Below are 57,671 nucleotides of genomic sequence, written 5' to 3' on the forward strand. Positions count from 1 at the left end.
ATTAAAATATAAGAACGCAGCCGTATTTCCTTCCCATGACAGAAGTTTTAATTGGATTATCGTGGATGAAAATCATAAAATAAATATTATATTTATTGGGTATGTAATTTTTATCACATCAAGACAAACGATTCAGAGAATCAGAAGAAAACGACTGTCCGGTTGTTTTATGGGACGACAATAGCGCCATGGGATTTCACCATGTTGCTAATAGCTTCACTGCGTTGCTTATTAAGTTAGATGGCGAGAGTTAATAGTTGGAGCTTAATACAGGAGGCATCTGTATACTGTTAACCTGATTTCAAAATAAAAACTATGTGGTCTCCTCTTTACTGGTACTACGAGATACGAAGTGATAGAAGTTATAGCCAGAGAATATTGACTGGTGATGTTCTCAATGTGTTGAATAATACGGGAGAATTGCAACGTATAGACAAACAGGAATTCGGTAACATTGAACGTTTTCCCTGGATCAGTGTTGTTGCCGTCAATTCTAATAACGGTAATTATGCCACATACGCAGGTTACAAAAGTAGATGGATTAATTTAATTGCTGTAGTTGGTTCAAAATCAGATCCTCGAAATGAAACCTTATATGTGAGTTTGTTAGCAAGGATCGCTGAGAAATTAAACTGGGAACTGATATTGGAAGAAGATGAAGATGGCAATGAGGATGTTGTTCTAAGAGAGAAATTACTACAATAAAAAAGGCCTGCATCACTGCAAGCCTTTTTCTATTGAATAAAAAAATTTCTATAACCCTTCATCTACCAGGTACAACACGGATTCATAATTCTTCTTCACCGCCGTAGACATAGCAATCTCACAAGTCTTGGTAGAAGAATAATATCCATCATGTTCGTTGCATTTCACCTCCATAGACTCCGGACGTGTAGCCGATGCTGTTAGTTCCGGGAACAAGAACCCGCGATCACCGGCCATACCACAGCATCCTGCGTTTTTAGGCACAATCACCTCTTCCGCAAAAAACTGTGCTACACGCACAAACTTATGCCCCGTCTTCATTTTCTCTAATGAGCACACCGGGTGTAGCGCAATACTTTTCTTCTTATTAACAGCGGTTACTTTCGGCAACACGAAATCATGCAGGAAGTCCACGGCATCGAGGATCTGAAGCTGATCGAATTTCTGTTTGTTGGCATCGTTGAGCGTGGGGCGCACATGATGTAGCGTGTAAGCGCAGGAGCTGACATCGATGACTACCGGCAGCGCACCCTGACGGGTGTCGCTCCACAGCTTCTCGATGATATGATTGGCGGTATGCTGGTACGCATCTTTATATCCTTTGGAAGAAAAGATCTGGCTGCAGCAGGTACCACTGAGATTATCGGGAACGACTACACTGATACCGGCTTTCTCACATACGCTGAGGAATGTCTCCATGAGATTTTTGGATTTCCCTTCGTAGGTGCCGAGCATACGGGAGATACAGGCGGGGAAGTATACGATCGACGCATCGGCGGACTGCCGCGGTTTGAGGATATCCAGCTTAGGCGCAGGTTGCAGCTGCTCCGACCATAGCGGCACGGAGGGAATAATACTCCGGATGCCTTTGGTGAGATTAGTCATAGCTTGTTTGCCGAACACCTGGTTGATACCGGTGCCGACCTGAATGGCGGTCCTGACGGCCCATTCCACCGTCTTGAAATTTTTGGCTACCTGCAACGCGAGCTTGTTGGCAGAAGCCGAGTGGCTCTCCCGGCGGAGACGTTTCACCAGGTCGCCGGTATTGATGTCTACCGGGCAGGCAGTGGCACAGAGACCATCCACGGCGCAGGTTTCCAGCACATCGTACTGGTACTGGTCCAGGAGGACTTTATAATTGGCTTTGTCACCGTTTTTCTGCAATTGTTTGAGCGCTCTCCGGATAACGATCCTTCTGCGCGGCGTGGTGGTGATATCGCGGCTCGGGCATTTATGTTCGCAATAGCCGCATTCGATACAGCGGTCCACTTCTTCTTCGACGGTAGGCAGCTCCTTCAGGTGTTTGAGGTGGGCGCGGGCATCAGGATTGATGATCACACCGGGATTGAGCAGGTTATGCGGATCGGCGGCTTCTTTGACCTTTTTCATGATCTCATAGGCATCGCCACCCCATTCTGTTTCCACGAAGGGTGCCATATTACGGCCGGTGCCGTGTTCTGCTTTGAGGGTGCCGTCGTATTTGTTGACAACGAGCGCCACCACATCCTGCATGAAAAGTTCGTAGCGGGTCACTTCATCGGGTGTGTTGAACGACTGGGTAACGACGAAATGGATATTGCCATCTTTCGCGTGACCGAAGATGATGGCGTTGTGATAATTATATTGTGCGAAAAGTTTTTGCAGATCGAGGATGGCATCGCCAAGCTTTGCTACCGGGAAGGCGATGTCCTCCAGGATAACAGTGGTACCGCTGGCGCGAACGGCTCCCACGGCAGGGAACAATCCTTTACGGATTTTCCAGAAGAAGGCTTGTTCAGCCGGATTGGTGGTGAATACCGGCGGCTCGGACATATCGAGACTGGCGGCAGAGGCCATGAAACCATTAACACGGGCGTCGAGGGCTGCCTGCGTTTCTTCCTGGAATTCTATCAACAACGCTGCGGCCGTTTCCGGCAACGTTTTCACGATGGCGGGCATACCGTCCATATCTTCCACAGCCCGCAGGGAGGCGCGGTCCATCAGCTCCACCATCAGGGCGCCGGCGTTGGTCAGCGGCACGATAGCCTGACAGGCGGCGTAGATGGTCGGGAAATACAGCAACGCCGTGGATTTGTAGGCATAGTCCGGCACGGTGTCCATCACAGCTTCGGCGATGAATGCCAATGTACCCTCAGCACCGATCAACAGGTGGGCCATGATGTCCAGCGGATGGCGATAGTCGATGAAGGCGTTCAGCGCATAGCCGACAGTATTTTTGGTCTGGTATTTATGACGGATACGATCGTGTAATGCCCTATCGGCGGCTATCTGGTCGCGGAAATCAGCAAGGCTCACAAACAGCGGCGCACATTCCATTTCAAAACGGGCGTAGTCATTTTTATGCTCTGTGCTGAAGGTGTTGCCATCAGGCAGGATAAATTTGATGTAACGGGTAGTATGGTAAGAGTTGAGCGCTACGCCACAACACATGCCGCTGGAGTTGTTGGACAGGATACCGCCCATCATGGCAGAGTTGATGCTGGATGGATCAGGTCCGATTTTGCGGGCATGTTTTTTCAGGTAGGTGTTCACCATGGCGCCGGTAATGCCCGGTTGCACACGCACGGCCTGCCCGTTTTCTTCTATATGTATTTTATTCCAGTACTGGCTGAGGTCTACCAGGATACCGTCGGTGATAGACTGGCCGGAAAGGCTGGTGCCACCGGTACGGAATACCAGCGGAATCCGGTACTGCTGCGAAAAGCGGAACAAGGCCACGATCTCTGCTTCACCGATCGGTTGCACTACTGCCTGCGGCACCAAATGGTAGAAGCCTGCGTCTGAGGCATATGAGATAAGATCTATATACCTGGACTTGATGCGATTATCAGGTAAGATTTTTTTCAGTTCGTGTGCAATGTTCATGGCGACTTCCTTATTCCTTGACTGGTTGAATTTCACATTATGGGTAGCAAGTTATATAACTTTTATATCTTTATCCACCGCTTTTCTTAATAACCACTATTCAACCATGCCCGGAACTAAAAACCTATTGCCCGTATTTCTATTGGCTGAACTTTTTCTGATAACGCCTGTACTGGCCCATGCACAACAATCAGCGAAGGATACTGTGCCGCCACCGAAAGTGCGTCAACTGTCAGAAATCTCTGTCGTGCAACAGAAAGCACTGGTAGAGCGCAAGACCGACCGTGTAATTTATAACGTGACCAGCAGCGTAACTGCTGCCGGCGCCAACGGATTGGAGGTAATGGCCCGTGTGCCAGGATTACGGGTGACAGACAACCTGATCGCCATCGCCGGCAGAGGTGCAGTGAAGGTGATGATCAATGGACGGATTATCCCGCTGGCAGGGGAGGACCTGCAACGGTACCTGAAGTCCATGTCAGCCGGGGAGATCGCCCGCGTGGAAGTGATGTCTAATCCGTCGGCCGCCTATGACGCAGATGGCAATGCCGGCCTGATCAATATAGTAACGCGCCGCGACAGAAACCAGGGCTTCAGCGGGGAAATCCAGGCCAGTGGTAAACTGTCGGACTATGGTTTCAAGCCCCTGTACGGCGTGACTAACTATGGTACAGCTGCGGCCGGAGGCAACTTTAGCTACAATACCAATAAATGGTCGTTCTATGGGAATCTCAACTATGAACACGGCCGCTTTCTGGAAGGCTTCGGCATAGACCTGCAATACCCGAACCAGTTCTGGTCACAGACAGATACCGGCAACTATAAAATCCGTAACCTCAACCTGGTGCTGGGAACGGATTACAAGATAAGTAACCGCACTACCATCGGGTTTAATTATAGCGGCGCCCGTACCGCTTACATTGGTGACGATCACGTGAACAACCCGGTATACAACACCCGCGGCCAGCTCGATTCGCTGCTGAGGACTTTCGCTACGTATCAACCGGTAGCGTGGAGCACTGGGCTGAACCTCCACCTGGTGACAAGGCTGGATTCCAGCGGAAGACAGCTGTCTGTTGACGCGGATTATTTTAACTATTACCGTACCGATCAATCTGACTTTATCAGCCAGCGTTATGACGGAAAAGGAGACGCGATTGCCAATGGTACCACCAAATACTTTGATACCAACAAACAGGCGATCAATATTTACACCTTGAAAGCGGATCTGCAATGGCCCACTGCGTTTGCTAATTACGCCTTCGGTGGAAAGCTGAGCTTTATCGATAACTACAGCAACGTTTTTTATTATAAAAATCTCCATGGTGAAATGGAGTATGATAAAAACCTGAGTAACGAATACGACTATACGGAAAATACGCAGGCGGTATATGCCACTGCTTCTAAAGAGGCTGGTAAATGGAAACTCAATGCCGGTCTGCGTATGGAAGCCACCCAAACGAAAGGCGTTTCCCATGTGCAGGACAAGACCATGAACAACAACTATGTGAAGCTGTTCCCGTCTTTCTCCGCCGCCTGGAATTACAATGACAATAACCATCTGGCTTTCACCTTCGGTAAACGTATTAACCGGCCGGTGTTCTGGGACCTGAACCCTTATAAATCGCTGACTACCGCTTACAGCTACCTGGAGGGCAACCCGTATCTGCAGCCGGAATACAACAGCAACTTTGAGTTGTCGCACCACTGGCGCGAACGCTTTACTGCTGCTGCGTTCCTGAATATCACCAATAATGGCTTTAACCGCATCACGATGGCTATGCCGGATGATCACACCGTATATACCACACCGTTAAACTTTCTGAAGATATACCGCTATGGCCTCTCTGCCAGCGCTACGCTGCAGCCGTTGCCCTGGCTGGAAAGCATCAACCAGGTAACTGGCTACCATACTGCCGCCCGCAGCGCCTTGCCGAACATTCCCAACATTGACGGCATGAGCCTGTACCTGGCTACCAATAACAACATCGCGCTCAATAAGCACAAAACCCTGATGGCAGCGCTCAATTTCTGGTGCCAGTTCCCGGAAGTGGACCATAACGGCAAATCCAACACCTATTACAATATGGACCTTGGCATTAAAGCCCTCTGCCTGCAAAACCGCATGAGCATTGCGCTCAACGGGGCAGACCTCTTCCGGTCCAGTGCCAGTATAGTGCGTTCGGAAGTGAATTACATCCCACAGACATTTACACATTTCCAGGTGAACCGTCATATACGCCTCTCCGTTAGTTATAAGCTGGGACAGTCCACCCGTAAGCGGGAGATACGGGGTACCGGCAACGAGGAAGAAAAGAAACGGACGTAACGTTTTACCTTCCGGACAGGCGATGGGCCAGTTTGATTTCCGTGATTCATTATTATTTTGATTCCCACGAATCATTATTTCGATTTCCGCGATTGATCATTTCGATTCCCCGGGCTGGAAGCCCGGGGCTATGATGTTATTCAGGCTGTTTCTCAGAAAGTACAAAACAAATGTTCATTGTTTTTTCTCTCGAGGTTTCTGCCATGGCTTCTTCTTTTCTGAAAACCGAAACAATCAATCACAGGAATTGGAGTGGTCCATTAAGTAGAAAACCAATATATACTGCCAGGAATCAAAATACCCCCATTTTAGTGTTGTATTTTTCAGAGAAAAACCCTGAATAACATCTTAGCCCAGGGCTTCAGCCCTGGGAACGGGAAATGGAAAAATCGTGGCAAATTAAAATTGAACAGTTGTTTAAAAAGGTTGTTCAAATTCCGAAATATTGTTTTAGCTTTGGATTAAAATCAGGCATATGGCAGGAAAAAAGGAACAGGACGCCAGTACAGAAGAAAAGATACTGGCAGCAGCGCGGGTAGTATTTACCCGTAAAGGATTTGCGGCCACCAAGGTGCGTGACATCGCTGCCGAGGCAGATATTAACCTGTCGCTGGTCAATTACTATTTCCGCAGCAAAGAGAAACTGTTTGAAGTGGTGATGGCTGAAGCCGTACAGAAGCTGGTGTTTGAGATCAGTACCTTTTTTAATGATGAACAGCTGAGCATCCCGGAAAAGATCACCAAGGCGGTCAATTACTACATTGACCTGTTGCTGGAAAACCCGGATTTTCCCTTGTTTTTGGTCAATGAAATCATTACGGGAGATGATATGTTTACCCGCTTTGCGCAGCAGAACACCTTGTTCCAGTCGCACCTGATCAGGCAATTATTTGCCATGAAAGAAGAAGGCAAACTGGCTGTCCACCCGGTGCATATCATGATGAACGTGATAGGACTGGTAGTGATGCCGTTTCTGGCGAGGCCTATCCTGGAACGCAACGACCTGGTGAAAGACGGGGAGTTTGTAACGTTGATGAATGAACGGAGAATGCTAATCCCGTTGTGGCTGAAAGGTATGCTGGGGTAACACCCCTTTTTTTGCTGATGGATTGAACAGTTTTTTAAAACAATAATTCAAACCGAATCATGCATCATGAAAGTATGTAAACTGCTGGGTTGTATCATGATGTTGGCCGGGCTTACGGCGCAGGCGCAGCAACAGGCGCTGACGCTCGAAACATGTTACGCCCTCGCCAGACAGAACTATCCGCTTATCAAACAGTACGATCTGATAGCCCGTACCAGCCGCTATACGGTTGCCAATGCCGGTAAGCTGTACCTGCCGCAGCTGACGGTGTCCGGACAAGCCTCTTACCAATCAGAAGTGGTGAATTTTGCTGAAGTGCTGCCGCCTATCCCTGGCCTGAATCCACCGCAGCTCAGTAAAGACCAATACCGCTTACAGGCGGAACTGTCGCAACAAATCTATGATGGCGGCGTAACCCGCTATCAGCAGGAGGCCAGCCGGGCCAACGAAAAAGTGCAGCAACAAAACCTGGAAGTCAGCCTCTATACCATCCGCGAAAGAGTCACCCAGCTGTATTTTGCGGTGCTGCTCATGGATGCCCAGCTCCGGCAAAACGCCCTGCGGCGCAACAATCTGCAAAGCACGACCGATAAAATGAAAGCCGCCCTGGCTAACGGTGTCGCCTATAGGAGCAATGTAGCGGAGCTACAGGCCGAAATCGTAAATGCCGATATGGCCACCACTGAATTCCGTGCTAACCGTAAAGCCTATCTGAAAATGCTGGCTACCTTTATTCATCAGCCGTTGAGCGATAGCGCTGTGCTGGCATATCCGGATGCGGCCCGCCCTGCGGAAGGTATCCACCGCCCTGAACTGGCGCTATATGATTATCAGCAGAAAACCTACGATGTGCAGGAGAGGCAGCTGAAATCTGCCTACCTCCCCAAACTGAATGCCTTCCTGCAAGGCGGCTACGGACGGCCCACTCTCAATATTGTTAGCAATGACTTCGGTACCTGGTGGATGGGTGGCCTGCGGCTCAACTGGTCGCTCGGCAGCCTCTACTCCCTTAAAAACAACCGCCGCCTCCTCGATATCAACCGCCATATGGTGGATGTCAACCGGGAAACATTCCTGCTCAATACCACGCTCACCATGCAGCAACAACAACAGGATGTGGATAAGTACGCGGCCCTGATGGAACAGGACGATGAAGCGATCCGTCTGCGTTCGGCCGTACTGCAATCTGCCAGGGCGCAACTGGACAACGGTGTTATTACCGTACATGAATATATCTCGCAGGTGAACGCGGAAAATCTGGCCAAACAGACACGTATCCTGCACGAAATACAGCTGCTACAGGCACAATACAACTATAAAAACACTTCCGGGAACTGATTAATTTCTTGTAACATGAAATACCATCTCATTTGGATAGCAACCGCCGTGATGATGATAAGTGCCTGCGGGGACGGCAAACCGGCATATGACGCCTCCGGCAATTTCGAAGCGGATGAAGTGATCGTATCTGCCCAACAGAATGGCGAAATACTTTCCTTCCCGGTGAATGAAGGCGACAAACTTAACACCGGACAGGTAATCGGCCAAATTGATGTGACCATTCCGGCGCTGCAACAACAACAGGTACAGGCCTCCATTCACGCCCTCCGGGAGAAAACCAACAACCCACAGCCACAAGCCCAGCTGGTGGAACGGCAGCTGATCGTCCAGGAAGCACAGCTGCAGCAGCTGTACCGCGAAAGAAAAAGAACGGAGAACCTCGTGAAAAGCGACGCTGCCACCCAAAAGCAACTGGACGATATGAACGCGCAGGTGGACCAGCTGGAAAAACAACTGAACGTTACCCGGCAACAACGCAACCTCTATAATTCCAATATCGCTACACAGAACCGCTCTATCCTCAGTGAACAGGCGCCGCTGGAAAAATCGATGGCGCAGTTTGGGGAGCAGGTCCGCAAAGGGCAGGTAGTCAATCCGGTGACCGGCGTAGTGCTTTCCCGTTACGCGCTGAAAGGTGAAATGGCCACTGTGGGCAAGCCATTATACAAAATCGCCAATATCGATACGCTGTTCCTGAAGGCTTACGTGACCGGTGTGACCCTGCCCAAAATCAAACTGGGACAGGAAGTACAGATACGCATTGATCAGGGGAAAAAAGATTACAAGACCTATCCCGGAACGATCACCTGGATTTCAGATAAGTCAGAGTTCACCCCCAAAACTATCCAGACAAAAAATGAAAGGGCCAATCTCGTATATGCGATCAAGGTAAGAGTGAAAAATGACGGCTATCTTAAAATAGGCATGTATGGGGAAATGCTGATCCATCAATAGCAATAGCATGAACGCAGTAGTACTGGACCATATTACCAAAACGTATGAAGCGGGCAAAGTGCTGGCAGTGGACGACGTGTCGCTGGAAGTGGCTGCGGGTGAGCTGTTTGGGCTGATTGGCCCGGACGGCGCCGGCAAGACTTCCATCTTCCGCATCCTTACCACGCTGCTGCTGCCGGACAAAGGCGCCGCATCTGTCAACGGACGGGATTGTGTGAAAGACTACAAGGCCATCCGTCGCAGCGTAGGATATATGCCTGGCCGGTTTTCCCTTTACCAGGACCTTACCGTGGCAGAGAACCTTCATTTCTTCGCCACCCTCTTTGGTACTACGATCGAAGCCAATTACGACCTTATCCGGGATATCTACGAACAGATCAAACCGTTCAGCGACCGCCGTGCGGGTAAGCTGTCCGGTGGCATGAAACAGAAGCTGGCACTGTGTTGCGCGCTGGTACACAAACCGGAAGTACTGTTCCTCGATGAACCAACTACCGGCGTGGATGCCGTGTCCCGCAAAGAGTTCTGGGAAATGCTGCGCACCCTGAAACAGCAGGGCATTACCATCGTGGTGTCTACACCTTACATGGATGAAGCAGTGCTCTGTGAACGCATTGCACTCATACAGGGCGGCAAAATCATGTCCGTGGATACGCCTGCCAATGTGATCGCCACTTTTCCGGTGAAACTCTATGCGGTGAAGGCGGCTAATATCTATCGCCTGCTGACATCGCTGCGGGAAGATACTGCTATCGACAGTTGTTATGCTTTCGGGGAATATGTGCACGTGACTTTCCGGGATGACGCTGAGCCTGATTTACAACAATGGCAGCAAAAGCTTACGGCACAAGGGCATGAACAGGTAGAAGCAAAAAAGATCAGTCCATCGATAGAAGACAGCTTTATCCGCCTTATGAATGAAAAACAAAATGGACAGCCATGAATGACAAGGTGATCGTATGTGAAGAACTGACGAAACAATTCGGCGATTTTGTGGCCGTTAATCATATATCCTTCGACGTGAGGAAGGGAGAGATATTCGGTTTCCTCGGTGCTAATGGCGCCGGTAAAACCACGGCCATGCGTATTCTGTGCGGATTGTCATACCCTACCTCCGGTAAAGCCACCGTGGCTGGTTTTGATGTCTACAAACAACAGGAGTCCATCAAAAAGAACATCGGTTATATGAGCCAGAAGTTCTCCCTGTATGAAAACCTCACCGTGGTGGAGAACATAGAATTCTTTGGGGGTGTATATGGCTTGTCATCAGCAGAAATACGCCGCCGCAGCGACCGGCTGGTGAATAAGCTGGGACTGGCACCCGAAGCGAAGAAGCTCGTGGGTTCGTTGCCGTTAGGCTGGAAACAGAAGCTGGCTTTTTCTGTCGCCATTTTTCACGATCCGCAGATTGTCTTCCTGGACGAGCCCACCGGTGGCGTGGACCCTATCACCCGGCGGCAGTTCTGGGATATGATTTACGAAGCTGCCGCCGCAGGTATCACCGTATTTGTAACCACCCACTACATGGATGAAGCGGAGTATTGCAACCGCATCACGGTGATGGTAGACGGGAAAGTGGAAGCGCTGGATACGCCCGGTAACCTGAAAGCCAGGTTCCGTGCAGCTTCTATGGACGAAGTATTTTATCAACTGGCCCGCGGCGCTAAAAGGTCGGCCGATTAAAATGATGATATGAAACAGTTGTTGGTATTCATCAGGAAAGAGTTTTTTCATGTGTTCAGGGACAGACGTACCCTGCTGATCATGTTTGGCCTGCCGGTAGTGCAGATCGTGCTGTTCGGTTTTGCCCTTACCAGCGAAGTGAAAAATATAACCCTGACCGTTATAGATCAGGCGAGGGATGTGAATTCCACCCAGATCATCAACAAGATAAAATCATCGTCCTATTTTATCGTAGACGAATCGGCGATCAACTATGACGCCGTAAGTACTGCTTTTAAAAAGGGCACTGCCAAGTGCGCATTGATTTTCCCCGCCGGGTTTGGCAACGATCTGCAACACGCCGGTCAGGCACAGGTGCAAATCCTCACAGACGGCTCCGATCCCAATATGGCCAAAACGGTGGTCAATTACCTGACATCTATTCTGACAGCGTATCAGCAGGAGATCAGTCCCGGGGCGCAGTTGCCTTACCGGATTATCCCTGAGCAACGCATGCTGTACAACGAGGAAGGAAACGGCTCGCTGAATTTTATCCCCGGCGTTATGGCATTGGTGCTGATGCTGGTGTGTACAGCGCTTACCTCGGTAGCAGTGGTACGCGAAAAAGAACTGGGCACCATGGAAATATTGCTGGTGTCGCCGTTTAAGCCGCTGTTAGTGTTGCTGGCGAAAGCGGTACCATACCTGGTGCTGTCACTCGCTAATTTCACGCTGATATTGGTGCTGGCTGTTTTTGTATTGCATGTGGAAGTAAAAGGAAGCATCCTTTTATTGTTCCTGGTAAGCACGTTGTTTATCATCGCCTGTTTATCTATCGGGTTGATGATCTCTAATACCACCAATTCCCAACAAACGGCCCTGTTATTATCGATGATGGGGATGATGATACCCACGCTGATTTTTACCGGGTTTATGTTTCCGTTGGAGAATATGCCGTGGATATTCCAGATGATCTCTTATGTGGTGCCTGCCCGCTGGTATTTCCTGATCATTAAGGCAGTGATGCTGAAGGGGCTTGGTTTTTCCTATATCTGGAAGGAAACGGCAGTATTGCTGGGGATGACGGTGGTGGCGCTCTCCGTCGCATTGAAGAACTTTAAAATCCGTTTGTCATGAGGATGCTGCGTTTTATTCTGAAGAAAGAGTTCCGGCAGATTTTCCGTGACAAGACCATCCTGGCCATGATGCTGGTGATGCCAACGGTGCAGCTGATCATCCTTCCGCTGGCCATGAACTTCGATGTGAAGAATGTGAACGTGGCGGTGGTGGACAACGACCACAGTAGCTGGTCGCAGCAGCTGATCAACAAAATAGGCGCTTCGGGATATTTCCGGATTGTAGCGGCGGCGCCTTCTTTCCGTGAGGCGCTGGAGTATATTGAAAGGGAACAGGCTGATGTGGTGCTGGAGATTCCGCCTGGATTTGAGCGTAACCTGGTGCGGGAAGGTGAACAGCATATAGGCGTGTCCGTTGATGCTATCAATGGTACCAAAGCCGCGTTGGGTGGCAGTTATCTGTTGACCGTCATCGCTGATTTTAACCAGCATATCCGGTTGAATGAACGGGGAAAACCTGTTCCCGGCAAGGGTGTGAATATTGGTATTACGTATTCCAACTGGTACAATCCGCTGGCCGAATACCGCTTTTACGTAGTACCTGCCGTGATGGTGCTGTTGCTGACATTGATCGCGGGTTTCTTGTCTGCGTTGAATATTGTGCGGGAGAAGGAGATGGGGACGATTGAGCAGATCAATGTAACGCCGATTAAAAAATGGCAGTTTATCCTTGGCAAATTAATCCCTTTCTGGGTGGTGGGCATGGTGGTGTTTACGCTGGCGCTCACGGTGGAGCGGGTGGTGTACGGCATATGGCCGGTAGGTAGTTTCGCGCTGCTGTACCTGTTTGCCGCGGTGTACCTGGTGGCATTGTTGGGGTTTGGCCTGCTGGTGTCTACGTATACTGATAGCCAATTGCAGGCCATGTTTGTGGCTTTCTTTTTTGTGATGATTTTTATGCTGATGAGCGGGTTGTTTACCGCAGTGGACAGTATGCCCGGCTGGGCGCAGGATATCGCTGCGCTGACACCGGTGACACATTTTGTGAAAGTAGTACGTATGATTGTGCTCAAAGGCAGCACGTTTGCCGATGTACAGAAAGAGTTTCTATACCTGGTGGCTTTTGCGGTGGTGCTCAACAGCTGGGCCATCTGGAATTACCGGAAAACCAGTTAACCCTGTTGTGTTTTCCACCTGCGGTAGGCTTCCGGCATACAATGCCCGCAGGGCCGGTATCCCAGGGCCTGTGCTTCGGCTTCTCCTGAAAAGAATACCCGGTTGTTGGTCAGCATTCTTTTGCCGGAACGGCAGGAGAGCAGTCCGTATATTTTCAGCCGGCGGTTGCCGCCCAGCGTCAGCTGCCCTTCCTGCCTGAGCCGGCATATCTGCCGGTTGCGCGCCATGGCGCTCTGTCCCATTGCTGCATGATAAAACATAATGCCTTAGGTTAATGCGTCGTGGAAAATGATGCCCAGCGTATGCCTGTTACCGTTATGAACCGGGCTGACGCCGTGTTTCATATTCACCCGGTAATATCCTTTGCTGCCTTTAACGGGCCTGAAGTTGGTGGTGAAGATGAGCATGCTGCCTTTCCGTGGTTGTAACACATTGACTTTGGATTGTGCCCGGGGGATTTGTTCGGTGAGAACGAACTCGCCGCCGGTATAGTCTTCTCCCGGTTCGTTCAGGAACAGCACGACCTGTAACGGGAAATAAATATCGCCGTAGAGGTCCTGGTGCAGCGTATTAAAGCCACCGGCGCCATATTTCAGGATTAATACCGTGGGTTTGTCCTGCCCGGCGGTTTTGCACTGTTGCAACAGCTCTTCATGTGTGTCAGGGAAAGTTTTACCTGTTTGCAGCACCTCCATCCATTTGTTGGCCACCGGTGCAATGTGCGTGTACACTGTTTGCCGCATGGCGGTGATCAGCGAAGACAACGGGTATTTAAAGTATTTGTATTCCCCGCTGCCAAAGCGATAGCGTTCCATGACGATCGTCTTGCGATAAAGATCGGGAGAAGCATAATTCCTGATCAGCTGGTGGCATTCTTCTTCCGTCAGTACATTATCTACCACACAGAATCCTTTGTCGTGCAGTGTTTCGGTGATACCGGCCCAGTCCTTTGTTTCCAGCCGGTTAATGATGTTGTTCATATGTCGTAATTATATCGTTACAAAAGTAGGATGACTACCATCCATCAGAAACCCGTTTCTTGCGGTTTTGAAATGTGTTATCGGTTTTATAACTTTCGGTTATGGATGATAATCAATTGTGATGATAACAACTCTGAGGCTGCTATTATCTTTGAGCTATTGAATTGTGTTCGGAAACTATAGTACAATGAAAACAGACTGGATTCCCGTTTTGCTCTTTGCCACTACCGGCCTCGTAGTAGCAAAAGAATGCATCAGCGCCTACCGTCAAAAGAAAAAAGATGACGAGGCTTTCGCCGCCTGGCTTACGACCCACCAGCCGGAAAATGTTTGGAGTGGCTCAGCCAGCAGCCAGATACCCAATTCCACGGAGCGTGGCCGCCTGATACAATATGGCCACGACCTGATCGCCAACACCGCGCAATACCTGGGACCGCAGGGCGCTGTTGCGCAGATCTCCAATGGCATGAACTGCCAGAACTGCCATCTGCAGGCCGGTACGGTCCCTTATGGCAACAACTTCGGCAAGGTGTATGCCACGTATCCGTTGTTCCGTGCCCGTAACAACGGCGTACAGACCATCTACGACCGTGTGAAGGACTGCTTTGAAAGAAGCCTCAACGGTCATGCACCGGACACCAACAGCCGAGAGATGCAGGCTATATACGCCTACATACAATGGCTCGGTGAAGATGTGCCGAAAGGTACCAAACCGCAGGGCACCAGTATCATGAAGCTGCCGTATCTCAACCGGAGCGCGAACCCTTCCGCCGGGATGCTGGTGTACAAAGAGAAATGCAGCAGCTGCCACGGTAAAGAAGGAGAGGGGCAGCCCAGTCCGGTTGGGCCAGGGTACAGTTACCCGCCCTTATGGGGACCGCATAGTTATAACGATGGCGCCGGACTTTACCGCTTAAGTAATTTTGCCGGCTTCGTATATAACAATATGCCGCTGGGAACAAACTATCACCAGCCGATGCTTTCAGAAGAAGAGGCCTGGGATGTGGCGGCGTTTGTCAACAGCCGGCCCCGGCCACATCTCAACCAGGAGAGCGATTGGAAGGTAGTGGCTAAAAAGCCGGTGGACTTTCCTTTCAAACCATACACGGACACTTTTTCGGAGCAGCAACATAAATTTGGTCCTTACCAACCGATAAAGGAAGCGCAACAACTCACAAAATAAAAACCCAGATATGAAGAAATTCCTTGTAGTTCCATTGATGATGATGATGTATACCGGTTACGCACAAACGACCGATGCCCAGCTGCGCCAAAACCGCGAATACACCGGCGCAGTAGCCAAACAGAAGCAGTACCATGCCATCTATCAGCTTGACAAGAATGATCCTAAAGTAATTCAGAAAGCCATCCGTAATATCAATAATGCACTGAATGACCCACGCCTCAAAGGCAAGTTGCAGATAGAGCTGGTGGCTTTCTCCGCCGGTACAGACGCCTATCTCAAAGGCAATGAATACGAAGAAGCGCTGAAAGCACTGGTAGGCCGCGGCGTAATTGTAGCGCAATGCCAGAACACCCTTGAAGAAAGAAAGATTCCGAAAGAACAGCTCTATGACTTCATTGCACTGGTGCCCAGCGGCAATGGGGAATTGATCATCCGTCAGGCCGAAGGCTGGTCTGTTGTTAAACCGTAAGCTTATGAAAAGATTGTTTTTCCCCGTGCTGTTGCTGACAGCACTAGCCCATAGCGCCTATGCGCAGGACCACCGCTTCGATCCGCCGTGGAACAAACCACCGGAAAGCAAGGTAATGTTTACCGTGCCTGGTGTGGATAATGTACCGGATCTATATGGTGATATCAATGATCCACAGCTGGTAGTGTTTTTCGCCGGTAATCAGTTTATGTGCATCGATGAGCTGCTGGCAGCTTTTAAACAGCAATATCCCATTTATCAACGCGTGTTCGCGGAAACACTGCCACCAGGCATCCTGGCGCAACAGATAGAAGGCGGTTCGCTGACGCTGGGCAATATGCGGATTACGCTGAAGCCCGATGTGTACACTGCCGGTAAGACGCGTATCAACGCCATGACAGATCATTTCAGTCGTACGGAAGTATATGCCTATAATAAACTGGCGCTGATGGTGCCTAAAGGCAACCCTGCGAAAGTGAACAGCCTGGGCGACCTTGCGAAGCCGGGTGTGCGCATAGCCATGCCTAATCCTGCCTGGGAGGGCATTGGCAAAAGAATTGAAGAAGCTTATGTGAAAGCAGGCGGTGAGCAGCTGAAGCACCAGATCATGGATGCAAAAGTGAAAGACAGCACCACTTTCCTGACGCAGATCCACCACCGGCAGTCACCCATGCGGATACTGTACCGCCAGAGCGATGCCGCGCCAGTATGGTATTCTGAAGCCTGGTACCAGCAGATGATCGGTCATCCGGTATCACTGGTAACCATTCCTGATAAACATAATATAACGGCCACGTATATGGCGGGGCAGTTGAAAAATGCGCCGCATCAGCAAGCTGCGGCCGATTTTATGGATTTCCTGGTCAGTGATAAGGCGAAGGCTATTTACCGCAAGTACGGCTTTAGTGTAGAACAGCCCGGTTGAGATACAACTAAAAAAAGAAAAGGTGACCACTGGTCACCTTTTCTTTTATCTGCGTGAAGATTGGAGATGTGAGCAAAAGTCCATAAAAGAGGGTGCTATCAGGATAGCATCCTCACTTTCTTCCGGGACCATCAGTTTTATAATTCCGGTTTTTAAGTCTAGCCAGTAGTCGTGGTCGCCACCATCGCCGGCAAAAGGAAGATGGGTTTCGCAGAACTTTTTCATGGCAGGGGAATATCCTTTTCTTCTCTCCCAAACATCCCTGACAGAAAGCAGCACGGGGGAATCATCTCCGGTATGCCGCGGAATAAAATAGAAAGACTCAATTTCCACATCGGTGTAGCCGTCTTTAGACACGTCATAAAAATGATCGCGATAAAACACACAGCCTTTGGTGAAATATCCGCCGTTAGCTGCCAGCCAGAACCTCACAAAGTCCTCCCTGCCGTTAAAATGATCAGGGAGCAAGGCATCGATGTCTGACACGGAAAGTGTTTCCCAGCTATCTTCGAGCAACAGATCATCTCTTAAAAAAGGAATCTTGTTAGTCATCTATCCGTAATTATAGATTAGGACAACTGGCCCCAGTACATCCGGGTGGTATAATGAATGGTGATATACCCATCTTCCTGGAACTGGTCAAACAGCTGTTTGAGATCAGCCGCCAGCGCGGGGTAACGGTCGTCTTCCCGGGAAGGCATATACGAAGAAGACAGCAGCCTGCCTTCCAGCCCGTTGTAGTCGAACACCTGTTTGTTGGCAAACTCTGTGAGCGTTACGGATGATGGATGATAGAACTGTTCTATGACAGCGATATCTATATTCCGATGATTAAGCTCCTTGTATTGGTTGCCATGGCGTTCAATCAGTTGTTCGTAGGCCTTTTCAAATGGAGAGCCGGTCATTCTTTCATTCCATATCAGCACCACATATCCTGTTGATTTTAATATGCGCTGAAACTCAGTACGGGTAGTTTCCTGATTGAACCAGTGAAATGCCTGCCCCGCTATGATCACATCGATGCAATGTTTTTCGAGGGTCGTATGTTCTGCAGTGCCATCTACCGCGTTGAACTCCGGGTAATCTTTCAGCAGTTCTTCACTTTTCTCCCTCATCTCTTTGTTAGGCTCTACTCCCAATACGGTATAGCCTTTTTGAAGGAACAATTCAGAAGAGATGCCGGTGCCTGAACCGATATCGGCTAATAACATGCCGGGTTGTAGTACAGACTGTTGTTCCAGGTAGGTGATCATCTCTATCGGGTAGTGTGGCCTGTATTTTACATAATCTTCCACACGGTTACTAAAGCGACTGGTATTATTTTGCATACTTACAATATTAATAATATTTTGTCGCTTGGGAAAACGTGTGGAAGATGATGTACCAGACTTAGTAGGTCTTGTAAGCCGCTGCTACGTGCTCGTTGCCATAGCCTGCATCCTGGGCGCGTTTGAAGATACCTTTAATAAAGGTGGGTACTTCAGCGGAGATGTTGGCATCTTTGGCATGTTGGATAAACATGTCCATGGAGCCGGCGCAGAGGTTCAGCGAGCTGTGGTTGGCGTTGTAGTTGCCCGCGCCAATAATGTCACCCTGTTGTTTGAGCATTTCTCCCAGTGCCGGCGCCAGTTGGAACATCATATTGCCCAATGCGGTAGCCGTCAGCCCTTCTGACTCGAAAAGTTTAATGCTGTGGAAAAATCCGCCCATCGCACTGAAGAGGACGGAGAGGAAGCCCATGTCCCAGGTGGAGGCGGCGCCCGGGTCTTCTCCCATGTATTGTAATGCGCCGGCAACGGATTTTAACGTGGCCTCACTTTGCGTATAGGCGTCTTTGTTACCGGACATGAAAAATACGGTGTCTGGTCGTCCTACCTGATCGGGTACCGCCATAATGGCGCCGTCAATATAGGTGATGCCTTCTTCACTGGCCCAGGTGTTAAATTCACGTGCTTCCTGCGGAGTACCGGAGCTGAGCTGTACAAATAATTTTCCTTTTAAAGCGGCTGTTGCCCCTGCTGTTTCCAACAGTGTACGGCTCACGGGATAATCGGTCACGCAGAAAATAACCACCTCGCCTGCGGCGATGGCTTCCGTCACACTGCTGGCCACAACGGCCCCCAGCTGCTGCAATGGCACCGCCCTGGCGGCACTACGGTTCCAAACAGTTACGGCATGTCCCTGCTTTAGAAATGAACGTACCAATGCTGCACCCATATCTCCTAATCCTATTACGCTAACGTTTTTCTTTACTGCTGTTGTCATCGTTTTATATTTTTTATCATTGATGACACAAATGTCAAATGAATCAGGATGCTGAACAATAAGGGCAAAAATCTTCAGATACGGACATTTTTTTCCGGGTACTTAACCAAATATTCGCAATGCGGAAAAAAATCGGGGTATAATTTTTCCTGATATCGAAAATGATTTCATTTTTCGTGAGATACTTTTGCACCCGGTCAATTACCTATAACACATTGTACATTCTTTTCCGGAAATGTAGCTCCGGATACTGACCAGACAATCATGTATCGTTAAAAAAGGTGGGAATTCCTGCCCGGTATTGTATTGTTAAACATGGCGGGGATTCCCGCCCGGCATCGTATTGCCTATACCCAACGGAACGAACTAACAATATATAAACAATGCACATCAAAAAGATTCTACTGACAGGCATTCTAAGTATTTTATCCCTATTCCTGTATGCACAGAGCAGCATCAGCGGTAAGCTGAAAGATGCGTCGGGCGCTCCCATCCCGGGAGTGTCCATCAAAGTACAGCATGGTACTGCCTATGCTGTTTCCAATGTTGAAGGCTATTATCATATTAAAAATATCCATCCGGGCAAACACACCCTGTTGATATCTGCCGTAGGCTTTAAAAGCCAGAAGAAAGAACTGACGCTGAAAGATGGTGAACAATTGCAGTTAAATATCGACCTGGAAAATTCCATCAGTGAAATCAATGCGGTATCCGTGATTGGCCGCTCTGCCAGCCAGGAAGTGAACCGGCAGGCATTTAATGTGACCGCCATCGATGCGAAGAAACTGTATAACTCCACGCTCGATCTGTCTCACGCGCTGGACCGTGTTTCCGGCGTAAGGGTACGGGAAACCGGCGGCCTCGGTTCCCGCATGAATTTCTCCCTCAACGGTTTTACCGGCCGGCAGGTGAAATTTTTCCTGGATGGCGTACCCATGGATAATTTCGGCTCTTCTTTCCAGCTGAATAATATCCCGATCAACCTGGCGGAAAGAGTGGAAGTGTATAAAGGCGTAGTACCTATCTGGCTGGGTGCTGATGCCTTGGGCGGCGCTATCAATATCGTGACCAATACCAACCGCAACACCTTTGTGGATGTATCTTATTCTTTTGGTTCCTTTAATACACACCGCTCCACACTGAATGCCGGGTATACTTCCAAAACCGGTTTCACCGTGCAGGTCAACGCTTTCCAGAACTATTCCGATAATAATTATAAGGTATGGGTAAACGTAGCGGACATCAATACAGGCGATTATTACCCTAAACAACACATCAAACGTTTCCACGATACCTATCACAATGAAACCGTGATCGCGAATGTAGGTGTGGTCGGTAAAAAATGGGCTGACAAACTGTTGGTAGGCATCACCCTGGGAAAAAATTATTCAGAGATACAGACAGGCGCCCGTATGGTAAGCGTATTTGGCGACTGGCACCGTAGAGGCGACATCGTTATGCCCAGCATCAAATACCAGGTGAAAGACATGTTCGTAAAAGGCCTGAACTTCAGCCTTACCGGTAATTATAACCTCGGCTACGAGCAGAACATTGATACCATGTACCGCCGTTACAACTGGTTCCAGCAATACAAACAGTATAACGGGAAAGGCAGTGAGCGGGAACGTTCTATGTACAAATTCCGTAATAACAACGGACTGGCTACCGCCAACCTCAGCTATCAGCTTAGCCAGCGCCACTCCTTCATCCTGAATGATGTATTCAGCACGTTTAGCCGTTCCGGTAAGGATGAACTGTTTCCCAATGATGAAAAATACGACCAACCCAAGAAAGTACGCAAGAATATACTGGGACTGGGATACAAGTTCGACTACAGTGAAAAATGGAACACTTCTGTTTTTGTGAAGAACTATTCCCAGCGCAACAGCTATTCCCAAAGCTATAATCCATCCGGTAACTGGGGCGATGTGGCTTACAAAAACCAGGAAAGCAGCTTCAATAAAGTAGGCTATGGCGTTGCTTCTACCTACTTTATCAAACCTTCCTTACAGGTAAAAGGTTCTTACGAAAAAAGTTATCGTCTTCCTGAAACAGAGGAGTTATTTGGTGACCTGATCAACCTGGAAGGTAATGTGAACCTGAAGCCTGAGAGCAGCAATAACTATAACCTGGGCATCAGCTACCAGGTGAATATCCGGAAAGATCACCGGCTGAGCTTTGATGGCAACCTGCTGTACCGCGATGCCAAAGACTTTATCCGGCCTATGCTGAACCCTAACCAGACCAAACAAACCAATGGTAACCTGGCGGATGTGACCAATCTCGGCGTGGACGGTGAGGTACGTTATTCTTACAAACAACTGTTTACCGCAGGCGTGAACATGACTTATCAGAACCTGCGTAACAATACCCGTTTTGAAGACGGCCAGAAAGAACAAAGTCCGTTGTACCGTGACCGTATTCCCAATATGCCTTACCTCTTCGGTAATGCTGATGCGTCCCTCTTCTTTCATAATGTGCTGAAGAAAGGCAATACGCTGACATTGGGCTACAATTTCCTGTATGTACATGCCTATTACCTGTCATGGCCCAGCCAGGGCGACGAAAAGCTGGAGATCCCCCGTCAGTTCTGCCAGGACGTGAACCTTGTATACAGCCTCGCCAACGGCAGATATAACATTGCCGTAGAGTGCAAGAACCTCGCTGATAACCGGTTGTACGACAACTTCACATTGCAGAAACCAGGACGGGCATTCTATGCCAAGGTGAGATACTTTTTCAATAAAAATTAATAAGGACAGCGGTTAAATAAACAGTCATGAAGAAAATCAGCAAATATTTGTTTCTGGCGGCAGGCATTGTGTTTTTTATGTCCGCCTGTGATAAGGAGGATACCCTGAGTACAGAAGATTTTAAGGAATACGAGCCGCAAGGCCGTACCAAATATATTATAACGGCCACGCCTGTAGGTACTACCGGTATTGCTGACTATCTGCTGACGGCAGATGACGTAAGCGGTGGCTCCATTTCTACCAGTGGCAATGGTAAAGAGCAAGACGGTTCTTACCGCTACTACCTCACCCATAAAGGGCGTTTCTTCAGTCTGCTGTATGGACAAGGCAATCCCGGTGATGTGACGACCTATCGCCTCACTGAGGGCGGCAAACTGGTGATGACCCGTTTCTTTCAGGCGGAAACCGTACAGGTGTTAGCCAAAGTGCAGGATGAGCTGTTGTTGATGAAAGTACCGCGCTCCGGTAATGAAAACGCTTCTTTTTATCGTATAGATGCGCTGAAATCGCGTGTGAATGGAGAAAAACAGGTGAACATCGTGCAGCTGGCAGCCAACGGTGAGCGGGCGCATTTCACCTGGGCCACACAGGTAGGCAATAAAGTGTTTGCGCCATATATGAGCATCAAAGGTTGCTGTGGTGATGCTTTTGGCACCGCCTATCCCGACAGCAGCTGGATCGCTGTGTTCTCTTATCCTGATCTCAACCTGGAAAAAGTGATCCGCGACAACCGCACCAGTTTTATCGGCAATTACTTCAATAACGGACTGGCGGTAACCGAAAAAGGAGATGTATATGGTTATTCACCGGCATCTGCTAAAAACGGTTCCCAATATACTTCTACCAAGCCATCCGCCATTGTGCGCGTATTGAATGGCACCACAGAATTTGACCAGTCTTATTTCTTTAATGTACGGGAGAAGTCCGGTGGTTACAATATCTCTTCCCAGATGTACCTGGCCAACAATAAGATGTTGCTGATGATGTATGACAAGCCCGGCGCCTTCAACGGCAACCTGAAACTGGCCGTGGTGGACCTGGTGAGCCAGACTTTTGATTGGGTGAAAGGTGTGCCGGAAAGTGTTATCAGCACTTCAGCGCCTTATAACAACAATACTTTGTCTGACGATGGGAAGACTGCTTTCATCGGACTGAATACGCCGTCCGGCAACTGGATTTATAAGATAGACATTGCATCAGGGACCTTTACGCCAGGAATGAAAGTAGAAGGTGGTACCATCACTGCGATCACTAAAATGATCTATTAATCCGCCATCATGAAAAAAACACCGAAAAAGAAACAGAACAAGTCATTGTTTTACCGGATCTCTGCCTGGCTGCATCTCTGGCTGGGGCTTATTTCCGGTATTATCATGGTCATCGTGTGCGTGACAGGCTGCATCTGGGTTTTTAACGAAGAAATCACCGGATGGCTGCAGCCGGAGACAAAGATTGCAAGGCAGGATGCACCGGTGATACAGCCGTCGCGTATCCTGGAAGTAGCCGCGCGGGAGTACCCGGGCAAACCTGCCAGCTACGCTATCTACCGCGAAGGCAGGGTGATAGAAGTCAATGTGGGTGGCCGCCGCAGCGGTTCTACACTCAAACTGAATCCTTACACCGGCGAGATCGTCAGTAAAGTGACCCGTAAAGAGGGAGAAGTGGATTTTTTCCGCTGGATACTGAACGGGCACCGTTTTCTGTGGATGCCTTACAAGATAGGCCGGCCTATTGTGAACTACAGCACCCTGGTATTTGTGATCACGCTGGTAACGGGAATGGTGCTTTGGTGGCCTAAAAAATGGACGAAGGCCACCCGTGAACAAAGCTTTAAAATCAAGTGGGGCGCCAGTTTTAAGCGGGTCAATTATGACCTGCACAATGTACTGGGCTTTTATGCGCTGCTGGTTTTGTTTGCTATAGGCGTTACCGGTATGGTCTGGGGATTGGAATGGTTCAGCAATGGACTGTACTGGGTAACCGCCGGAGGGAAGCCGTTGCCGGAATATACGGAGCTGAAATCCGACAGTACGCAGGCTGCCAACAATCACCTTACATTAGCACAGGCGATGGACAAAACCTGGTACCAGGTGGCTGCAAAGAATCCCCGTGCCACCGGATTTTATATGGGTTTCCCGGATACCGCCAAAGCGGCATCTACGATCTCCATGATCGTATATCCCACCAAAGGGCAGTATTACAACAACATCCGGTATGCATTTGACCGCTACACGCTGGCGGAGATAAAAGATAACAGCGTATATGCGCAACCGTATGAAGAAGCCGGTTTCGGCACCAAACTGCGGCGCATGAACTACGATATTCACGTAGGCAGCATTATGGGACTGCCGGGCAAGTTCCTGGCTTTCTTTGCCAGCCTTATTGGTGCTACGTTACCTGTCACCGGCTTCCTGATCTGGTGGGGGCGTAGAAAGAAAAAGCCGCAGCCAACGCCTGCCAAAAAAGCGGCACTAACTATTTAAAGATTTTTTGATTTGCGATTTTTTGATTTCGTGGATGATAAAAGGAGAAGACCAAAGCGGGTAACCAAATCGCTTTGGTCTTCTCCTTTTTAAATCAAAAAATCGCAAATCAAAAAATCTCTAAATATTTATTGTTCCAGCTGTATACCGTCCAGGTCGTCCATGCGGGCGATGAGGCCCCAGCCGAAGAAGTCATTGGCCACACCGATCACCAGTTCATTATTGCCTGCTTTGAGCGGCAGGTAAAAGGAAGCGTTGTCGAGGGAGCAGCGGCCGGCCGGTACTTTCGCGAGTGGTGTGCCGTACCTGTTTTTATCCAGGTACACCGGTTGACCATTAACGTATACCCATACATCGTCGCTGAAGCCGAGGCTGATTTTTTTCATACCGGCCGCCTGTGCCTGGATGGTGGTCTTCAGCCACACGATGCGGCGGGTGTGACTTTTGCCGAACTGGCGGGTGAGGTTGACCAGGCCGCGTCTTTCGGCGATGATGGAGTCCCAGCTGAGCTGTTTGGGGAAACCGTTGAGGATATAGTGTTCATGCGGCAGGCTGTCAGGTTTACTGATCTGCCATTTGCGGAGGTAACGGGGATCATTAAACGTAGGATCGGTGCCGGGAACAGGAGAGAGCCCTTCTGTTTCGCCATATCTGATCACCAGGTTGGCGATGTAGGCCTGTCCGCTGAAAGCGATGGCGCCGTGATTGGTATTGCCTTCCAGGTAAGGGATATATAATACGGGTTGATGATTGACATATGCCCGCATTTGTTTTCCGGAGATGATCAGCTTCACATGATTCCACCTGCCTTTATCGAAGGGGGCGTTGCCCTGGAATTGATACAGCATGTCCCAGAGATTGACTTCATCAATGAAGGGCGTGTACTGTACACCCTGCGGCGCATAGGGCTGTCCGGCAAAGGGAGTGCGGAAATAGAAGCACTCTTTTTCCTTCGCATTGGCCCTTCTGAAATACATCGATGTAAAATCATCGCCTACCGGTTCGATGTCATATTCAATGGTGCCGTCGGCGAATTCCGGGCCTTTCAGCAAGGCGTGGCTGTCCCGGTCTGTCAGTTGCATGGCCGGCACATCACGGTATGTCAGGAACTTGACTTTGTCCGACGCAAATTCCCATTTAGCAGCTTTTAGCGGTATCTGTTGTGCCATTCCCTGCATGCTGATAAACAGCAGCACCATGCCGGTGATTTTTCTTGTCATGATCTGTTGATTTTTGGATTTGAAATTCACATGCGGCAAAAGTGAATAATGAGTAACTTAACGGCGATTCAAAGCGCCAACAAGTTGGTGCAAGTGTGTGCAAGTTTGTAAGTAGTTGCTTTTAAATGGAAAATAATACTGATAATTATTATATACGTTTGTGCCTGCAACAGGTGGAAACGAAGTTGAAACGGGGATGTTCCACCGAATGGACCACGTACGACTTTGATAAACTCAGTGTGGAGATACAGGAAGCAACGGGCGTATCATTGAGCGTAACCACCCTGAAAAGATTGTGGGGCAAACTCTCCTATCAGCATATGCCGGCCATGACAACGCTGAACACCATCGCTCGTTTTGCGGGGTATGAAGACTGGCGGGATTTTAAACAACAGTCGCAGGCAGATCTTCCTGTGGCGGAAAATACAGCCGCAGAAAATCATCTCCTTAAAGAAAATATATCCACAGCAGGTCATCCACTTAAAGAAAGTTTATCAACAGCAACTCCTCTGCCGGAACAGCAGCCGTCAGCAGCAGCTCATCTTCCTCAACAAGATAAAAAGCGCTGGCGGTATGCGTGGTTGATATTATTGTTGTTGCCGGTAGCTGGCGCATTTTTTTTGTGGGGCCGGCAACCGGTGAAGAAAATTAATGCTGCCGCCTATCAGTTCAGCAGCAACAAGATGGTCACTGAAGGGGTCCCCAATTCCGTGGTCTTTAACTATGATGCCGTAGCAGCAGGCGATGACACCGTGTTTATCGCGCAAACATGGGATATAAGCCGTAAGGTGGCGGTGCCGAAGGACAAACATCAATACTCTGCTATCTATTATATCCCGGGTTATTTTAAAGCTAAACTGATGGTGGGAGAGCAGATCGTGAAAACACATGATCTGTTGATTACTTCCGGAGGCTGGGTGGCTTTGTGTGAAAAGCCGTCGCGGGTACCGGTGTATTTTAAGAAACATGAATTCCAGCGTGATAGCATGCTGTCGGTGGATGTGCCGCTGTTGCAGCAATATTATCTCTACGACCGGCCGGAACCGGCGCCCATACGTTTTGTGAACGTACAGGACATGGGTTCATTGCGAAATGATCATTTCGTGTTTGAAACGATGGTGAAAAATCCGAAAAATGATAAAAGCGCTGCGTGTCAACTGGTGCAGGTGTTGTTGTTGTGCAAGGACGATGTGATTGTGGTGCCGTTATGCCCTAAAGGCTGTGTGGGAGACTTGCAGCTGTATGGCCGTGGTAAAGGTGTTTCCAGCAAAGATGCGGACCTCTCCGGCTTCGGCTGCGACCTCGATAACTGGGTGCCATTGAAGGTAGAAGGCAAAGGCAGGAAACTACGGTTCTGGGTAAACGGTGAAATGGCATATGAGCTGGATTGTCCGAACGCCGCCACGGATATTGTAGGGCTGCAGTGCAGGTTCTTCGGCCCTGGCGCCATCAAAAACACCCGGTTCATACAGGATGACCGGGTGCTTGCACTGTGAGGGCATGACTGAGGGAAGAGAATAGTTAACCGTTAATTGCCTGCTGCTTTTTGTCTGACAACAATCGTATCTGAAAGCCTTTTTACCAGTCCCATTATTTCCGGATCGGTGCTGTTGCACATTTTCAGCCATGCACCACCTCCTTCGTAATAGGCCACCGGCAGGTTTTTCCATGCGCCGCTTTTACCAAATTCGTTCATGTAATCCGTATACTTCTGGCGATAGCCTGCCTGGGTCATCAGGCGGTCATCGAATTCCATTTCCAGCGCCATTTTGTTGGTTTTGGCAAAGTTGATCGCACCGGTGAGGATAGAATAAGGTGATGCCAGATCGAAGAAATAATTAGGCTGTTGATATGCGATATCGAAGCCTGCGGTTTTCCAGTTGGCCGCGCCTGCTGCGCCATAGTAAGGTATCCAGTAAAAACGTTGTTGTTTGTTATGCAGCATACTGGCCACTGTGGGTAATATCTCCACGGCGCCGGTATTCTGTTCTGCTACCCAATAGAAACCGGACAGTTCAATGTGTTTAAAATTAGCGGCCTGCCATTTGGCCATGGCTGTTTCCACGTACCATTTACAGGCGGCTATCCTGTCGGCGCTGTCAGCGAAGTTGAGGTTCTTACCATTCAGCTCGCCCCAGTTGCTCAGGCTGCGGATCGGTTCAGGGAGTGTGAGCACCACCCTTCTTTTTCGTGCAGGCTTGATGTTTAGTAACGCCAGGCTGTCCAGCTCATCATCGAGTGCGTGCAGCGCTTTGCCACTTTCGAAGTTGCGGTCCAGCAGCCATTGCCATTCCGTTTTGCCGGCGGGCGTGGGGTTGTAACCTTCTGCATAATCGTGGCCCATACCGTCTGTGAATTCGATGAAGAGGAAGCCGTCGAACAGCCACTCCACACTACCGGTGCTGGTAGTTCGGTAAACGTAAGGTCTGAGCTGGTCTTTGGTCCAGGGCAGGCGTTGAATACCGCCCTGGTAAATCAGTGCCAGGTCGGAAATATAAAAGACGGGCGCCGGTTGAGGCTTAGGTTTCGCCGCGATGGTGTTTTTTTCTTCCTCCGGAGATGCCACCATTTGTGCCTTCTGGCAGGAGGTAGTAACAGAAGCCGTGGATGCCGCGAAGGCCAGGCTTGTCAACAGAAATGATAGTTTTAACATGATATACCGGTTTAAAAGTGAATAATGGTTATAGCGGTGTCCGCGTAACGGCGGTTGTATAGAACGTGTCTATACAAAGCGTGTCCGGACGGAATAACGTGCGATAAGAGAAACTGCTGCCGGGCTTATAATCTTTCAACGTGGTACTGTTGGCGGTACGCGGCTCCTTTACGGTGATAGTGGAACCCATATTGTTGGTATAGGTCACTTCCATACCGGTAACGGTTTCTTCTACCAGTCCCCAGCTGAGGACGGCGTTGCCATCAGTGACAATGGCGTTGGTCAATGCGCGATTGAGCAGGCTGTTTTTGTAAATAGTACCGTAAGAACGTCCTGTAATGTAGGCTGGGACTGAGCGGGAGCCGGTGTTGTTCCAGGTGTATACTTCAAAACTGTAAGTGCCTTCCGGCATATTGTTGAACAGGTGGTACATGGAGTCTACACCCTGCGTTCTTTTGACGGGCATAATCACAGAATCTCTTTTGCTGTTATAGTAGATCGTGATACCGGTGATCTTGGGATCGGAGATAAGCAGCCAGGTAAGCTCCAGCCGGCCGTCGCCGGGCAACACCTTCAGGGAGTCCACGCGGCCGGTGTAGGAAATTTCCTGCCGTCCGGCAATGTCGAGGTAGGCGTCCATTTTAGAGCAGCTGGCGAAGATCATCATCCCCCATAACAGGTATAATAAGACGGATTGATTTTTCATGTATATAATTTTGATCGTTATTGGGTATCTCCCCAGAAAGTGATTTCGGAAAACGATATGTTACCATTGCCCATCCAGTTTTCCAGGCATTTGAGGCGGATGTAACGGAAGGCGGGCATGCCATCGGGGAAGTTGGCCATATCGCCGCGCAGCCATACTTCGGCATCGGCATCATTGTATTGTTCGCCTTGCAGGCCGGAAGGTTTTACCTGTTCGTAGTACAGTATTTTGGTCCAACTGTCCCAGCTGCCATCGGCGGATGGATTGTTGCTGCCCCACAGTTCATACTTGCGCAGGGCCTTATTGATGAAGCGGTAGTAATGGTTGAGGCGGAAACGGCTGATATGCGCCGTCTGTCCCAGGTCAATAGTGATATGAATCGGCGTGCCGTCTGTAGGTCCGTTGGTGGAGAGATTGAGCCAGTTGTTGCCGTTGCCGTCATAAGGACTGTCGAATGTGGAAGAGTATTTTCCATCCCAGATGAAGCGGGGCGCAATGTTCCATTCGGTGGTATATATAGGGCCGTCGCCGGGGAATTTGATCTCTCTGAATTTTGATTTGTCGAGCATTTTCTCGAACAGTGGCGTCAACTCCTGGAACATGGTATCGGAAGTGTTACCCCATTTGTCGCGGATAAAGACACCAAAGCGGGCTTTGACGGCCGGCAGCCCACGGAACGTATGATTACCGTCTTTGGTGGCAGAGAAATAAGTGTCCAGCAAAGCGATATTTTTTGTGGTGGAATCAGGGCCGCAGAAACCTATTTCCAGATCGGAACCGGAAGGGTTACTGAACTTCAGGTTAACGCCCCCGAAATCAGCGATCATAGAAAAAGATTTGAACACGTCGGTGAAAGGTGGTTCCAGCGGGTGTATGGTGACGGACACCGGTGTAGAGCGTACCTCGCTTTTGTTAACGGAATACAGCTTCACTTCATAAGGGGAAGTGTCGCCCAGTCCTTCTATCTGTAAGCTGTTGGTATAATAGGATGCTTTGAACTGACGTACTACGCCCTGTTTGGTGGAAACTTCTGCCAGCACATACAGCAGGTTGGTGCTGGAAGGCAGTACATACGTGAGTTTGGCGCCACCCGGTGTAGGCGTTTCCGTGATCTTCGTCACATTCTCCGGCGGTGTGGAATCGTCTGACTTAGGTTTCATCATTTCTTCCTTGCAGGCGGAAAGCCAACCGGCTGCGAGCATTAAAAAGATATATCGTTTCATAAGTTGCATGTATTGACAGGAAATGAAAATGGTTTACCAGCCAGGATTCTGTACCAGATTGGTATTCACGGTGAGATCATATTCGCGGAGCGGCCAGAGATAGTCGCGTGGCGCTACGAACGTTTGCTGGAACAGGGTGCGTGGACGGTAGTATTCGGAGGCTACACGTTGGTTCACGTCCCATCCCAGTACCGGTTTGTTTTCGTATATCACGGCTTTTTTCCATCTTCTCAGGTCCCAGTTGCGGGAACCTTCAAAGCACAGTTCTATCATGCGTTCCTGGTGGATGATGTCCCGCAGGCCTTCTTTGGTGGAGAATTTACCCGGACTGGTGGAATAGTTGGTCCAGGAGTTGACAACTCCGTCGAGGCCGGCGCGTTTCCGGATTTTGTCAAGCCAGGTAATGGCGTCCGTGCCTTTGCCTGTTTCGTTCAGCGCTTCTGCATAGAGCAGGTACAGATCGGCGAGGCGCATTTCTGGCCAGGGGTAGCTTTCTGTTGTGTAGCTGTTGTTGGTCTGCGTAAATTTCCAGTTTACCAGTTTCTTAGGCCAGTAGCCGGTTTCGGAGTAGAACTGATCAGATACTTTACCCTGTGGTTGTCCGAATTTGGCTTTGATACTCCAGGCATTTTCGTCGGAAGCATTGCTCTGCATGAACCAGCGGCCGCCGTCGAAGCCGAGGCTGGCGTAGAAGCGGTTTTCGCGGTCGAAGTTGAGCCGTGCGGTGGTATAGCCTTCCTGTATGTTGAGCCTGTCTGCGTAGGTGCCTGTACGTAGTTCATAACGCCGGCCATAGTCCCATGTTTTGTCTTCATTGATAGGGACACCATGATTACTGTAGAATGTCTCCGCCATCTTGATGGTAGGCGCCATATAGGAGCTCAGGTAAGTGGGATTAGGAAAGGTCGGGTCTATCCGGTCGGCCATGGAATAAGTCTGCAACACATTGTCCACGCGGCCGGAGAGTGCCCAAACAGTTTCTGTGTTCCATCGTTCGGTGACACTGCCGCGTATGCTCATTTGCGTGGCCGTAGCGGGGGATATTTTCACGAAAGGATCGGTGAATTCATACAGCCGGATACCTACGCCCGCACAGGTTTGTATGGCAGCTTCACAGGCAGCGGCAGCTTTTTCCCATTTGGTGGCGTCGTAGTTGGGATTAAACAGCAGCTGACCGTCTTTGTCTTTGAAAGAGGAATAGTCGGGGTTGCCGTTGAACAGCGGGCTGGCGGCCAATATGAGCAGTTTGGCTTTCAGCATCTGTGCCGCGGGTTTGGTGACGCGTCCCAGTTCTGTGCCGCGGTTGGTAATGTCGGCGGGTAGCTCAGGAATGGCTTCGTCCAGCAGCCTGGTGATATAGTCCACTACTTTGTCCACCGGATCACGTTTTACTTTAACCTGTTCAGGTGTGGCGGAAACAGGCAGGCTTTTATCGGTGATGGGGATAGGTCCGTACATGCGTAACAGGTAGAAGTGATAGTACGCTTTGAGGAACTTCACTTCAGCGATCCAGCGTTTCTGCATGTCGGGGCTGAGGTAGGAGATATGCTTGTAGGACTCTCCCTCAATCATGTTCTCGAGGAAGATGTTACAATCGCGGATAGCTTTGAAATACGGCTTGGCATGATTGTTACCGTTCCAGAAATCCACCCAGGGGTTCACAATGTTTTGTTCGCCGCGGGCTATCTTCCAGGGCGACTGGTAGAAGTAGTTGTTTTCGTAGTAGGTCCACATATCATCGGCGCCGAAAAACAGGATATTGGAAACAGGCCCTGCATCGGGGAGATAGCCGTAGCAGGTGTACAGGTATTTCTCTGCTTCAGTTTTATTGGAGAACGCGTTTTTGAGTGTTACCACGTTGTCCGGAACGATATCGAGGAAAGGTTTTTTACAGGCGGTGGTGAACAGGCCTGCAGAGAGGACTATCCCGTATATGCTGTATAGAAAAGTTTTTTTCATGTGACAAGTATTTAGCGTTAAAATCCGAGGTTCACCCCTACGTTGAACACCCGTTGCACCGGATAGCCGAGACCGTTACCTCCCATTTCCACATCCCATAGTTTGAAATTGCTGAAGCTAAGCAGGTTGAAGCCGTTGGCGTAGAGGCGCAACTGGCTGAGGCCATAGCGTTTCAGTCCGCGCGGCGGGAGGGTATATCCCAGTTCCACGGTTTTGAGCCGCAGGAAGGCGCCGTTGCGCATCCACCAGGTGGAAGTCTGGAGATTATTGTTCTGGTAGCTGTAGCTGAGACGTGGCCAGAAGGCATACAGGTCGCGGTTGTTTTCAGACCAGTGGTTGTCCGCGATTACCTGTAGCAGGCCGTGCTGGTCAACGGTTGGTGACCCCTCATAGTGGCCGGTGATAAAAGGCGCAATGGCGCCGGGGTTGATGAAGATGGATGAACGGCCGGACCCCTGGAAGAACGCGCTGATATCGAATGCGCCGTAACCGAAGGTGAAACCGAAGCCGTAGTTGAGTTCCGGGGTGGTAGGGTAACCGATGGGCACTTTATCCAGATCGGTAATCTGACCGTCGCCGTTGATGTCTTTGTATTTGATATCACCGGCCATGTACTTGCCGTAGTTCTGGCGCGGGGAGTTCAGCACCTCGTGTTCGTCCATGAAGTAACGTTCGGCCACGAGGCCCCACACCTGCGCGATAGGGTAACCAACACGGGAGAGGTACTTGTTCTGCTCGGGATATAGCGGTTCTTCGTTGACCAGTATTTTGCTGGTGGCATAAGTGAAGGTACCGCGTACCTGCAGCCAGGTCTTTTTGCCGAAGTTGTGTTTGTATTCCATTGTCATGTCCACACCACGGCCTTCAGCGATGCCTACGTTGGCCTGCGGTGTGCCATACAGCCCCATGGTAGTGGGGATGTAGGCGCGTGACATCAGGATGTTGGTACGGCGCTCGTGGAAGAAGTCAGCTTCCAGGTGCAGGTTTTTAAACAGCTCCAGTTCGAAGCCCAGGTTGGTTTTGTAGGCTTTCTCCCAGGTGATGTCCCTGTTCTCATAACGGTTGATACGAACACCCGGTCTGCCTTCTGTGAAATTCTCACCAAACGTATAACCGTTGCCGCCAGCCAGGTCGATGTTGGACAGGTAGAAGAAGCGGTCATAGGTGTTGCCGATCTGGTCATTACCCACCAGGCCATAGGTGGCGCGGAGTTTCAGCCGGGACACGACCGGCAGCAGTCCGGAGAAAAATGCTTCATTGCTCACGGTCCAGCCACCGCCGATAGACGGGAAGAAGCCCCAGCGGTGATTTTTATCGAATCTTTCGGAGCCGTTGTAGCCGAAATTAAATTCCATCATGTAACGGTCGTCGTAAGCGTAGGTGAACCTGCCGGAGACCCCCTGGTTGCGGCGTGGCAGCGAAGCGATAAGCGAGCCTGCATTGGCGCTCAGCTGGTTGTTGAGGATGGTGATAAGCATGCCGTTGATGGCGTGGCGGTCGTTGATCACTTTATCATAGTTGACTGCTGCTTCCATGTAGGTAAATGTGGTCACCTGCTTGTCGCCCGGGCTGTAGTTCAGGTATTCCGTGCCTTGTGTTTCATTGAGCAGGGTGAGGCCACGGAGGCCTTCTTCGGGGTCAATGCTGACACTGTAGTAGAACGGATTGAATTTCCGGCTCATGTTGAAGAACGAATACCTTTTGGTATAGGCCATCATTCTGGCTGACAAGCCTTTGGTGATGAAGTTGAAATTTTGTTTCAGTTCTAACTGGGCGATCAGCGTGGAAGAAGTTTCCTGCTGAAAGCCGGACACTGCATTGGCGAACGGGTTGGTGTAGAAACTGCCATCGTCGGCTTTCATATTGCCAAAGAGGGGATGTTTCTCATCGGGTGCGAAGCTGGCAGGAAAATAAGCGGGGAAGCGCACGGGCGTGGCACTCATGGCCTGTCGGAATATTTCACCGCCACCGCCGATAGGCCCGTTGTAATCGGAGAACCTGCCGGAGGTCCGCACAACGGCATCCGTGGTGGGGGTGAGTTTTATATTGATGTTGGAGCGTATTTCGTAGTTGCGCGTTTTAACGTTGCTGTTGAAGTTGTTATCGTTGATGGTGCGCAGCACGCCGTTATCGATGTTGTAGGTGGCGCCGATATAATATTGCGCCCTTTCCACGCCGCCATTGAGATTGAGATTATAACGCTGGTTGTTGGTGGTGCCTTTCACCAGTTCATCGATCCAGTTGTTGTTAGGATAAACGTAAGGATCGTCACCGGCGGCGGTATGCGCTATCTGGCTTTGTGTATAGGGCCTGTTGGTCAGTGGTTCCCGCGTGATGACTGCTTCATTGGCCTGTTTCATATAGGTGATGTTGTCTGCCAGTTTGAAGTTGCGGGTATTGGAGGAGGTGGAGTTTTCAACGCGTACGTTAAACCTTGTCTTGCCCAGCTGGCCTGACTTGGTGGTAACGAGGATCACGCCGTTGGCTCCTCTGGCGCCGTATAACGAAGAAGCGGTGGCATCTTTGAGGATAGAGAACCCTGCGATGTCGTCGGGCTGGATGCGGGCGAGATCGTTGGGCGTCATTTCCATGCCATCGATGAGGATGAGTGGATCTACTTTACCGCTGCCGAAGGAGGTGATGCCGCGGATGAAGAACTCGGCGTTGTCGCGGCCGGGTTCTCCGCTGCGCTGGAAGGAGATCACGCCGGCCAGCCTGCCTGCCATCATGGTGGTGAGGTTGCTGGTAGGGCCTTTCAGCTCTTTGGGGTTGATGGTGGTGACAGCGCCCACCATACTGGTTTTTTTCTGGGTACCGTAGGCTACCACGGCGACTTCATTCAGTTTGCTGTCTACCGGCTCCAGTACGGCGGTGATCATACCGCTGCGGGCCACCGGTATTTCTTTTTTGTCGAAGCCGATGTACGTGAAGATGAGGACATCTTTCGCGGGCATGCGCATGGTGAAGTTACCGCCGGCATCCGTCTGGACGCCTTTTTTGGGGTCTGACTTCAGGGTGACGGACACGCCGGGCAGGGACAGGCCGCTGCTGTCGGTCACTTTTCCGCGGATGACGATAGTGGAGTCCGCAACAGCCGGATTACGTATAGGCGTCGGCGTTTCCTTTTCCCGGATGATAATGGTGGAGCCTACCACCGACCAGGTAAGGGGCAGATCTTTCATACAGGCTTTCAGGGCCTCTTCGAGGGAGGCATTGGATACGGCGATGTCGATACCCTGTGTACGTTGCAGCATCTGGCGGTCGCCGATAAAGCTGCATCCGGTTTGTTTGCGGATAGACTTCAGCACTTCCAGCAGGGAAGCGTTTTTCTGGTGAAGCGTTACCTGCTGGCCGAAAGCGCCGGCGGTAACCTGTAGGGTAGCTGCGATCATCAAGACGAGCGTGAGTTTCATAAACAGCAGAATTGTAGGGGGCAAGCCTCCGGCCTGCCTACCCCGTTTGACCTTTTGTTTAAAAAGCATAAATTGGGTACGCTTGGTTTAATGTGTTAAGAATTCATTCAGTCCACTGATGAAGGATTTAGACCGGGCAATACTCACCCGGACGCGTTGCGACCGCGTCTGGGTTTTTCTTCGGTTATCCTGTTCGGATGGAATTACATGTTGTTAATTTTGGTTGATACGATATGCTGTTTTTACGGTGATACGATAATCTTTCTGTTAACTGACCTGAAATGTATTTTTCCTGTGAGCTCCAGTATTTTCAATACTTCGCTCAGGTTTTCATTCCGTGAAATATCTCCTATAAATGCCTGGTTACTGATGTTGCCTTCATATTCCACTTGTATATCATACCAGCGTTCCAGCTGTGGCATGATGTCGCGGATATTGCCGTTGAAAATAAAGCGGCCTTCTTTCCAGGCCATTTCCTGGTCGGTGTCTACCGTACGGAGCGTAAAGGCATCGCTGCCTTTGGGCAGTACCGACTGCTGACCGGGTGACAGTTGCAGGGTGTTGTTGCCGGCGGTGACGGCTACTTTGCCTTCTGCGAGGGTGGTGCGTATCTGGGTTTCCTCCGGATAGGCGCTGATCGTAAAATGGGTACCCAGTACGTTGACCTGCATGGAGCCAGCTTTTACGATAAAGGGTTTGTTCGCCTGCGGGGCCACTTCAAAATAAGCTTCTCCGCTGACCTCCACCGTACGGTCGTTGCCGTTAAACGCTACCGGAAAACGGATAGAAGAAGCTGCGTTTAGCCATACCCGTGTGCCATCCTGGAGCAGCAGCTGGTATTGTCCGCCCCGCGGGGTGGAGAGCGTATTGTATACGGTGGTGGCGGTTTCCCGTTGTGGATTGTACTGCAATAGTCCTGCTGTTATTTTCAGGACGTGGTTGGGTTTTGTAGCGCCTGCGGCGCCGGTGCTGTCCAGCTCAATGGTGGTGCCGTCTGCCAGTTGCAGCGTGGCGCGGCTGCTGCCGGCGGGGATGTTGGTCACCACCGCGACGGACGACTGTCTGCGAAAGGCAGTTTGTTGCCACAAAGCATAACCGGTGGCGGCCAATAATAGGGCTACACCTGCGGCGAGCGTACGTTTTCTTTTCCACCATGGCAACGGAATGATCCGGGCCGGTTGCTGGCGGTCCAGTTCACGCAGCATACGGTCCAGCAGCTCCCGGTCGGCCGGCAGCCATACGGGATGCTGTTCCAGCAGCAGGGTGTATTCGTCCAGCAGACTTTGTACTTCCTGTAGCGGTTGTCCGTGGATCCATTGCTCGAAGGCCGCATGTTCTTCAGGGGTGGCGGTCCCGGCAGCGTATCTTTTTACGAAGAGGCCTGCTTCTTCATTGTTCATAAAGCGACATTTTGGTTGCACAGCTATTAATAAGACACGCGTACACCAAAATAAGACAGGTCAGTTAGAAAAAAAATTTTTTAACTGTTGGGGAGATACGTAAATCATATTTTAAGTAGAATTACAAGATAAGTATGTGTGAAGATATCTTATCATGATGCCTGTCTCTTCGTCGCCCGTTGGCGTGTGACTGTTATAGACAATTGTCGAAGAGCGTCAGGAAAACCAGCAGGGAAGCGGTGATATCCCCGTGTTTCTGCAGATAATCACGGATAAAATCTGAAGCGGCATAGAGGTGTTGTTTCACAGCGGAAGAAGAGATATGCAGCTGGTCGGCGATCTCGTGGGTATTCAGCCCGCTTTCATGGCTCAGGCGGAATACCTCCTGGCGGCGTTTCGGCAATTTATTAATGGCGTCTTTGGCCAGCTCATAATATTGTTTGTATTGCAACAGCTCACCGGCATCGGCATTTTCGGGAGCATCTTCAGCGGCCATTAGTTGCTGTACCCGCATCTTCACCTTGGCGCTCCGGAAATAATTGAGTACCTGGTTGCGGGTAACGCGGAAGAGGAAACTACGTATGGAACGGATTTCTCCGAGTGTTTCCCGTTTCATCCAGATACGCGTAAAAACATTCTGGAGGATATCTTCCGCATCTTCGCGGGAACGGATAAAAAGATAAATGTAACGATATAACTCGCCGGCATGCTGTTCATACAGCAGTACAAAAGACGCTCTGTCGCCCTGGCACAGGTTGGTCGTCATAGCAGCATCATCAGGCAAGTTGTTCATATCAGGTCCATGAAATTACATCATCGCTGTTGGCAGCATTAGCAGCTTTAAGATAGCTAAATCAGATTAATAATCAAATTCCCAGGGCTAAAGCCCTGGGCTACAATAGATGACTTGCTTGGGTTGTCAGGTCCTAAAGCCGGTGAAAAGAGACTAAGCTGGAAAGAAATTAAATTATATCCCACAGCGTAGCCCAGGGCTTCAGCCCTGGGAATTTGAATGTTTCCATGTTGTCTATTATCTTGTTAGTAGAATGTTCCGTTATGAAAAAACTAGTTCCGGTATTGTTATTACTACTGGCCATGTTTCCTGCGTTGGCGCAACTGAAAAGCGAAACTTTTATTACCCGTTATGGCAACCTGGATAACACCTGGTATCAGATCAGTGCCCGTAAGCAGGCTACGGTAGCTTTCCTGGGAGGTTCCATTACCAATATGGAAGGCTGGCGCGGCAAGGTAGGGGATTATCTTGCCCGCACTTATCCGGCTACGGTTTTCTCCTTGCTGAATGCCGGTATCCCTTCGCTGGGCAGTTTGCCGCATGCTTTCCGGTTGCAGCAGGATGTGCTGGACAAAGGTCGTGTGGATTTGCTCTTTGTGGAAGCGGCAGTGAATGATAAAGTCAATAGTACGCCGGCAGCGGTGCAGCGGCGCGCGCTGGAAGGCATTATCCGGCACGCGCTCATTGCCAATCCGCATATGAACATTGTACTGATGGCTTTTGTGGACGAAGATAAAATGGCGGATTACCGGGCAGGGAAAGTACCGGCGGAAGTGGCGCTGCATGAGGAAATGGCGCGGCGTTACCAGCTGCCGTTTGTGGACCTGGCGAAGGAAGTCACAACACGTATTGACGCGGGGGAATTCTCCTGGAAGAATGATTTTAAAGACCTGCATCCGTCGCCATTTGGACAGGAGATTTACTTTAATACCATCCGGCAGCTGCTGGACAGTGCGTTCAACAGACCGGCGCCGCGGAAGGTGGTCGCGGCAAAAATCCCAGCGGTAACAGATCCGTTCAACTATGCCAACGGTCAATACGTAGACGTACATACGGCGAATCATCTGCAGGATTTTGTGGTAGATGAATCCTGGAAGCCATCGGACAAAGTGCATACCCGTCCGGGATTTGTGGAGGTGCCCATGCTGGTGTCCGGCACAACAGCGGCCTCTTTTGAGCTGCCTTTTACGGGGCGCACAGTAGGCGTGGCGCTGCTGTCAGGCCCCGATGCAGGCGTTATCCGGTATAGTATCGACGGAAAGCCGGAACAACAGATAGATACCCGTACACAATGGAGCCGCAGTCTTTATCTGCCATGGTACCTGGTACTGGGCGATGGGCTGACTACGGGGCCCCATACACTGAAAATCACCACTGTATCCGGCAGCGTCTGCCGTATTGTTCATTTTCTGGTTAACCAGTGAAAATCCATATTTCCAGGATAACAGCGGGAATTTCTCATATCATCAGATAGTTAATTTGTTACTCCGGGCAGGCCAATACTGGTTAGGATTTCTTATATTTATACATAAGAGTTAGGTCAAACCATTTTGTTCAATCCGGTCAGCTGAAAGTGGCCCCCAAACCATATCGATGTTAGTCACAAATAAACATTTTACGCCAGTCCTGGGGCTGGATATCCACATCGTTATCCTGTTAGGTTTTCCTGTGCCGTTGCCTCATCCTTACATAGGGCTGGTGGTGGACCCCATGGACTATATCCCCTTTATGGGCGCCTCTACCAAAATCAACCACGTGCCAAGAGGAAAGAGCGACACCAGCGGAATGCTGGTATTTCTCTTTCACATCCCGATGGGTGGTCCGTTTTTGCTGGCTCCCATGATAGGACATGATTCGGTGAATTTTTTTGGCAGCAAGAAAGTAAAGGTGGAAGGTAACCTGATGAGCCCATCAGGACATATGTTAATGACCTGCAACGATATCGGAATGCCGCTGTCCCTGCAACCAGGGAAAAAATTTATTCCCATCCCCAGCCTGTACCTCCCTACTTCTTATTCTATTCCGTTGTCTTTCGGAAAACCGGTAATGGTAGGAGGGCCTTTTGTGCCGGATTGGGCGGGTGTATTGCTGAACCTCATCATGTCGTTTGGTTTTGGGGCGCTGATGAAAGGTGTTGGCAAACTGGGTAAAAAAGCACTGACAAAATTCAACAATAAACTACAGAAAAAAATAGGCAGCAATAAACTCAGCAGTTTCCTGTGTAAAAAAGGATTGGAGCCGGTAGACCTGGTGCAGGGCATTGTTATTTATGACTATACTGATTTTGAGCTGCCAGGGCCTATTCCATTGAAATGGGAGCGGTCATGGAATAGCGACAGTCCTTTTGAAGGACTGCTGGGGCATGGCAACCACCTGAAGTATGACATGCGCCTGGAGGAACTGCCGACGGAAGGCGCTACTGCTGTACTATTGGGAGATGGCCGTACTGCTGTATTTGACGCGCTGCCCTTTGCTGGTAATACTGATTACAACCGGCACGAAAGACTACAGCTTACACGTACCCATCACGATGAATTTGCATTGTTTCAACAGGATAACCGCTATACCTGTATCTTCCGCAAGATACATCCGCAGGACGAACAATACCGGCTGATGAGCATCAGCACAGAAACCGGTTTCCTGGTAAGTTTCCATTACAATGCATCTGGCCATCTGTTGCGTGTTATCGATAGCGCCGGCCGTCATCTGCTAATGACCAGCGATGACAGAGGGCGCATCCTCAGCGTCATCGGCCGTCATCACGGGGAGGAGAAAGTACTGGTGCGTTATGCCTATAACGAAGATGGCGACCTGCTTACTATTACGGACGCGCTGGACCAGACGACCCATATTACCTATCGTGACCATTTGATGGTGAAAAAGACAGGCCGCGACGGCGTTTCTTTTTATTGGGAATACGACCGGCAACAACGCTGTACACATTCTTTCGGCGATGGCGGTGTGCTGGAAGGGTTTATTGCTTACAATCCCAAAGCAGGATACAATGAAGTCACCAATGCACAGGGACATATCACCACCTACTATTATACACCGGACTTCGTAGTGCATCAGGTAAAAGACCCGTTAGGCAATTCCATATTTTATGAATACACGCCTGATATGGAAATTTACCGGGTGATAGATGCGGAAGGTAACGTTACCGGTTATACGTATGATGACAGGGGACTGAAAACGGGTATGGTGAAGCCAGATGGATCGGAGACAAGGGCTATCTACGATGAGCAGGGCAAACTCATCAGCGTCACAGACGCAGAAGGGAACAGCCGCACTTTTATTTATTATGCCGGCTCAGGTCTGTTGCATACCATCACAGAGCAAGATGGGCGCATACGGATATACCGGTATAATGAACGGCATTTGCTAAGACGTATTGAGGAAGAAAACGATAGTGCTACCACGATCACCTACGACGAGGACCACAACGTACAAAGTGTGACGATGGCCGATGGCTCTCACAGCGAATGGAGCTACGACGCCTGGGGACAATGCCTGACGCTAACAAATCCATTCCGTGAGCAACAGCAGTTCCGTTATGATGCACTGGGCCGCACCACAGATGTATGGCTGCCGGACGGTAACCACATCCAGCTGGAGTACAATGCTTACGAGGAAGTGGTGACTGCCAGGGATAAACAACATGAAGTACATTATGAATATACTGCGCTGGGCAGCCTGAAAAAGCGGGAGGAAAACGGGAAAAAGACACATTATGTCTATAACCGGGATGAACAACTGACAGCCATTGTGAACACACTGGGAGAAACTTACCGGTTTGCCCGTAACGCAGCAGGACAGGTTGTGTCAGAAACCGGGTTCGACGGGATAGTCCGCCGTTTTGAACGCGACAGTGCCGGACGTGTTATCCAGGTACATCGTCCGGGTAACCAGTGGACGCGTTTTGAATATAGTGTCAACGGAGATTTGTCGCGCGTGGAGTGGAACGACGGCAGCTGGGAGACGTTCAACTACAATCGCAACGGCCAAATCATTGAAGCGGCCAACAACAATAGCGTGGTACGTTTCAAAAGAGATGGTGCCGGCAATATCATCACAGAGTGGCAGGACGGTTGCGTAATCAATAATCGCTACAATACGGACGGTAAACGGATAGCGCTGAAAAGCAGCCTGGGAGCAGATATAAAAATGCAGTGGGACAACTTTGGCGCGCTCACCGGTATATCGGCTGACACAGCGGATAATGATCCATGGATAGCACATATTCAGCGTAATTTGCTGGGCCTGGAAACAGAACGAACGTTGCCGGGAGGCGTTAAGAGCTGCTGGACTTATCATCCTGGTTCATCAGCTGCAGGAACGCCGGATGTTCATCAGGTATACAGTAACGGAAGTATCACCCGGCACCGGCAATACCACTGGGATGCCAACCAACGGCTCAAACAGTTACTGGACGCGCAAACCAGAGGTATTATCAACTATGGTTATGATGAATCGTCTTACCTGGTATGGGCACAATATGAAGATGGTAATTATGATTACCGCGTACCCGATAAAGGCGGCAACCTGTATAAAATGCAAACGCGGAATGACCGTAAATACAGCGAGGGGGGAAGATTACAGGAAACAGACACAGCCCGCTTTACTTACGATCAGGAAGGGTATCTGCGTAAAAAAATAGTAACTAAATCAGGCTCACCGGAAATCTGGGAATACGACTGGTATGCCAATGGTATGTTGAAAACAGTACTGCGCCCGGACCAGAAAACAGTCTCTTTCCGGTATGATGCATTGGGTCGCAGAACAGAAAAGATTTTTAATGGACAGGTCACCCGGTATGTTTGGGATACCAACAAATTATTGCATGAATGGTCTTACCCGCTGTCTGAAAAACCGGTGATCGCGATAAACGAATATGGAGAACTGGCAATGGACCGTCCTGAACCAGTGCCCCCGGAAAGCCTTGTCACCTGGATATTTGATGAGGGTACGATGTGCCCTGCAGCTAAGCTCACGGCAACAGGCCGGTATACTATCCTCACAGATCATCTGGGAACTCCCTGTGAAGCGTATGACGGGCAGGGAGCGAAAATATGGGCGGCTGAATTGGATATTTATGGGAATGTGCGTAAGTTCGAAGGAGCGAAGGACTTTATACCCTTCCGTTTTCAGGGACAGTATGAAGATGCGGAAACCGGTTTGTACTATAACCGTTTCCGTTATTACAGCCCCGAAGAAGGACAATACATCAGTCAGGATCCGCTGGGACTGTTAGGGAATGGCGCTACCCTGTACGCCTATGTAAAAGATCCCAATGCCTTTATCGATGCTTTTGGCCTGGAATGCCGCAAGGCACAGTTAAGGGCGGCGGGTGTACCCGAAGGCCCGGGAGTATATCATATCGAACATGATGGAAAGGTATACACCGGCTCGGCAGACAATCTGCTGGAAAGGCTGGCCAGCGGGGAGAAGAAACACAAAAAAGCGACAGAAATGTTGTTTGACGCCGAGGGTAAAATGAGGGAAGATGTAACACTCACTATCAAAAAGGTAGACATGGGCGATCTCAGCCAGGTGCCTATTGCGGAAGGACGAGCTAAAAACCACGTGCTGCGCAGCTTTGAGCAGGAAGTAATGGACGACAACGGCAACGTGCCCAAAATGAACGGATCACAAAACTCCATCCGGGCGGCGGCAGAAAACAGAGTGGACGAATTCCAGGGAGAACGTGATCTGGCCGGCGCAGATTGGACCGAATAAAAATTTTAATCTAAATAAATCAGGAATGCCTATCAGTTATATCGGTAAAATTATTCCTTCGGGCACACCCCGCTGGCTCATGGGACAAACACTGCATACCGCGGAAAAAGAGAAATTCAAAGGATACAAAGACAGAGGGTTGGAATGGGGTGTTGTGGAAAAAAACAAACTGGCTGATATTGATTTCCTGGAGCTGTGGCCTGACGATACCAACACCACGGAAATACCGCCTGTAGTGGCTACTTTGCCAAATCTTAAAACGCTGATCATCCCTTCGTGGTTTGTACCACATCTGAAAGCGGAAAATCTGCCACCCAGCCTGGAAGCATTGCAGGTAGGCGTATTGAGCGATAACAAGCCTAAAGTGAACTGGGATAAGTCACTTGTGCTGAAACATATTAATCTGCTTGACCTGGGAAGGGTGGCGTCTGACTTTTATGCGGACAGCTTCCCGGGGCTTTCTACTACATTGACGATCACACTTGGCAATAAAAAGCTGGACCCCTCCGAAATAGGAAAATGCCCCCACCTGAAAAACCTGTTCCTCTATAAGGCCGACACCGTGGAAACACTCAACCAGGCAGGCGCAGACTCCCTGCAGTTTGCTGGCTGGATGGAAGGCAAACACGAAGATTTTAAAGGGTTAAAAGGGTATGGCCAGCTCTGTGATGCAGAAATCAAATGGAATAAGAAACTGGTATCGCTGGAAGGCCTGGAACATCTTTCCAAACTGGAACGACTGGATATTTCCGATTGTTCCAAACTGGAACACCTGGGCAATATCATGCATATCAAAACCCTGCAATGGTTTCGGATAATGGACAGCGGCAAAGCCTGGACCACCCATATTGATGATATTAAAGCCAAATTTACCAAGGCCGGATTCGGGAAGATCCGGTTTGAACCGGATGGCAACTACTCGCTGCTGGAAATATGGCGCAATGCATAAAACAAAAAACCGCCTTCATTACGAAGGCGGTTTTTTCGTTAATAACGGTAACGACTATTGATAGTATTCAAAAACTGCTACTTCAGTACCAGGAGACTGGTCAAACAGGAAGGTGGCCGTTCTTTTGATGACTTTGTTTTTCTCATCATATACGTATACATAAGTGTTGGTGCGGTCAGCCTGTCCTGCCTGGACCCTTGTCTGTGTCAGGATGTTGTTGGTATTGAATGCTTCCGGTGCAAAACCACCATCCATAGTAGCGGCTCCCAGTGGCGCCTGCCAGCTTGGTTTATCATCAAACGTGTAGGTGTCTGTGTAAGTGTAGCTGAGTTTTTCAACGCCGTTATCGGTGTAGAAGCCTTCGTGCACTACTTTGGTAATGTTGTTGCCTGTCCACACAATAGAATCTGTGCTGCCTTTGGTGACGTTTGGTTTCAGACCACCGTAACGGAATACCTTCTCCAGTTTGCCGCTGGCATTGTAACGGGCGGAATCATAATACAGGTAATCGGTGGCTTTTCCCGGATTGATGATCTTCTGGATCTTGTTGTCTACATACACAAATTGCGCTAACAGCTCGTTAGGCCCAAATACTTTTGATTCAGCGTAAGTAGTTTCCCAGATTTCAGATACTTTGCTGTTGGCGTATTTCACGGTGGTAATACCGCCGCCTACGTCTGTACCATCGATGTAACCGTATGCTATTTTGGATACAGTTTTGTCGTTGTTGTACTCAATGCGGGTAGTGTCTGTTATGCTGTACATGCCTTTCAACAGGCCAGTGGTCGGGTTTTCAGATGGTGCGTCCTCTTTTTTGGAACAGGCAGCAAATAATACGGCGATGCCCGCCAGTGCGAGTAATTGTTTCTTCATAGGTTGTTATGTGTGATTTAATAATTGAATAGTTCGCTTATTGGTAATAGTCAAAAACGGTGACCTGCGTGCCGGGTCCTTCGTCGAACTGATAGGTAGCAGTTCTTTGTGTTACTTTGTTTTTATTGTTGTATTGATATTGAAAAGTATTGGTGCGATCGGGTTTTCCGGCTTCAGACCTGACTACTTTTACTGCATTGTTGGCATTAAAGGGTTCTGCGATAAAAGTACCGTCCAGCATGGAAGGCATGATGTCCGTGTATACGTTGGGTTTATCGTCGAAGGTATACACGTCTGTATACGCGGCGCCGCCATTTCCATCTATGCTTTCACGGATTACCTTGGTAATGTTGCTGCCTGTCCACACCAGTGAATCAGTATTGACAATAACCGCTTGTGTGTTATGGTTGCCAATGTGGAATATTTTTTCCATTTTACCATTGTTATACCGGATTGAATCAACAATGCTATAGTCGGCATTCTCCCGCATCCTGATTTTCTGGATGTTGTTGCCCACATAAGTCACCCATACCATTTGTTGTTTGGGGCCAAACACCAATGACCCGTTGTAGGTGCTTTCCCATATTTCTGAAACTTTGCCACTAACATATTTCATGGTAACAATACCACCGCCTACTTCCGTATCATCGATGAAGCCATAACGTACGGTAGATACGGTTTTGTCGTCATTGTATTCATAACGGCTGGTATCTGTTACGTTGTACATACCTTTCAGCAGGCCGGTGAATGCGTTTGTTGCTGGTTGTGGATCATCCTTTTGGGAACAGGCAGCAAACAACAGAGCCATGCCCGCTAACGCGAGTAACTGTTTTTTCATAGGTTGTTATGTGTGGTTTACTATTTCAATGGTTTTCTATGGTATACAAACTTGGGTCTGTTACTGTCGACTGCTAAAATATATTCTATTTTGTTTATATCAAAGTATTTGTAAATAAAAATATTACGATTAATGTATTCTTATCAAGTCATCTTTTCTAGTGTGTGATACCGATCCGGACATAACTGTCGTTTCTCCACAGCAGCTTCACTGGCTCATCGGCATCGGTCATAGTTTCTTCGCTGACATCTTTTCCCGTACCATAATTGACCTGTTCAAAAGGATTTTGGTTGATGTTGATCACCACCACCAGCCGGCTGCCTTTTGATAATTGTTTGCTGATCATACGGGTATTACTAAACGAAATAGTGTTGATGTTACCGGGTGTCAATAGTTGGCGCTTCTCCAGGCTGGCCGCATAACTGGCCCGTCCGAGAAAATAGGAGAGCTGAAAATACCGCCCATCGGGTGTTTGCTCATATAGGTCGATACCAAGGTCCACGTCTTTTTTATTGGGGATGACCTGTAGTTGACCAAGGAAAGACCCATTGATGGTAATATCAGCTGGCAACGGCTCGCTGACAAACATCAGTCCGTTGGCGGTATTGATACTGCTGTCGATCAGGCTGGAAAGAATGTAATTACCGGTAAATTCGCTGTTCCTGTCGGATAGATCTGCCTGCTGTGGCAGGAAGGCGGTATCCGTCGGTGGTTGTTGCAACAGCCGCTGCGGCGCGAGGTAGAACGTCAGTGTATCATTATTCATCTGACGCAGTGAGGATACATGCTTCCACTGATTGGTGCCCATCACCTGGTAATTGATACGGTCTTTCAGCAATGCGGGTTTGGGAGCGCCTTTCAGGATATAGTCAAACCATTGATAAATCAACTGATGGATACTGATACGTGCCACGCTGTCCAGCGTATAGCCGTTGAGGTAGGGAGCCGGTACATGCTGGCAACCGAGATGATCATAAGGCCCGATCACGAGATAATGTTCCGCGTTGGGCCGGTACCGTAAGTGTTCCCGGAAATAATACATGGCGCCGATTTGTGCTCCATCGAAATAACCGGTAGTACTCAATATGGGGATGTTTATCCGGGAGAAATCTTCTTTATAGGCCGTCATGCTCTGCCAGTAAGCATCGTAAGCCGGATGGGAAAGCCAGCGGCGGAAGATAGGGTTAGGCGTGCCGTCCATGCTATCCAATGTTTGATAGGCCGCGCCGCTGTGATACCAGTTGAACTGCATATTGTTCCAGCGGCCCCGGTCGTTGTACGTTACATTGTCCAGGAACTTGTTGTTCGTAACATAAGGCACCCACGGATATACGAAACTCATGAACACGTTATTTTCCTTAGGCACATCATAACCCGGTACCACGGCGGCTGATGGGACGATGGTTTTCAGCGCAGGCGGTACGCCGTGTTTGATAGCAGCCCACTGTGTGAAGCCTACGTAACTGCCGCCGTACATACCGATACTGCCGTTGCACCAGGACTGACGGCTGATCCAGTCGATCACGTCGCGGGCATCATTGCCATCGTGTTCATAAGGTTCCGTTATATCCGGGCTGAGGCGCTTTCCCCTGGTATTGGCCACTACGCCTACATAACCTTTGTCGGCCGCCTCTTTGGCGATAGTGAGGTTAACTTCATCTGTGTAGATGGTGAAGAAAAAGATAACTGGCAACGGCCCCTGCTGGTGCCTGGGCCTCACTACCATCACGGACACGCTGGCGCCGTCGCGGGTGCGTATCAGCAGGCTGTCGCGGATAAGGTACTGCTGCCGGTCCACCTGTTGCAGCAACGGCGCTGCCATCGCGGCAATGCGGGGCATCAGCTGCCACGCAGTATACCGCTGGCATAACTGTATGGCGTCCGGGAGTGTGATACTATCCTGTCCGGCCTGTTGCGCCAGCTGCCGTTGCAGATCGGCGGCGAGGGAAGCGCTGTCGTCAGTATACCAGTTATCGAGGGCATAACGGCTGGCGGCGTGCAGCCGTGCCAGTGATGCCCGGAACGATTCCGGGAAAGCTTTGTCCATTGGCTGTTTGCGCAGCATGGCGTTGGCGTAGGTTTCATACTGGATGAACCGGATCGCTGCTTTTTCAGGATCGCTCTTTGCATAAGCGGCGCGGTATTGCTGAATGGTATGGAGCGCGGCGGCATATTGCCGGGCGGTTAGTTGTACCATCAGCAACTGTTGCAGGTAGGCCCATGTATCTGGTCCGGGCTGGAGCCGTGGCAGCACTTTTGCAGCTAACGCGGGCATCTCTTGGGCGAGTATCCCGGGTTGAGTGGTGGCTTCGCGTGGAAACGGAATTGACTGCGCAACGGCGCTCCCGTAGAGGCATAACAATGCCGGCAGGAGAATAGATCTCTTGAAAATCATCTTACAAAATATTAAAGGGAGAAGGATTACATTTTATTCCATTGTTTGAAACGGACGCTCTGTCGGCCGGACACGATGACGGATATGTCGCCCCGGATGGTCAGCTGTAGCCGGCCTCCGTCGATAGGAGTAATGTCGGTGATATAACGGGCATGGACCAACTGATTCCGGTTGGCCCGGAAAAAGCAGGTGGGATCAAGCCGTTCTTCCAGCTGATTCAGCGAGGTCTTGATCAATGCCTGCCTGCCGGCTGACCAGATGCGGGCGTAGTTGTTGACCGACTCCACCAGGTAGATATCGTTTTGCCGCAGGAAAAAACACTGATCGCCATCTTTGATGAACAACTGTTTATCGGGCACTATGCTGCCGGACAATGCCGCCCGCTCCCGTACCTTGGTACGGTGTTTCTCCATGGCCTGTGCAAACCGCTCTGTACGAAAGGGTTTCAGCAGGTAATCCAGCGCATTGTTATCGAAAGCCTGAACGGCATAGGTGTCATAGGCCGTTGTAAAAATAACATCGGGCACGTCCGTGAGGCTGGCCAGCAGTTCGAAGCCACTGGCGCCGGGCATCTGCACGTCGAGAAATAACAGGCCGGGCTGCACATCCCGGACCAGTTCAAGGGCCTCGGGCACATTACGTGCTTCTCCCGCCACCTCGTAATCGGTGTAGGGCTGCAACGCCCGTTTGATCTCTTCCCGGGCGGCACGCTCATCATCTATGATCACTACCTGTATCTTTTGCATACTGTTTTTTTATGGCCGCTGCACAGCAGGAATGGAAACAACGGATAGTACCTGTTCTTCCGGCAACGCTGTTATCTGGAAAGAGGCCCGTCCCTGAAACTGCAGCAGCAACCGCTCGCGCAGGTTACGGATGCCCAGTCCGCCGGAGGTGGATGATTGTAATACCCCCGGATTTTGTACGGACAAGAGGATATGGGCGCCTTGCTGCGTAACGTTGATCGCTACGCAGCCGCCTGCTATACTATGTGCAATGCCGTGTTTGATCGCGTTTTCCACCATTGTCTGAATACTGAGGGGTGGAACGGAAATGCCTGTCAGTGCCGGGTCTACCCGGATGTCTACCTGTAACCGGTCTTCAAAACGCAACTTCTCCAGTTCCAGGTAATCGCTGACCAGTTGCAGTTCTTCGGGTAGCGTCACCAGTTGGTCGGACCGTTTGTACAGCGCATTGCGCAGCAGGTCGGAAAGGAGGTCTATCGCTCTGCGTGCCAGCGCCGGGTCTTCCAGCACCAGTGATTTGATATTGTTCAGAGAATTAAAAAAGAAATGAGGATTGAGTTGAGCGGTGAGATTGTCGAGCTGCATCTCCTTAGCCAGCAGCTGTAACCGTGCATTCTCGCGGGCAGCAGCATTTTGTTGCTGGGCATAATGATACAGGTGCCACGCCAGTACCCATACGGCCATGGTGCGGATCCCGGTCATAAATGGTACCTGGCTGTTGGTTTGCAGGTATTGGAAGAAGGGCTGCGCATGATAGCCCCACCAGTAGAAACGCAGTGTTACCGCGAGAGTGAAACAAATAGCCAGTATCACAATGGCGGGCATGATGCGCAGCATTAGCGGTTTGGGGCGTAACAGGTGCCAGCTATGTTGCAGCGCAAACCGGCGGTAGCCATGCGTCAGCAACAGGTTGACGCCGATGTCCGCTACAAAATTGAGCGCTGCAAAGGAGTAGCTAAAAGTCGGACTACGGACAAAAGCGTCCACCTCCCAGTAAAGGGCGGCGATCGTCCAGCCTGCCAGCTGGCATTGCCAGTACGGTGAAAGAGGTGTCTGCTTTTTCATACCAGACAAAGTAAACCGTTCCGCTGCACATAAAAAAAGTAAAGTACAGGAGCGCCGCAAAACGGGGATGAGCGCCTATGCCGCCAGCTGTTCCTGCGAAGTATTACCTGGTTTGGTGAAACACAGGTAATACTGGAAATACAGCAGTACCAACAGGCAGGGCAGCGCTTTCAACTGATAGTTCACTGCTACCTTGTTGATAAAAGAAGGCACGAGGTCAGTAGGGCAGAGGGAGGTGACGAACACCAGCAGTCCCAGCAGGATGACAGACAGCGGCTTTTCGGGCAGCATCATCAATCCGGCTACAGCGCCGGTTACAGCCATAATATAGGTAGGTGATTCGGTACTCTGATTGAACAATACCACCCAGAGGAGCAGGTAACCTGCAATGATCCAGTGGTAGTGCTGCGGCCTGTTTTTCCAGGCAAAATAGAGGGCGGACACGAGGCCGGACAAGCCCAGCGCGGTAACGGTCCTCCCGATAATGCCGCCGGGTTGTTGTGGCAGGTGCAGCATCGCGTATATCATTCCGCGCACGGAACCGTCTTCCAATATAACAGGACTGGTGATCAGCTTAAACCAATCGTGGTAAGCCTGTAGCAGCTCCGCCGGCGACATCACCACCAGTGGCAGCAGCGTGCCGATGATGCCAAACAGCGCACAGTAGCCGAGATAGATGAGCTTCCGGTCGTAGAAAAGGAATACGAGTCCGGTAATGGCGCCATACCCTTTGATGAAAAAACAAATACAAGTGAACAGCGCGGCCAGCATAGGTTTGCTACGGTCCAGGTTAATCACCGTGAGTAGCATCAGCGCTGCCATAATGGGGTTCGTCTGTGAGGACTGAATGGCGTTCAACAGCTCTAATATCAGCAACCAGCTGATGATATAGCGCTTGTTGGCAGCAACCGGCAACTGACGCAGGGCGTACAGAAAAAGACCGGCGCTGCCCATCAGCCAGATAAAAAGCCCCAACGTGACCGGTAAAATGGCCAGTGGTGCAAACAGGATAGGGAAAGTAGGGTGGTATAAAAAGTAATCAAAATAAGTATCGGGATAAAGTTGATACAACGGCATATGATGCAGCATATGGTCCCATGAGCTGCGGAAAATAATAAAATTGTTATATCGCTGCGTAGCCAGTGACTGAATAAACAGCACCAGCGTACCGATGAAATACAGTACTGTAACTGTCAGCGGGCGTTGGAACCACGATGGCAGGCGATTGTTGACAATCAGCGAAAATACAGGCGTAGGTAAATGTTGCTTTGGCACAATTAATCAATTAACTCTCTTCTAACATAAACGCGGGTATTGATTATTCCCTCCATCGACGGACTGAAAAAATATCACATTGTTTTTAATTCTATTTAAAAATGACGGAGTTACAGTGTCGCTTGATAAAAATAATTGATAACATTAAATTAAAATAACCCCGAAAACGGATTGCTTTACTTTGCAGGGCAATGTCAAAAAAGCAGTTGCTCATGCAAACCCGTGAAGATTTCGAGTTGCTCCACCAGATCAAGGCTGGCGATAAAAAGGCTTTTGAAACCTGTTTCAATAAGCACTGGCAGCTATTGTACGCATTGGCAGAACGCATACTCAAATCAGATGATGACGCCAAAGACGTGGTGCAAATGGTATACATCTCCCTGTGGGGAAGAAGGGAACAACTGGAGATCACCGGTTCCCTCCAGCATTACCTGTTGCAGGCGGTACGGTACCAGTCACTGAAACGGCTGAAGGAAATACTCGACAAACCCGAACACCTGGACCGGGTACACGAACATTATCTGCCGGTGCTGAACAGTATCTGGCATAAACTACACGAATCCGATCTCTTTAATGAGATTGAATCCCAGCTGGAAACACTGCCTCCCCGGACCCGGGAAATGTTTCTGCTGAGCCGCCGCCAACAAATGTCCATCGCAGAAATAGCCCAACGGATGGGCGTATCGGAAAAAACCGTCCGCAATCAGCTGCACATCGCACTTAAAACACTCCGCCACCACATTGCTGTTGCCCTTATTTTTGCTGACCTCTTTGTTTGTTAATAATTCCTTAACCTGACCACACGGGACAATGCCTCCTTTTCCGGGAACATATAGATAGAGACGAACAGTTTTTTTTACCCGAAGGCATGGAACGCCTGATATACGGTCAATATGAATGTAGCACAACTAAAACGAATCATCAACAGGTACCTGGCAGGAAATGCCTCGGGTAAGGAAACTGCGCTGATAGAAACGTGGTATGAAACAGCGTTGGACGAAGCCCGGCAAACGCCCGCCAGCCCACAAAGCGAAGCTCACCGGCAGGAAGTGCTGGAACGCCTGCGCCTTGAAATGAATGAGGGACCAACGGGAAAGGTTATACGTTTTTCAAAAATGCGCAGTATCGCCGCAGCCTGCATCGTACTACTCGGCGGCGCTTCCCTCGCCTGGAAATACCAGTATGATATCCTCGATGCTATAGACCCGGTGCCGCTGGAAACAGTGACGGCACGTGCCTTTCAGGTGAAGCAGGTGGTACTGCCCGATAGTACTGTGGTGGTGCTCAACGCCGGCAGCGAAATCAGCTATCCCCGCCATTTCCGTGGAAAAAAGCGACAGGTGCGCCTCAACGGGGAAGCGTTCTTTGATGTCACACACAACCCTTCCGCCGCTTTTACCATTACAGCGCCGCACCTGCAGGTACAGGTACTGGGCACCTCTTTTGTCATGACCGACAGCAGCCATATACAGGCAGCCAGGGTAAGCGTGAAAACCGGACGTGTGGCGGTTTCTGCGGAAACGAAAGGTTTCCCCGTTACACAACTGACGGCCAACCAGGAACTGTTTTATGATGAAGCCGGCGGCGTAGTGAACATCAACCGTCATCATGAAGTAGACCTTGGTTGGACCAGCAAGCAGCTGGTTTTTAACAACGCCTCCTTAGCAGAAGTCTTCCGCGAAATCGAAAACCTGTTCAATGTGAAAATACAAGTCAGCGATACCAGCATCCGTGAGTTGAAATTTACCGGCGCCTTCGATGCCGGTGATCCTTTACCGGACATGCTGAAAGTGATCGCTTTGTCTTACCGGCTGACCATCCAAAAACATAAAGACGGAACAATAAACATCAGCAACTAACAGCTAAAACTAAAACACTAAAACCTGTTTACACCACCGCGCAAGCGGTGGTAATGGGGGATCTTTTTTCAAAAAAACAATCAAAACGAATGAAGGAAAAAATTTTACCGGGATTAAAACGGACAGGGTGGAGATGGGTGTGCAGCCTGGCGCTGGTGTTGTGTTTCCTGACAACAGCGGTCGCCCAGGACAACGCGCTGGCCAAAAAGATCAGTGTCAGCTTTAAAAACGAAGGACTGGTCCGCTGCCTCGAAATGGTGCAGCAGCGCGGCGGCGTCACTTTCTTTTACAATCCGGCAGAAGTGAATGCCACCGGGAAAAAATACAACACCGGCTTCGATAACAAAAGCATACAGGAAGTGGTGATGTACCTGTTACAAGGCACTGGCCTGGAGTTTGAAATGGCCGACAACAAAAAAATCGTCATCCGTAAAGCGCAGCCCAAAACGGAAACGCCCCGTAAATGGCGTACCGTGAGCGGCGTTGTCAGAGATGCTAAAAAGAACATGCCGATCGGTGGTGCAGAGATACTGGTGCAGAGCAACGGTAATCATCTCACCGCCGATGCCGGCGGCCGCTTCACCTTGGAAGTAAAAGATACCGTTGATGTACTAGTGGTTTATTTCGTGGGCTATGCTACCAAAATGGTGAAAGTAGGCGCCAGCAAAGCGCTGGACATCCATATCCAGGCCGATAGCAAAACGCTCGGCGGCGTAACGGTGGAAGCCCGTCGCCGTACCAATACGGAAGCCTCGCTGCTCAACGATCGTAAAAATGCGGCCGTGATATCCGACGGTATCTCTGCCCAGAATATTGAAAGAACGGCCAGCATCACCACCACACAGGCATTGCAGCGTGTGTCCGGTGTAACGATCACAGATGATAAATACGTGGCTATCCGCGGCCTCGGCGACCGTAGCGTGATCGGTCAGCTCAACGGCGTACGCCTCGCCTCCTCCGATCCTGACCGTAGCGCTATCCCGCTCGACCTGGTGCCTTCCAGCCTGCTGGACAATATCACCGTGTATAAAAGCAGCACGCCTGATAAACCAGCAGACGCTTCTGCCGGTATCGTGGAACTGAAAACCAAATCCATCCCCGACCGCGAAACGTTCAATATCACGATACAGAGTGGTTTCAACACACAGGTAGGCCTCGGCGGAAAAGTGAACAGTTTCTATAACAGCGAAAGCGGTTTCCTCGGCGAAAAAATAAAAAGCAAAGGACTGAGCAATGAATTCCAGGCCCTCGCCAAACAATACCCTAACGGTCTTCGCGAGATACAGGACAAAATTGCGTTTAGCCGTAATGATCCTGCTATGCAGGCCGAAGCTGCCCGGATCAACCGTATCATGCATCAGTTTGACCCGGTGCTGACCACCCAATATAAATCTGCGCCGCTCAATCAGCTGTACGCATTGACCTACGGCAATAACTTCAAAGTATTTAAAAAACACCAGGTAGGTATCATTGCCGGCGCCAACTATTACAGCCGCGTAACAGACACCTACGGCGGAGAGCTCAACCAGTGGAGCATCTACCAGGGTGTGCTTACCGGTAGCAACGATGTATACAGCCCGCGGATCATTCCCAACTACATCACCCCTAACAATATTCACCTGGGAAAATACCTGACGTATAAAGAAAACACCGGTGTTCAAACCCTGAACTACGGCTTTCTGGGCGGACTGGCTTATCGCTTTAATCCGCAGCACGAAATCAGTATGCAGTACCTGGGTAGCCGTGGCGCAGAAACGAAAGCGACCAATCTCTTTGGCGCTTATGAATACACGGGTTTGCCAGGCACTGTCTCCAATATTATTTACTCCCTCAAACAGAGCTACCGTACGCTCAATACATTTAACCTGCAAGGTGAACACAAATTCCTGAAAGGAGAGTACAGCCCGCGGTTGAGCTATAACCTGGCTACCTCTTCTTCCAGCCAGGATGATCCTGATTACCGTTTTGTGAATCTTGCTGACTACAAACCCGTTGGTGGTGGCGCTTATCAGAAGCCTACGCAGACACCAGGCGGTTCTTTTGAATATGCTTATTCCCCGGACCTATACTCCCTGGTATCCGGATATGTAAATGGTTACGGCCCTTACGGCATCATCCAGGCCGATCCTAATGGCCGCCGTTTCCGCAAGCTGCACGAAACAAACTATAACTATAAGGCGGATCTCACCATCCCTTTTAAAGTGGCTGGATTAAGGCAGGAATTTAAAACAGGTGTCAACTACCTGCACCGCAAGCGCGAATTCACAGAGAACGTATTGTTCCTGCCCGGCTCCAATTACTCTGCCAACAAGGCATTGCCGTTATACGAAGTAAATGGTGACCTTAACCGCCTTGTGGGTTATGACCGTATTGGTGTTCGTCCGCCTTCTGCTTACAATCCGGAAGGGCAGCCTGTCACCGGTGGTTTTCTGTACAATATCCAGAAGTCTCCCAACAACTATAAAGGGTTCTATGAAACCCGTGCCTTCTACGGTATGCTGGACCTGCACCTTACCGATAACCTGCGCCTCACGGGTGGCGTGCGTTTCGAGCTGACCGATATCCAGGCGGCAGTGGATACGTCCGGTGTATTCCTTGATCCGTCTATCAGCACGCCCGACAAAGATGGCAATAAAGTGAACCTGGTGTATACCGAACCTAACTCCATTTACAAAACAGATTACAAGCCTTACTACTCTGCTAACCTTACCTATACACTGAATAAGAAAATGAATTTCCGCCTGGGCTACAGCAATTCCCTGGCGCGCCCCGAACTACGGGAACTGACCAACGTTTTTGATTTCGATCCGTTCCAGTTCGCGCTGGTAGTGGGTAATCCGAAACTGAAAAACCAGTTGACCACCAACTACGATTTCCGCTGGGAATGGTTCCCTTCCGCCGGAGAGGTGCTGTCTGCTTCTGTTTTTTATAAAGAGATCGATAACCAGCTGACGAAAGTATATAAACAACAGACTTCCGGTCTGGATGCACGCTTCCCTGAGTTTCCTGCCATTGAGTTCCAGAACGATCCCAACAGAGGACGTGTATACGGAATAGAGCTGGAAGCCGTAAAGAATTTAGGCACCCTGGTGCCGGCGCTCAACCACTTTAACCTGGGCGCCAACCTTTTGCTCGCGCAAAGCGAAATCAAAAAGACCGCGGAAAGGATGCAGGCCTCCCAGGCACTGGACCGCCGCGCTCCGTCCAACAGTCCGTTGTTTGAGCAGGCCCCGTATTCCATCAACGTGTTCCTCAACTATTTCAACAGCAAGCTGGGCACTGATATGACCGCCACCTTCAATATGGTGGGAGAGCGGTTGATACAGGTGAACCTCGATGGTACGCCTGATCTGTATACCCGTCCCAATCCGGTACTGGACTTCGTGTTGAGCCAGCGTATCTATAAACGCCTGATGTTTAAAGGGTATGCCAAAAACATTCTCGACCGGCCATTGCAGGAAGTGTATGCGAATCCAAACACCGGCGGGAAGTACTACGGAAAAGAGTATATCCGCCGCAGTTATAAACGCGGTACCGAGATCATGCTGGGACTGAGCTACACCTTGTAAATACTAACTGAAACAAGCTAATCTGAATACAATGAAAAGATGCTTACACACGGTGATGTTGTACCTGTTGAGTGCCGGGGTATTGACGTCCTGCACTAAAAAAGAGGACTTTACGTACGATAACCGCGTCAACCCGCAGGCCGATGCAGCTTCCAGTGTCCGTATCGTGAACCTGCGTGCCGCCACAGAGCTGATGATCAGCGGAAAGCAGCTGTCTGCTTTTATGTTGCCCAATTTTGAAGGTTACTACGATCAAACCACCACAAAGGGTACGCCCTTCTTTCCGGAAACGGGCCGTATGGGCCTTACCTATACCATTCCCCAGCAGTTTGTCAGTGCTGATGGAACGGTAACGGATATACGCTTTGCTTCCTTTGTGCGCAATTTCTCACTGGCACTGACCAGAGGCTTTGTGGCAAAGGATGATTTTACTCACCCTGTTGACTATTACTTCACTTACTTCGCCCCTAATACCGGGCAGTTGACAGATTCCTTGTTTGCCATCCCGCGTTCTGTATCGCCGCCGGCCAACCCGGAACGATGCAAAGTAAGGCTGTTGAACCTTAGTTCTTCCAATACGCCTTTTAGTGGCAATATGCGGGTAGTGTGGGCAGATGGTACGGCAGTAGCGGGACTGGAGAACATTGGGATAGGACAGTATTCCGACTATGTGGAACTGCCCTATGGTACTTACCAGTTGAAAGTCATGACAATGAACGGGCAAATGGTGCCTGGCGTGGGCG

The 57,671-nt window shown here is 49.9% G+C and carries 43 protein-coding genes (1 of these 43 only partly in view); 23 read left to right on the forward strand and 20 right to left on the reverse strand.

Annotated features, from left to right (window positions below; genetic code table 11):
• Positions 1 to 315: 315 nt before the first annotated feature.
• A complete protein-coding gene (locus HHL17_RS32800; protein WP_169229013.1) occupies positions 316 to 705 on the forward strand; it encodes a hypothetical protein in 390 nt (129 codons plus the stop codon).
• Positions 706 to 753: 48 nt separating this feature from the next.
• Here the strand turns inward: HHL17_RS32800 and HHL17_RS32805 are convergent, their stop codons facing one another.
• Positions 754 to 3,570 (reverse strand): FAD-binding and (Fe-S)-binding domain-containing protein, encoded by a 2,817-nt coding sequence (locus HHL17_RS32805; protein WP_169229014.1) that lies wholly within the window; start codon positions 3,568 to 3,570, stop codon positions 754 to 756.
• Between the two features lie 106 nt (positions 3,571 to 3,676).
• Here HHL17_RS32805 and HHL17_RS32810 point away from each other — a divergent pair, with 106 nt between their 5' ends.
• From HHL17_RS32810 to HHL17_RS32845, 8 genes are all read left to right on the forward strand, one after another.
• Complete coding sequence (locus tag HHL17_RS32810) at positions 3,677 to 5,899, forward strand: outer membrane beta-barrel protein (RefSeq protein WP_169229015.1); 2,223 nt, start codon at positions 3,677 to 3,679, stop codon at positions 5,897 to 5,899.
• A gap of 475 nt (positions 5,900 to 6,374) precedes the next feature.
• Entirely contained in the window at positions 6,375 to 6,986 is a 612-nt protein-coding gene (locus tag HHL17_RS32815) for a TetR/AcrR family transcriptional regulator (RefSeq protein WP_169229016.1), read from the forward strand.
• Between the two features lie 66 nt (positions 6,987 to 7,052).
• A complete protein-coding gene (locus HHL17_RS32820) occupies positions 7,053 to 8,324 on the forward strand; it encodes a TolC family protein (protein ID WP_240976022.1) in 1,272 nt (423 codons plus the stop codon).
• Positions 8,325 to 8,339: 15 nt separating this feature from the next.
• Positions 8,340 to 9,281, forward strand: coding sequence for an HlyD family secretion protein (locus HHL17_RS32825; RefSeq protein ID WP_169229017.1), 942 nt, complete (start codon positions 8,340 to 8,342; stop codon positions 9,279 to 9,281).
• 7 nt (positions 9,282 to 9,288) lie between these two features.
• Positions 9,289 to 10,224 carry an ABC transporter ATP-binding protein gene (locus tag HHL17_RS32830; RefSeq protein WP_169229018.1) on the forward strand — a complete coding sequence of 312 codons (936 nt, stop codon included), beginning with the start codon at positions 9,289 to 9,291 and terminating at the stop codon, positions 10,222 to 10,224.
• Positions 10,221 to 10,964 carry an ABC transporter ATP-binding protein gene (locus HHL17_RS32835; protein ID WP_169229019.1) on the forward strand — a complete coding sequence of 248 codons (744 nt, stop codon included), beginning with the start codon at positions 10,221 to 10,223 and terminating at the stop codon, positions 10,962 to 10,964. Before HHL17_RS32830 ends, HHL17_RS32835 begins: the two co-directional genes overlap by 4 nt.
• Positions 10,965 to 10,973: 9 nt before the next feature.
• Positions 10,974 to 12,080: an ABC transporter permease gene (locus HHL17_RS32840; RefSeq protein ID WP_169229020.1), complete on the forward strand. Its 1,107-nt coding sequence runs from the start codon at positions 10,974 to 10,976 to the stop codon at positions 12,078 to 12,080.
• Positions 12,077 to 13,195: an ABC transporter permease gene (locus tag HHL17_RS32845; RefSeq protein ID WP_169229021.1), complete on the forward strand. Its 1,119-nt coding sequence runs from the start codon at positions 12,077 to 12,079 to the stop codon at positions 13,193 to 13,195. Before HHL17_RS32840 ends, HHL17_RS32845 begins: the two co-directional genes overlap by 4 nt.
• Here the strand turns inward: HHL17_RS32845 and HHL17_RS32850 are convergent.
• Both HHL17_RS32850 and HHL17_RS32855 read right to left on the reverse strand, forming a co-directional pair.
• Positions 13,192 to 13,455, reverse strand: a complete 264-nt coding sequence (locus HHL17_RS32850) for an Ada metal-binding domain-containing protein (RefSeq protein ID WP_169229022.1) — start codon at positions 13,453 to 13,455, stop codon at positions 13,192 to 13,194. The two genes, HHL17_RS32845 and HHL17_RS32850, sit on opposite strands and share 4 nt — an antisense overlap.
• A 6-nt stretch (positions 13,456 to 13,461) precedes the next feature.
• Positions 13,462 to 14,175: a 2OG-Fe(II) oxygenase gene (locus tag HHL17_RS32855; protein ID WP_169229023.1), complete on the reverse strand. Its 714-nt coding sequence runs from the start codon at positions 14,173 to 14,175 to the stop codon at positions 13,462 to 13,464.
• A gap of 187 nt (positions 14,176 to 14,362) precedes the next feature.
• Between HHL17_RS32855 and HHL17_RS32860 the strand changes: the two genes are divergently transcribed.
• Genes HHL17_RS32860 through HHL17_RS32870 form a run of 3 tightly spaced genes read left to right on the forward strand, consistent with a single transcriptional unit; the run spans position 14,363 to position 16,755 of the window.
• Positions 14,363 to 15,358 carry a c-type cytochrome gene (locus tag HHL17_RS32860; protein WP_169229024.1) on the forward strand — a complete coding sequence of 332 codons (996 nt, stop codon included), beginning with the start codon at positions 14,363 to 14,365 and terminating at the stop codon, positions 15,356 to 15,358.
• 10 nt (positions 15,359 to 15,368) lie between these two features.
• Positions 15,369 to 15,830: a DsrE family protein gene (locus tag HHL17_RS32865; RefSeq protein WP_169229025.1), complete on the forward strand. Its 462-nt coding sequence runs from the start codon at positions 15,369 to 15,371 to the stop codon at positions 15,828 to 15,830.
• Positions 15,831 to 15,834: 4 nt separating this feature from the next.
• Positions 15,835 to 16,755: a molybdate ABC transporter substrate-binding protein gene (locus tag HHL17_RS32870; RefSeq protein WP_169229026.1), complete on the forward strand. Its 921-nt coding sequence runs from the start codon at positions 15,835 to 15,837 to the stop codon at positions 16,753 to 16,755.
• A 45-nt stretch (positions 16,756 to 16,800) separates the two neighbouring features.
• Here the strand turns inward: HHL17_RS32870 and HHL17_RS32875 are convergent, their stop codons facing one another.
• From HHL17_RS32875 to HHL17_RS32885, 3 genes are all read right to left on the reverse strand, one after another.
• Positions 16,801 to 17,307: an SMI1/KNR4 family protein gene (locus HHL17_RS32875; RefSeq protein WP_169229027.1), complete on the reverse strand. Its 507-nt coding sequence runs from the start codon at positions 17,305 to 17,307 to the stop codon at positions 16,801 to 16,803.
• A 17-nt stretch (positions 17,308 to 17,324) separates the two neighbouring features.
• Entirely contained in the window at positions 17,325 to 18,083 is a 759-nt protein-coding gene (locus HHL17_RS32880) for a class I SAM-dependent methyltransferase (RefSeq protein ID WP_169229028.1), read from the reverse strand.
• A gap of 61 nt (positions 18,084 to 18,144) precedes the next feature.
• Positions 18,145 to 19,020 carry an NAD(P)-dependent oxidoreductase gene (locus HHL17_RS32885; RefSeq protein WP_169229029.1) on the reverse strand — a complete coding sequence of 292 codons (876 nt, stop codon included), beginning with the start codon at positions 19,018 to 19,020 and terminating at the stop codon, positions 18,145 to 18,147.
• A 383-nt stretch (positions 19,021 to 19,403) separates the two neighbouring features.
• Between HHL17_RS32885 and HHL17_RS32890 the strand changes: the two genes are divergently transcribed.
• From HHL17_RS32890 to HHL17_RS32900, 3 genes are read left to right on the forward strand one after another with little or no spacing between them, the layout of a single operon-like run.
• Entirely contained in the window at positions 19,404 to 21,773 is a 2,370-nt protein-coding gene (locus HHL17_RS32890; RefSeq protein ID WP_169229030.1) for a TonB-dependent receptor, read from the forward strand.
• 26 nt (positions 21,774 to 21,799) lie between these two features.
• Positions 21,800 to 23,041, forward strand: a complete 1,242-nt coding sequence (locus tag HHL17_RS32895; protein ID WP_206156243.1) for a DUF4374 domain-containing protein — start codon at positions 21,800 to 21,802, stop codon at positions 23,039 to 23,041.
• A gap of 9 nt (positions 23,042 to 23,050) precedes the next feature.
• Positions 23,051 to 24,256 carry a PepSY-associated TM helix domain-containing protein gene (locus HHL17_RS32900; protein WP_169229031.1) on the forward strand — a complete coding sequence of 402 codons (1,206 nt, stop codon included), beginning with the start codon at positions 23,051 to 23,053 and terminating at the stop codon, positions 24,254 to 24,256.
• 128 nt (positions 24,257 to 24,384) lie between these two features.
• Here HHL17_RS32900 and HHL17_RS32905 read toward each other — a convergent pair whose 3' ends face one another.
• On the reverse strand, positions 24,385 to 25,476 hold the full coding sequence (locus HHL17_RS32905) for a hypothetical protein (protein ID WP_169229032.1): 1,092 nt from the start codon (positions 25,474 to 25,476) through the stop codon (positions 24,385 to 24,387).
• Between the two features lie 125 nt (positions 25,477 to 25,601).
• Between HHL17_RS32905 and HHL17_RS32910 the strand changes: the two genes are divergently transcribed.
• The gene (locus HHL17_RS32910; protein ID WP_169229033.1) at positions 25,602 to 26,972 is read left to right on the forward strand and encodes a hypothetical protein; all 1,371 of its coding nucleotides are present in this window, start codon (positions 25,602 to 25,604) and stop codon (positions 26,970 to 26,972) included.
• Positions 26,973 to 27,004: 32 nt separating this feature from the next.
• On the opposite strand, the gene HHL17_RS32915 is transcribed toward HHL17_RS32910, so the two are convergent.
• From HHL17_RS32915 to HHL17_RS32945, 7 genes are all read right to left on the reverse strand, one after another.
• Positions 27,005 to 28,129: a DUF4855 domain-containing protein gene (locus tag HHL17_RS32915; protein ID WP_169229034.1), complete on the reverse strand. Its 1,125-nt coding sequence runs from the start codon at positions 28,127 to 28,129 to the stop codon at positions 27,005 to 27,007.
• A gap of 28 nt (positions 28,130 to 28,157) precedes the next feature.
• Positions 28,158 to 28,835, reverse strand: coding sequence for a DUF4998 domain-containing protein (locus tag HHL17_RS32920; protein ID WP_169229035.1), 678 nt, complete (start codon positions 28,833 to 28,835; stop codon positions 28,158 to 28,160).
• Between the two features lie 17 nt (positions 28,836 to 28,852).
• The gene (locus HHL17_RS32925; RefSeq protein ID WP_169229036.1) at positions 28,853 to 30,058 is read right to left on the reverse strand and encodes a DUF5000 domain-containing lipoprotein; all 1,206 of its coding nucleotides are present in this window, start codon (positions 30,056 to 30,058) and stop codon (positions 28,853 to 28,855) included.
• A gap of 33 nt (positions 30,059 to 30,091) precedes the next feature.
• Positions 30,092 to 32,017: a RagB/SusD family nutrient uptake outer membrane protein gene (locus tag HHL17_RS32930; RefSeq protein ID WP_169229037.1), complete on the reverse strand. Its 1,926-nt coding sequence runs from the start codon at positions 32,015 to 32,017 to the stop codon at positions 30,092 to 30,094.
• Positions 32,018 to 32,034: 17 nt separating this feature from the next.
• Positions 32,035 to 35,430, reverse strand: coding sequence for a SusC/RagA family TonB-linked outer membrane protein (locus HHL17_RS32935; protein ID WP_240976023.1), 3,396 nt, complete (start codon positions 35,428 to 35,430; stop codon positions 32,035 to 32,037).
• 242 nt (positions 35,431 to 35,672) lie between these two features.
• A complete protein-coding gene (locus tag HHL17_RS32940; protein WP_169229039.1) occupies positions 35,673 to 36,830 on the reverse strand; it encodes a FecR domain-containing protein in 1,158 nt (385 codons plus the stop codon).
• A 193-nt stretch (positions 36,831 to 37,023) separates the two neighbouring features.
• Positions 37,024 to 37,623: an RNA polymerase sigma factor gene (locus HHL17_RS32945; protein WP_169229040.1), complete on the reverse strand. Its 600-nt coding sequence runs from the start codon at positions 37,621 to 37,623 to the stop codon at positions 37,024 to 37,026.
• Between the two features lie 263 nt (positions 37,624 to 37,886).
• Here HHL17_RS32945 and HHL17_RS32950 point away from each other — a divergent pair, with 263 nt between their 5' ends.
• The 3 genes from HHL17_RS32950 (at position 37,887) to HHL17_RS32960 (ending at position 44,308) form a co-directional block, all read left to right on the forward strand.
• On the forward strand, positions 37,887 to 39,047 hold the full coding sequence (locus tag HHL17_RS32950) for an SGNH/GDSL hydrolase family protein (RefSeq protein WP_240976024.1): 1,161 nt from the start codon (positions 37,887 to 37,889) through the stop codon (positions 39,045 to 39,047).
• A gap of 169 nt (positions 39,048 to 39,216) precedes the next feature.
• Positions 39,217 to 43,359 (forward strand): RHS repeat-associated core domain-containing protein, encoded by a 4,143-nt coding sequence (locus HHL17_RS32955; RefSeq protein WP_169229042.1) that lies wholly within the window; start codon positions 39,217 to 39,219, stop codon positions 43,357 to 43,359.
• Positions 43,360 to 43,384: 25 nt separating this feature from the next.
• The gene (locus tag HHL17_RS32960) at positions 43,385 to 44,308 is read left to right on the forward strand and encodes a hypothetical protein (RefSeq protein ID WP_169229043.1); all 924 of its coding nucleotides are present in this window, start codon (positions 43,385 to 43,387) and stop codon (positions 44,306 to 44,308) included.
• A gap of 54 nt (positions 44,309 to 44,362) precedes the next feature.
• Here the strand turns inward: HHL17_RS32960 and HHL17_RS32965 are convergent, their stop codons facing one another.
• From HHL17_RS32965 to HHL17_RS32990, 6 genes are all read right to left on the reverse strand, one after another.
• Positions 44,363 to 45,181 carry a hypothetical protein gene (locus tag HHL17_RS32965; protein WP_169229044.1) on the reverse strand — a complete coding sequence of 273 codons (819 nt, stop codon included), beginning with the start codon at positions 45,179 to 45,181 and terminating at the stop codon, positions 44,363 to 44,365.
• Positions 45,182 to 45,218: 37 nt separating this feature from the next.
• Complete coding sequence (locus tag HHL17_RS32970; RefSeq protein ID WP_169229045.1) at positions 45,219 to 46,019, reverse strand: hypothetical protein; 801 nt, start codon at positions 46,017 to 46,019, stop codon at positions 45,219 to 45,221.
• 157 nt (positions 46,020 to 46,176) lie between these two features.
• Entirely contained in the window at positions 46,177 to 48,414 is a 2,238-nt protein-coding gene (locus HHL17_RS32975) for a CocE/NonD family hydrolase (RefSeq protein ID WP_206156244.1), read from the reverse strand.
• A 26-nt stretch (positions 48,415 to 48,440) separates the two neighbouring features.
• The gene (locus HHL17_RS32980; RefSeq protein ID WP_169229046.1) at positions 48,441 to 49,160 is read right to left on the reverse strand and encodes a LytR/AlgR family response regulator transcription factor; all 720 of its coding nucleotides are present in this window, start codon (positions 49,158 to 49,160) and stop codon (positions 48,441 to 48,443) included.
• Positions 49,161 to 49,169: 9 nt separating this feature from the next.
• Positions 49,170 to 50,225, reverse strand: a complete 1,056-nt coding sequence (locus HHL17_RS32985; RefSeq protein ID WP_169229047.1) for a sensor histidine kinase — start codon at positions 50,223 to 50,225, stop codon at positions 49,170 to 49,172.
• Positions 50,226 to 50,300: 75 nt separating this feature from the next.
• Positions 50,301 to 51,500, reverse strand: coding sequence for a glycosyltransferase family 87 protein (locus HHL17_RS32990; RefSeq protein WP_169229048.1), 1,200 nt, complete (start codon positions 51,498 to 51,500; stop codon positions 50,301 to 50,303).
• A gap of 212 nt (positions 51,501 to 51,712) precedes the next feature.
• Here HHL17_RS32990 and HHL17_RS32995 point away from each other — a divergent pair, with 212 nt between their 5' ends.
• The 4 genes from HHL17_RS32995 to HHL17_RS33010 all read left to right on the forward strand — a co-directional run.
• The gene (locus HHL17_RS32995) at positions 51,713 to 52,282 is read left to right on the forward strand and encodes an RNA polymerase sigma factor (RefSeq protein ID WP_169229049.1); all 570 of its coding nucleotides are present in this window, start codon (positions 51,713 to 51,715) and stop codon (positions 52,280 to 52,282) included.
• A 111-nt stretch (positions 52,283 to 52,393) separates the two neighbouring features.
• Positions 52,394 to 53,359, forward strand: coding sequence for a FecR family protein (locus tag HHL17_RS33000; RefSeq protein WP_169229050.1), 966 nt, complete (start codon positions 52,394 to 52,396; stop codon positions 53,357 to 53,359).
• 89 nt (positions 53,360 to 53,448) lie between these two features.
• On the forward strand, positions 53,449 to 56,928 hold the full coding sequence (locus HHL17_RS33005; protein ID WP_169229051.1) for a TonB-dependent receptor domain-containing protein: 3,480 nt from the start codon (positions 53,449 to 53,451) through the stop codon (positions 56,926 to 56,928).
• 31 nt (positions 56,929 to 56,959) lie between these two features.
• A protein-coding gene (locus HHL17_RS33010; protein WP_169229052.1) for a DUF4397 domain-containing protein crosses the window boundary here: on the forward strand, positions 56,960 to 57,671 show its 5' end (the start). Its footprint extends 992 nt past the window's final position; 712 of the gene's 1,704 nt are visible here — the first part of the coding sequence; its start codon is at positions 56,960 to 56,962; its stop codon lies off the right edge, out of view.

The organism is Chitinophaga fulva (assembly GCF_012927205.1).
Taxonomy (GTDB): Bacteria; Bacteroidota; Bacteroidia; order Chitinophagales; family Chitinophagaceae; genus Chitinophaga; species Chitinophaga fulva.

What these genes read in the sequence shown, in the direction of transcription:
- HHL17_RS32920 (WP_169229035.1), bottom strand. Translation starts at nt 28,835, where the DNA reads ATGAAAAATCAATCCGTCTTATTATACCTGTTATGGGGGATGATGATC.
- HHL17_RS32985 (WP_169229047.1), bottom strand. Translation starts at nt 50,225, where the DNA reads ATGAAAAAGCAGACACCTCTTTCACCGTACTGGCAATGCCAGCTGGCA.
- HHL17_RS32820 (WP_240976022.1), top strand. Translation starts at nt 7,053, where the DNA reads ATGAAAGTATGTAAACTGCTGGGTTGTATCATGATGTTGGCCGGGCTT.
- HHL17_RS32800 (WP_169229013.1), top strand. Translation starts at nt 316, where the DNA reads ATGTGGTCTCCTCTTTACTGGTACTACGAGATACGAAGTGATAGAAGT.
- HHL17_RS32890 (WP_169229030.1), top strand. Translation starts at nt 19,404, where the DNA reads ATGCACATCAAAAAGATTCTACTGACAGGCATTCTAAGTATTTTATCC.
- HHL17_RS32925 (WP_169229036.1), bottom strand. Translation starts at nt 30,058, where the DNA reads ATGAAACGATATATCTTTTTAATGCTCGCAGCCGGTTGGCTTTCCGCC.
- HHL17_RS32910 (WP_169229033.1), top strand. Translation starts at nt 25,602, where the DNA reads ATGGAAAATAATACTGATAATTATTATATACGTTTGTGCCTGCAACAG.
- HHL17_RS32995 (WP_169229049.1), top strand. Translation starts at nt 51,713, where the DNA reads ATGCAAACCCGTGAAGATTTCGAGTTGCTCCACCAGATCAAGGCTGGC.
- HHL17_RS32850 (WP_169229022.1), bottom strand. Translation starts at nt 13,455, where the DNA reads ATGTTTTATCATGCAGCAATGGGACAGAGCGCCATGGCGCGCAACCGG.
- HHL17_RS32975 (WP_206156244.1), bottom strand. Translation starts at nt 48,414, where the DNA reads ATGATTTTCAAGAGATCTATTCTCCTGCCGGCATTGTTATGCCTCTAC.
- HHL17_RS32950 (WP_240976024.1), top strand. Translation starts at nt 37,887, where the DNA reads ATGAAAAAACTAGTTCCGGTATTGTTATTACTACTGGCCATGTTTCCT.
- HHL17_RS32830 (WP_169229018.1), top strand. Translation starts at nt 9,289, where the DNA reads ATGAACGCAGTAGTACTGGACCATATTACCAAAACGTATGAAGCGGGC.
- HHL17_RS32955 (WP_169229042.1), top strand. Translation starts at nt 39,217, where the DNA reads ATGTTAGTCACAAATAAACATTTTACGCCAGTCCTGGGGCTGGATATC.
- HHL17_RS32965 (WP_169229044.1), bottom strand. Translation starts at nt 45,181, where the DNA reads ATGAAGAAACAATTACTCGCACTGGCGGGCATCGCCGTATTATTTGCT.
- HHL17_RS32915 (WP_169229034.1), bottom strand. Translation starts at nt 28,129, where the DNA reads ATGTTAAAACTATCATTTCTGTTGACAAGCCTGGCCTTCGCGGCATCC.
- HHL17_RS32905 (WP_169229032.1), bottom strand. Translation starts at nt 25,476, where the DNA reads ATGACAAGAAAAATCACCGGCATGGTGCTGCTGTTTATCAGCATGCAG.
- HHL17_RS32895 (WP_206156243.1), top strand. Translation starts at nt 21,800, where the DNA reads ATGAAGAAAATCAGCAAATATTTGTTTCTGGCGGCAGGCATTGTGTTT.
- HHL17_RS32840 (WP_169229020.1), top strand. Translation starts at nt 10,974, where the DNA reads ATGAAACAGTTGTTGGTATTCATCAGGAAAGAGTTTTTTCATGTGTTC.
- HHL17_RS32855 (WP_169229023.1), bottom strand. Translation starts at nt 14,175, where the DNA reads ATGAACAACATCATTAACCGGCTGGAAACAAAGGACTGGGCCGGTATC.
- HHL17_RS32970 (WP_169229045.1), bottom strand. Translation starts at nt 46,019, where the DNA reads ATGAAAAAACAGTTACTCGCGTTAGCGGGCATGGCTCTGTTGTTTGCT.
- HHL17_RS32935 (WP_240976023.1), bottom strand. Translation starts at nt 35,430, where the DNA reads ATGAAACTCACGCTCGTCTTGATGATCGCAGCTACCCTACAGGTTACC.
- HHL17_RS32825 (WP_169229017.1), top strand. Translation starts at nt 8,340, where the DNA reads ATGAAATACCATCTCATTTGGATAGCAACCGCCGTGATGATGATAAGT.
- HHL17_RS32980 (WP_169229046.1), bottom strand. Translation starts at nt 49,160, where the DNA reads ATGCAAAAGATACAGGTAGTGATCATAGATGATGAGCGTGCCGCCCGG.
- HHL17_RS32940 (WP_169229039.1), bottom strand. Translation starts at nt 36,830, where the DNA reads ATGAACAATGAAGAAGCAGGCCTCTTCGTAAAAAGATACGCTGCCGGG.
- HHL17_RS32865 (WP_169229025.1), top strand. Translation starts at nt 15,369, where the DNA reads ATGAAGAAATTCCTTGTAGTTCCATTGATGATGATGATGTATACCGGT.
- HHL17_RS32860 (WP_169229024.1), top strand. Translation starts at nt 14,363, where the DNA reads ATGAAAACAGACTGGATTCCCGTTTTGCTCTTTGCCACTACCGGCCTC.
- HHL17_RS32810 (WP_169229015.1), top strand. Translation starts at nt 3,677, where the DNA reads ATGCCCGGAACTAAAAACCTATTGCCCGTATTTCTATTGGCTGAACTT.
- HHL17_RS32845 (WP_169229021.1), top strand. Translation starts at nt 12,077, where the DNA reads ATGAGGATGCTGCGTTTTATTCTGAAGAAAGAGTTCCGGCAGATTTTC.
- HHL17_RS32945 (WP_169229040.1), bottom strand. Translation starts at nt 37,623, where the DNA reads ATGAACAACTTGCCTGATGATGCTGCTATGACGACCAACCTGTGCCAG.
- HHL17_RS32930 (WP_169229037.1), bottom strand. Translation starts at nt 32,017, where the DNA reads ATGAAAAAAACTTTTCTATACAGCATATACGGGATAGTCCTCTCTGCA.
- HHL17_RS32875 (WP_169229027.1), bottom strand. Translation starts at nt 17,307, where the DNA reads ATGACTAACAAGATTCCTTTTTTAAGAGATGATCTGTTGCTCGAAGAT.
- HHL17_RS32815 (WP_169229016.1), top strand. Translation starts at nt 6,375, where the DNA reads ATGGCAGGAAAAAAGGAACAGGACGCCAGTACAGAAGAAAAGATACTG.
- HHL17_RS32835 (WP_169229019.1), top strand. Translation starts at nt 10,221, where the DNA reads ATGAATGACAAGGTGATCGTATGTGAAGAACTGACGAAACAATTCGGC.
- HHL17_RS33005 (WP_169229051.1), top strand. Translation starts at nt 53,449, where the DNA reads ATGAAGGAAAAAATTTTACCGGGATTAAAACGGACAGGGTGGAGATGG.
- HHL17_RS32870 (WP_169229026.1), top strand. Translation starts at nt 15,835, where the DNA reads ATGAAAAGATTGTTTTTCCCCGTGCTGTTGCTGACAGCACTAGCCCAT.
- HHL17_RS32960 (WP_169229043.1), top strand. Translation starts at nt 43,385, where the DNA reads ATGCCTATCAGTTATATCGGTAAAATTATTCCTTCGGGCACACCCCGC.
- HHL17_RS32805 (WP_169229014.1), bottom strand. Translation starts at nt 3,570, where the DNA reads ATGAACATTGCACACGAACTGAAAAAAATCTTACCTGATAATCGCATC.
- HHL17_RS32880 (WP_169229028.1), bottom strand. Translation starts at nt 18,083, where the DNA reads ATGCAAAATAATACCAGTCGCTTTAGTAACCGTGTGGAAGATTATGTA.
- HHL17_RS32900 (WP_169229031.1), top strand. Translation starts at nt 23,051, where the DNA reads ATGAAAAAAACACCGAAAAAGAAACAGAACAAGTCATTGTTTTACCGG.
- HHL17_RS32885 (WP_169229029.1), bottom strand. Translation starts at nt 19,020, where the DNA reads ATGACAACAGCAGTAAAGAAAAACGTTAGCGTAATAGGATTAGGAGAT.
- HHL17_RS33000 (WP_169229050.1), top strand. Translation starts at nt 52,394, where the DNA reads ATGAATGTAGCACAACTAAAACGAATCATCAACAGGTACCTGGCAGGA.